Raw genomic sequence first — 57,671 nt, forward strand, 5'->3', positions numbered from 1 at the left:
AATTGTTACTTCCCTTTTTTGAGTTATAAATACTTGAAATAAACAAAAGCACCCCCATATTCGCCAATAGCAACCTCATCCTATAGGTCTATTGTGCGAAATTGATATTTTTTGAAAATTATATTACAATACAGCTATCAGGAGTTTAGCTCCATAAAGTTTAGGTTTGGATTTTAGATCCATAACGTGATGGTAGCCGTATTTGATACGACTACTTTTCTTTTTATCTAGCAACTGTTTCCATTTTGGAAACAACTCAAAAAATCCCCACACTCTCCATCGCCAAACTTTGAGTGTGAGGATTCAACTTTCCACCTAGCAAGCAATGGAAAGGATGATAAAAAAATACAACTATAGTTTATCATAAGTTCTACACCTTTTCAACTATGCGGGCAAGCAATCGAAAAGAAAGGACTTTTTATGATAAAAAAATACCTTACAAAAAAAGGAGAGACTAGATATCTCTTTCAAACATATCTGGGTATAGCCCCTGCTACTGGAAAAGAAAAACGCACAACAAGACGTGGTTTTAAAACCATTAAAGAGGCAAAGGCTGCCGAACGTGACCTTCTCTTAGATGTTGAAGAGAACGGTTTTTCAAACAATGAAGATTTTCAGAACCCTACTTTCGCTGAAGTCGCTGAGTTATGGCTTGATAGCTATAAAAGTACTGTAAAACCAACAACCTATCAGAACGTTAAGAAAAAACTTCGTATTATAATTGACTCATATTTTACAGATATGAAAATTCAGCAGATCAGTGTAGCTTATTGTCAAAAGGTTGCTATCCAGTTAAGTAATCGCTATATCCTATATGCCAATTACTACTCTGTAATCAGCCGTATTTTCAAGTATGCCGTTTCTCTTGACATCATTAAGTTAAATCCCTTGGACAAGATTATCAAGCCTAAAAATAGACCCTTAAAGGGCAAAGAGAACCACTATACAAAACAGGAACTAACGGAGTTTCTTAAAGTTTACAAAGTAAATTGTAAGCCAGTAGACTACACCTTTTTTCACTTGCTCGCTTTTTCTGGATTGAGAACTGGAGAAGCAATTGGCCTCATGTGGTCAGATGTTGACTTTGAAAATAAGTTGTTAAGCATTTCTCGCACGGCTGTCGTGATTGGTAAAAAACAAACTGTTCAGGATCCTAAAACCAAAAGGAGTAAGAGGGTTATCACCTTAGATGATGAAACTCTGAATGTTTTGAAACTCTGGAAACGACAGCAAATAAAAGAATATTTCCAGGCTGGTGTGCCTTACAAACGTGAATCGAATTATATATTTACGAATAGTTTCGGAGGATGGATTTCTCCTTCAGCTGTTAAAGAGAGACTTAGAAGATTCTTTTGTGAACATAAAGATGTCAAAAAAATCACTCCTCACGGTTTCAGGCACACACACGCTTCTCTCCTCTTTGAAGCTGGTATTACAGCCAAAATTATTTCGGACAGATTAGGTCACAACAATGTTCAAACAACCCTTGATATGTATACCCACATCAATGATAATCAACGTTTTGAAGTCGTTGATCAGCTCATGGATTTCATTCGCTCCAGCTAAAAGTAGAGTCGTATTCAATCTCGTATTCACTTTTGGTTGACATGCTAGAAACCCACTGATTTCAAGGGACTAGGAAGCTGTGAGCAGTTTATACCATAAATCCGCTTTCAACGATAAAAAAAGGTAAGAAAAATGAAACATTTAGAAATTGAATTGAAAACACTATTGAAAAAAGATGAATACAATCGTCTAAAAGACCAATTCACAGGTGTCACTCCTGTTCTTCAAAAAAATTACTACATGGACACACCTGATTTTGAACTGCGAGAAAAGAAAATTGCTATGCGCATTCGGACCTTTGAAGACTGGGCAGAATTGACACTCAAAGTCCCACAAAGTGTTGGAAACATGGAATACAACCAAAAATTGCAACTAAAAGATGCTGAAAACTATCTGAGCAAGAAAGAACTTCCTCAAGGGCTGGTTCTTGATGAATTGGCTAAACATGGTATCCAAACTAGTGAATGGCAGGTTCTTGGTTGTCTAACAACGCTTCGCTATGAAATGCAAACAGCTATCGGTCTCATGGCTCTGGATGAAAGTCAATACTTTGATATGACGGATTACGAATTGGAGCTTGAAGTGGAAAATCACGAGCAAGGCAAACAGGATTTCCAACAATTTTTAGAGAAAAATCAGATTTCCTATCAAAAAGCTCCTTCAAAATTGGTTCGATTTGTCAAAAGTATGAAAAATAGCTGAAATAATCTCCATTTTTTGGTAAAATAGAAAAGATAAAAATACACAGGTTCTAGTTCATATATGTAAGATAAATATCACTAGGATTTAAAAAGTTTACAGAGGACGGTCTATAATGTCAGATAGAAAAAACATGAAACTTTTCGCACTCAACTCTAACCAAGAGATTGCACAGAAAATTGCTGAAGCTGTTGGTGTCCCACTTGGAAAACTATCGTCACGTCAATTTTCAGACGGAGAAATCCAAGTGAATATCGAAGAAAGTGTCCGTGGTTATGATGTTTACATCATCCAATCAACAAGTTTCCCTGTCAACAACCACCTAATGGAATTGTTAATCATGGTCGACGCTTGTGTGCGTGCAAGTGCCCACAGTATCAACGTTGTCCTTCCATATTTTGGCTATGCACGTCAAGACCGCATTGCTTGTCCTCGTGAGCCACTTACAGCAAAACTAGTTGCCAATATGCTGGTTAAGGCTGGGGTTGATCGTATCCTGACTCTTGATTTGCATGCCGTTCAGGTTCAAGGTTTCTTTGATATTCCAGTGGATAATCTTTTCACTGTCCCCCTATTTGCAAAACATTACTGCGATAAGGGACTACTCGGTTCAGATGTTGTTGTCGTTAGCCCTAAAAATTCAGGTGTCAAACGTGCGCGTAGCTTGGCTGAATATCTTGACGCTCCTATCGCCATTATCGACTATCCTCAAGACGATGCAACTCGCAACGAAGGTTATATCATTGGTGATGTTGAAGGTAAGAAAGCTATCTTGATTGATGATATTTTAAATACAGGACGTACCTTCTCTGAAGCTGCTAAAATCGTTGAACGTGAAGGAGCTACAGAAATTTATGCTGTTTCTAGCCACGGCCTCTTCGTCGAAGGAGCTGCTGAACTTCTTGACAATACTAATATTAAAGAAATTCTTGTGACTGATTCAGTAGCAACAAAAGAAAAAACTCCTAAAAACGTATGCTACATCACTGCTAGTGAGTTAATTGGTGATGCTATCGTCCGTATCCACGAAAGAAAACCAGTCAGCCCACTCTTTGCCTACAACAAAAAGAAATAAGGTGATTCTTTGATTTATTTGGACAATGCTGCAACGACTCCTATGTCAGCAGTTGCTATTTCAGCTATGACCGAGGTTATGCAAGAAACCTATGGAAATCCTTCTAGTATTCATGCTCATGGTCGTCAAGCTGGCAAACTATTGCGAGAAGCCCGTCAGGAGCTAGCTCAGTTACTGGGGACAAAACCTCAACATATCTTTTTCACTTCTGGTGGGACAGAAGGCAACAATACTGCTATCATTGGTTACTGCCTTCGTCACCAAGAACAAGGAAAACATATTATCACAACTGCTATTGAGCACCATGCTGTCCTTGAAACAATTGATTACTTGGTTCAACACTTTGGGTTTGAAGCAACCATTATCCAGCCAGAAAATCAAGAAATCACCGCCCAGCAAATTCAAGAGGCCTTACGTGACGATACGATTTTGGTTTCTACCATGTTTGCCAATAATGAGACTGGAAACCTACTGCCCATTGCTGAAATTGGCCAAATACTCAAGCAACACCCAGCCGCCTATCATGTCGATGCAGTTCAGGCTATTGGTAAAATCCCTATACACCCAGAAGAATTGGGCATTGATTTTCTCACTGCTTCTGCCCACAAGTTCCATGGTCCTAAGGGAATCGGTTTTCTCTACGCATCTAGCATGGATTTTGATTCCTATCTTCATGGCGGAGACCAAGAACAGAAAAAACGAGCCGGAACTGAAAATCTAGCTGCCATCGTGGGTATGGTTGCAGCCCTAAAAGAAGACCTAGAAAAACAGGAAGAACATTTCCAACATGTACAAAATCTAGAAACTGCCTTTCTTGCAGAGCTAGAAGGAATTCAGTATTACGTGAATAGAGGACAACATCATCTCCCTTATGTTCTCAATATTGGATTTCCTGATCAGAAAAATGACCTTTTACTCCTTCGGCTAGATTTGGCTGGAATTTCTATCTCTACTGGCTCAGCCTGTACGGCAGGCATTGTCCAATCCAGCCATGTTCTTGAAGCCATGTACGGGGCAAATTCAGAACGCTTGAAGGAATCCGTTCGTATCAGTTTGTCGCCACAAAATACTGTTGAAGACCTACAAACCCTCGCAAAAACCTTAAAAGAAATTATCGGAGGTTAGCCATATGGCATTTGAAAAAACCATTCAGTTAAAAAATTGTCGTTACGACTACACTCTTAGCCCTTCTGTTAAAAAATTCACCCTCAAAGATAACACCTTTTTTGAGACTAAGGTTGGTAACTATGAATTGACTCGCCTTTTGGAAAAAGTGCCAAACAGCGGTGAAGGCTTCCAACTCAAAATCATCATTAACAAGGAACTTACAGGGGCTAAAATCAATATCACTGACAAGTTTGGTCTTCGTCTAGTTGATATTTTCAAATCAGAAGACCACCACATTCATCAGGAAAAATTCTACTTCCTCATGGATAGCTTGGTAGAACGTGGTGTCTTTACAAAATCAGAAAGATAGGTCCCATATGTTTGAATTGACCTATAAGGACAGCTATCATGTAGAGCGTACACTCAAGTATGAGGATTATGAAGCTCTCATGCTGGCTTTGTCAGGATGTGTGACCCTGCCAGATACACTTTATGTAACTTCTCTGACTTTTAATAGCCAGAAAATTTATCAGGGTCTGGTCGGAGACCTCTACCGTTTTCTATCACATACAGATTTTTTACATCAAAACTAAGATTTTTCTTAGTTTTTTCTTGTTTTTGTTGATTTTTTCACAATGTTTCTATAAAATAGAAGAATAGAAAGGTTATGATTTTGTGAAAGATAAACAGTTTGCTATTCCAAAAGCTACAGCGAAAAGACTCTCTCTCTACTATCGAATTTTTAAGAGATTTCATGCAGAAAAGATTGAACGTGCCAACTCTAAACAAATTGCAGAGGCTATCGGTATTGATTCAGCGACCGTACGTCGTGATTTTTCCTATTTTGGTGAACTTGGTCGTCGTGGTTTTGGCTATGATGTCAAAAAACTGATGACATTTTTTGCCGATTTGCTCAATGATAACTCTATTACCAATGTCATGCTGGTTGGTATTGGAAATATGGGCCATGCCCTTCTCCACTACCGCTTTCATGAGCGTAACAAGATGAAGATTATCATGGCATTTGACCTGGATGACCATCCTGAAGTCGGTACCCAAACTCCTGACGGGATTCCCATTTACGGAATTTCTCAAATCAAGGATAAAATCAAGGATGCCGATGTCAAGACTGCTATCCTGACCGTTCCCAGTGTTAAGTCACAAGAGGTTGCTAATCTCTTGGTAGATGCTGGTGTGAAAGGAATTCTTAGTTTTTCACCAGTCCATCTGCATTTACCAAAAGATGTGGTCGTTCAGTATGTCGATTTGACAAGTGAACTCCAAACCCTCCTCTACTTCATGCGAAAAGAGGATTAGAAAGCGAAAATCATTTTATGAAAAAACCAGTTATTGGGATAACAGGAAACGAAAAAACTCATCCAGATGATGACATCATGATGAGCTACGCAGCAAAAGGCTTTGTGGAAGGCGTTAAAGACGCTGGAGGGATTCCCATCATCCTACCGATTGGTGATCAAGAAATGGCCTGCCACTATATCAGTATGATTGACAAGCTCATCTTGACAGGTGGGCAAAATGTTGATCCAAAATTCTATGGTGAACCAAAAACCATTGATAGCGATGACTACCACCTTCAAAGAGATATCTTCGAACTAGCCCTCATCAAGGAAGCTATCAAACAGAAAAAGCCTATTTTCTCCGTCTGTCGTGGGACTCAGCTTTTTAACGTTGCCATGGGCGGAACTCTGTACCAAGATATCGAAGATCATTGGCAGAATTGTTCTGCCGAGTACACAACTCAACGCTTGGTGACAGAACCTGATACTGTTCTCCGAGAAATCTATGGAGAAATCTCCCATATCAACTCCTTCCATCACCAGAGTATCAAGGATTTAGCACCAAATTTAAAGATTGCGGCTCATGATCCTAAAGATGGTATTATTGAAGCTGTCATAAGTACGGATGATGTTGCCTTTCTCGGTGTCCAATGGCACCCAGAATTTCTATTTGAAAATCGCCCCAAAGATAAAAACCTCTTTGACTATGTTGTTAATGAACTTTAGATTAAATCTGTCTTTTCACGGTAACTAAAGTAACTAGATTGTGAGACAATCAAATGGTCCAAGAGGACAATCCCCATCAGGTCGCAGGCTTCTTTAACAATTTTAGTGACATGATCATCATTTCGGCTAGGGGCTACCGCTCCCGAAGGGTGATTGTGGACCAAGATGAGTGAAGTCGCCATATGCTTGATAGCATAGTGAAGAATCTCTCGCGGCTCAGCGATACTACGAGTTGCAGAACCGATAAAAATGGTCTGTTGATGAATGATTTGATTTTGAGTATTGAGATAGAGCGCCACCAGGTGCTCTTGTTTTTTGTCCCCCAATTCCTGTTGCATCTTCTTGGCCAACTTTTGACTGCTGAGAATACTTTCCATCTCAAGAGTCTCGTGTTTGTGAATACGATGGCCCAGTTCAATCATAGCTTGTAATTCTATGGCCTTAACACGGCCGATACCAGACAGACTCTGCAATTCCTGCAGGGTCATTTTTTTCAAATCCGTTAGGCTTGAAAGATTGCTCAAGACTTTCTGGGCAATTTCAAAAACGCTAGCTTGACGTGTTCCTGTCCTGAGTAAAATAGCTAGCAACTCTTGATTACTGAGCGCTTCAACTCCTTCCTTGGCCAGTCTTTCTCTTGGTAATAGTGAATCTTCTTGGAATGAAATACTGTACATAAAAATCCTCCTCACTTTATTATTCGTGAGAAGGATGAAAAATTAGATTTTTTTCTCAATTGGGGCCACACTAGCCAAAAGTTTTTTCAAACCTACTTCTGGGAAATTGATTTTCAATTCCTGCCTAGCACCGCTACCTGAAACTTCCAAAACAGTTCCCTCTCCCCACTTCTTGTGGAGAGCAATGTCACCAATGGACCAATTTGCCTCGCTAGAAGCTGATTTTGCTCCAGCTGTAAATTGACCAAATGGGAGACCGCTTGACTGGATAGATTTTGGGGCAGCACTGCGTTTACGGTCTTGAAGAGCCTGGGCAAGACTCATACCTTGACCGAAGGCAACCCCACCACTGCTATAAGATGCCTTAAAGCTTGTATTTGCTGGACGAGCCAGACCTTGATACTCAAGTAAGTCCGAGCTGATTTCGTTAATAAAACGAGTGGGACGGTTGTAGTTGGTACGACCAAAAAGCAGGCGCGAGTTGGCATTTGTTAGATAGAGAATTTTCTCTGCACGCGTAATTCCTACATAGGCCAGACGGCGTTCTTCTTCTAATTCATCTGGATCCTCGGCTGCACGACTAAGTGGAAAGACATTTTCTTCCATCCCAATCAAAAAGACAACTGGAAACTCGAGACCTTTGGCAGCATGCAGGGTCATCAAGGTCACTTCTGATGTCTCCTGACTACCTGAATCTGTGTCCGCAATCAAAGCCAAGTCATTTAAGAAACGACTCAGTTTGTCCAGACCAGTTTCCTCTTCTGACCCATCAGAGGTGTCATCAAAGTTTTTCGTCACAGAAAGGAACTCTTCAATATTTTCAACCCTAGCCTTGCTTTCTAAGGTCGCTTGAGCATTAAGAATATCGACATAACCTGTTTTTTCTAGGACGGACTCAACCAACTCAGTAATGCTTAACTGGTCCAGTTGCTCTCGCAAATCCAGAATCATATTGACAAAATCCCAGATAGACTGGGCTACTTTACCCTTGATACCAGACAACATGATATTGGCTGAAGCATCTAGCATAGACATGTTTTGCATATTTGCAAAGTCACGAATTTTCTCAACAGTACCTGGCCCAATTCCACGTTTTGGTTCGTTGATAATACGCTCAAAACTGATATTGTCACTCAAATTAGCAATAAGATTAAGATAAGCGATAATATCGCGGATTTCCTTACGGCTGTAGAACTTGGTTCCACCAACCATGGTATAAGGAATGTTTGACTTGAGCAGGGCTTCCTCAATAGTACGAGACTGGGCGTTAGTACGATAGAGAACTGCAAAATCCTTGTGAAGGAAGTTTTGACTCCGACCAAGTTCATCGATAGTTCTGGCTACAAATACAGCCTCATCTAGCTCATCATTGGCACGATAGTAAACGATTTGCTCCCCATCAGCATTCTGGGTCCAGAGATTCTTAGGACGGCGGTTTTTGTTGTTTTTAATGACCTCGTTGGCCGCTTGGAGAATTGTTTTAGTGGAACGGTAATTCTCTTCCAACAAAACAACCTTGGCTTGGGGATAATCTTTCTCAAAATCCAAAATATTCTGCATATCCGCACCACGCCAACCGTAGATAGACTGGTCCGCATCCCCAACCACACAAATATTTTTAAAGCGTGAAGCCAAGAGTTTGACCAGTTGGTACTGGGCATGGTTAGTATCTTGGTACTCATCAACGTGGATGTACTGAAACTTCTGCTGATAGTAGGTCAAGACATCAGGATTTTGATCAAAGAGACGCAGGGTCAGCATAATCAAATCATCAAAGTCAACCGACTCCGACTGACGCAGTTCTTTCTGATAAGCTGTATAACACTGGGACACGATTTGCGTATACATATCGCCAGCTTGGGCAGCATAAGCTACATCATCAATCAGATCATTCTTAGCATTGGAAATGGTTCCCAAAATAGTTCGTTCATTCCATTTTTTAGGATCCAAGTTCAACTGCTTGAGAATGCGTTTCATGAGAGTTCGCTGCTCCCCTGGATCTACAATAGTAAAATTGCGATTGTAACCAATATGGTCCGCATCGCGACGCAGAATACGCACACACATGGAGTGAAAGGTCGCAATCAGACAGTCCTGAGTAGCTGGATTAAGGCTATAAGCACGCTCTTTCATCTCACGCGCAGCCTTGTTAGTGAAGGTAATAGCCAAGATATTCCAAGGATTGACCAGCTTTTCATCGATTAAATAAGCGATACGGTGGGTCAAAACTCGGGTCTTTCCAGAGCCAGCCCCCGCCATAATCAACAAGGGACCTTCTGTCGTTTGCACCGCCTCAGCCTGACGGTCATTCATTCCATTTAATAATGCGTTCATCTTCTCTTCCTTACTCTTGAAGTCAATATTTCTATTATATCAGAAATCAGGGAAAATAGAAACTTTACGGGGAGTAGCAAAATATAGCGGATTGAAACTAGAATACTACACTGTAGGTTTCTAAAACACTCGACTTTTTCACTTAATTTTTTCATGAACTAGCTCAATACATCAATATAAAAAAGGTAAATTTAAGATTGGCAATACGAACGTTAAACAGAATTCCATTTCTCTTTTTAAAACCAAAACAACGATATCGTAAAACCTCTACAGGAACAATAGATTGCGACACTAAAATATTCTCCCCTAGTTTTGCTTTACTAATAGTATATAGGAGGAGAGCCCTGAATCCTAGACCCTCTGTTATGATGTGGTTACAAACAGAGTTGGAAAAAATCTTAAAGTCAGAAAAACGCATGATATCAGCCCCTAACACTTGATACAATGCGTTTTATTATGAAAAGATCTACTGGATTTTTTATCAAAATAAACTTCCAGTAGTCTTTTCAATTTTTATTAATAAGTTCCTTCTTCACCTTGGCTAGTCAAGATAACAGGTCCATCTTTCGTAATGACAAATTGGTGTTCATACTGACATGACAATCCACCGTCAATGGTCTTATGCGCCCAACCGGTTTTCATATCTGTATCGATTTCCCAGTCACCTGTATTAATCATTGGTTCAATAGTCAAGACCATTCCTTCACGGAGACGAAGTCCACGACCAGCAATACCATAGTTAGGAACCATTGGTTCTTCGTGCATGGTTGGGCCAACACCATGACCAACCAAATCACGCACTACACCGTAACCACGACTTTCAGCGTATTCTTGAATGGCTGCACCAATATCACCAATACGGTTCCCAATAACAGCTTGCTCAATCCCCTTATACATTGCTTCTTTAGTTACATCCATCAAGTTTTTCACTTCTTCGGACGGTGTACCTACAGCATAAGCCCAACAAGAGTCTGCTAAACCACCAGAATAGCTCTGAGTGTATTTCTTCATTTGCTCAACATTGTTGAAGTTTAATTTTGAGACATTCAAATCAGACTTAGCAATTGGACCTCCCAAAACCATGTCAACCTTGAGCAAATCACCATCTTTCAAGATATAGTGACGAGGGAAAGCATGAGCTACTTCATCATTAAGAGAGCAACAGGTAGCATAAGGATAGTCCATCATGGCACCGTCAACTCCAATCTGAAGCGGAAGGAAATTTTCTTCCTTACAACGACGGCGAACGTATTCTTCAACTTCCCACATATCTACGCCAGGCTTAATCAAATCACGCAAGCCAATATGGATACTTGCTAAAAAATCACCGGCCTTATCCATAGCTTCGATTTCACGAGCTGATTTTAATGTTATCATTTTTTCTCCTAGTTTCTAATTAATTTTAACGGTTACATTTGCTTTTGAAACAATCTGATGACCATGATAAATATCGTAATCAATAATAGCTGACCGTCTAGTATGGTGGATAATGCGTGCTTGAATGCGCAGTGTATCATCTATCTGAACAGCCTGCAAAAAGTAGATGAGCATCTGCTCGATAATGAGATTGCGACCACTATTCACAACTAAATCTTGGGTCATGTGAGTCAGTATCTCCGCTAATACACCATTAGCCAAAACACCGTTTTTCTCAAGCATAAAGGGTTCCACTGTAATGACGACTTCATCATGGTGATAAGCGAGTTTTTGACCAATCTGCTCAGAAAAAGTTGGTAGAGCAGAAACTTGGGAACGACTCATCTTCTCCATGACATCTCGTCGTGTCACAACTCCAAGCAAGGTTTGATTATTCCGAACAACCGGTACCATTTCAAAGTCTTCAGCAATCATCCGTTGACTCACATTGGCAATATTTGTCGATAATCCAACTAAAAATAAACTACGAGACATGACCTTGTCAATTGTGGTACTTGGTGACTTATCACCAGCATCTCTCATGGTTACAATGCCAACAACAACCTGATGTTGATTGATAACAGGAAAACGACTGCTACGATTCTTGCGTACCAAGTACAAATAATCTTTAACGGTGTCTGTCTCTCTCAGAAAACCATACTCATGACTTGGACGATAAAGCTTCTCAACTGTCAAAATATCAGTCTTGATTTGGACATTTGACAAGGCTTTATTGATCATAGTCGCAACAGTGAAAGTGTCATGCTTGCTTCTTAGAACAGGAATCCCTTTTTGATTTGCCAGTTTAAGCACATCATCATGAACATGAAAACCACCTGTAACCAAAACGGCATTTTCATTTTCCAGCGCTAGTAATTGGATACGGGTCCGGTCTCCGACAATCAAGAGTCCCCCATCATGAAGGTAGGATAGGATGTTTTGTTCAGTCATGGCACCGATAGAGAACTTACTAAATTCTCTCTCTAAACCTTCTTTCCCAGCCAGAACCTCAGAAGAAGTCACCTCTGCAATTTCAGCAAACGCTAATCTCTCTATAGCAACTTTCTGGGATTTAACACGAATTGTTCCACTTCTAGGACGGGTCTCCACAATTCCACGGTTTTCAGCTTCTTTAATAGCCCGATAGGCTGTTCCATCACTAACTCCTAGATGATTGGAAATACTACGAACACTGACTCTTTTACCTACTGGTAATTCCTCCAAATAGCTTAGAATTTCCTGATGCTTACTCATTGAACTCTCCTTTTACATACCGAAATTCAAGATAATCCCGCATTTTTCTTGTGTAACGATCACTTCCTTTAAACTGACGAATCAATCGAAATCCAGACTTAAGGGCAACCCGTTGACTTGCTTCATTTTCGAGATGGGTAATAATAGATAATTGTTTTAAATCAAATTCTTCAAAAGAAAGCTGACAAATTTTTCTAACAACCTCTGTCATAAATCCTTGCGACCAAGCATCTTTTCTCAAAAAATAGCCAAGCTCAGCTTCTTTTTTGATTTCATCTAACTTCTCAAATTTAATAGAACCAATCATTTGTTGATTTTTCTGGTCACAAATTGCCCACACTCCCAAAGGGGACTTCATAAAGTAATTGGCAAGTGCATACTGACTTTCTTCCAGACTTGCCTGCGTTGGGAAAATAAATTGAAGATTTTCTGGATTTGAAGCTACCTCGTGGAAGTCCTGATTATCACTAAAAAAGAAAGGACGCAAATACAAGCGATCCGTTTCAAAAAAAGAAAACATTGCTAATTTGGTCCAAATATTCATAAACACCTCTACGGTTTAATACTCAACAAGTCTAATATCCGCTCCTAGATTACGTAATTTTTCGATAATATCAGAATAACCACGTAAGATAAACTCGACATTGATAATTTCAGTTTGTCCCTCGGCCATCAAACCAGCAATAACTAAAGCTGCACCTGCTCTCAGGTCAGTTGCTTTAACACTGGCTCCACGTAAACTACGTCCACCCGTGTACAAAATATGACCATTTGTTGTCGAAATGTTCGCATCCATCTTTACTAGTTCAAAAACATGATTTACACGTTTTTCGTAAATCGTATCGACAATTGTACCACGACCATTCGCTCTTAGTAAAAGTGGGGTAATCGGTTGTTGCAAATCAGTTGCAAAGCTTGGGTAAGGAGCCGTCTTAATATTGATTGCTTTCAAATTAGACTGTTCCTCGACAAAAATGCTGTCTTCAGATACAGTCATTCTCACTCCCATTTCTTCCAACTTAGCAATAAATCCTTCTAGGTGTTCGTAAAGAACATTATTGATACGAATTCCTTTACCAACTGCAGCAGCTAAGGAAATATATGTTCCAGCTTCAATGCGGTCTGGAATCACCTGATGACGGGTCCCATGTAATCTTTCGACACCATCAATAATGATGATATTGGTTCCTGCCCCACGGATATGGGCACCCATATTATTCAAGAGGGTAGCTACATCAATAATTTCAGGTTCACGGGCTGCATTTTCAATAATAGTACGACCATTTGCTTTAACCGCAGCAATCATCGTATTAATCGTTGCTCCTACACTAATCGTATCCATGTAAATACTTGTACCATGAAGTCCTGTATCTTTAGCAGATAACTTCATGTTATCTCCCTCGTAGCTAACAGTGGCACCCATAGCTTCAAAAGCCTTAAGGTGTAGGTCAATCGGACGAGGACCAAGGTCACATCCTCCAGGCAAGCCAACTGTGGCTTCACCAAAGCGACCTAAAAGACTTCCATAAAAATAATAAGATGCACGAAGACTATTGATTTTCCCATAAGGCATTGGAATATTTTGAACACCTCTTGGATCAATCTCCAAGACATCGTCATAACGCTTAACAGTAGCTCCCATCAATTCCATAATTTCGACAAGACTGGCTACATCCGAAATATCTGGAACGCAATCCAAAGTCACCACATCATCAGCCAAGATAATAGCCGGAATTAAGGCCACAACACTATTTTTAGCACCACTAATAGTGATTTCACCTTGTAGTGGTAATCCACCATTGATAACAATTTTTCTCATTCTAAGTTTTCAATACTCTCTCAAGATTTCTAATAAGGTCTTTAAAATAAATTATATCATAAATGCAACCTTTTTTCCATCCTTTTCAATTTTATTGGATAAATCAGAGTTGATGAGTTAGTCACTGATACTCAATGAAAACCAAAGAGCAGATTAGGAAGCTAGCCGCAGGCTGCTCAAAACACTGTTTTNNAGTCAGTAACATATATATACGGCAAGGCGACGCTGACGTGGTTTGAAGAGATTTTGAGTATAATCTTTCTCGAAGCGCTATTACCCCTTTTTTGTCCCCTGAAATCGAGTAGGAGCTAAGACTAGCTCCCTTATCTAAGTATCGGAATACGGCTGTTCAACTAAACTTTAGAAAGAACTTCTCCCCCTTCTCTCAGTTCACAGAAGCGTTTTATACATACCGTCCTATATTTCATGAACAAGACGTTTTCAGGCTAGCATCCTATCAGACAATCTATTTTAAAGATAACCGTGACTCAGGATCACTTCTATCTGTCGTTTTCTCTTTATAGTGATAGACCTCACGGGATAAGTCGTACATCTATCCTCGTTTATACAAGATATGAGGACGTTAAAAGGTTACAGTGAAAATAGGAAATCTTAGTACGAATTCAATTACTCTCGTGCTTTATGTACTACCTTTTTGGAATTTAGAGTTCTGAGCCCCCTTATCCACTATATACACCTTACTATCACGTTCCTGTTCGTAGAGCCACGATTTCGCTATCCCTTCCTCTGACGATTCTTATTTCCAGCGTCAGACTTAAAACGATCTATCCCCAGACCGTTTTAATCCGCTACCTCACGATAGTCAGGCTTGGGAATCGCTATTTGACTCGCCGAGAACTTTGACATCAGATATACTATAACAAAGTGAAATAAGAATTAAACAATTTAATTTTGAAATCCAAATCAATTTATAACAATATTTTAGAAGATATGCTGTGCTATTCCAAATTCAGTTTGCTATATATCCAGTCGTACCACAAAATTCCGTGTCTGATGAGGCACGGAATTGTTTAGCTTCTTTACTGAGATGGATTTTCCTTTTTAGTTCGTGCCAATCTCAGAGCACGATTTGGATTGAGACGATTAAATAGTTCTTCCAATTTCTTTTCATTCCAAACGTCTGCGGCGGAAACAAAATTGCCATCCGCATCTCGGAAAGATATCGGTTTATCTCCCATACCAATCTCCTAGTCTACAAATTCAAACTCAAATTTACCAATGCGAACCAAGTCCCCATCCTTAGCACCACGCGCACGAAGGGCTTCATCAACCCCCATACCACGAAGCTGGCGGGCAAATTTCATGACTGATTCGTCACGATCAAAGTTGGTCATATTGAAGAGTTTTATGAGTTTTTCACCAGAAAGTACCCATGTCGCATCGTCATCACGACTAATTTCAAAGGCTTTCTCTTCCTCGTCAAAGCCGTAGTAAGCTTCTTCTTCCATATCTGACTCGTCATAGAGCAAGAATTCTGGTGTCTTGTCTAACAATTCAGCTGTCGCATCCAAAAGCGTAGCCAGACCTTGCTTGGTCAAACCAGATATTGGGAAGATAGCTGGTAACTCTTCAAATTCATCGTAGTTTTCAGCCAATTTTTTCTTAAATTCTTTAAGATTTTCTTGACTCTCAGGCATATCCATCTTATTGGCTACGATAATCTGTGGACGCTCCATGAGACGAAGATTGTATGACTCTAACTCCTTGTTAATGGCAAGATAATCCTCATAAGGATCACGTCCTTCGCTAGCTGACATATCAATAATATGAAGGATGACACGGGTACGCTCAATGTGACGGAGGAACTGAGTTCCCAAACCAACACCTTGACTAGCCCCTTCAATCAAACCTGGCAAATCGGCTACTGCAAAGGATTCACCTGATTGGGTGCGAACCATACCTAGATTTGGCACAATGGTCGTAAAGTGGTAGGCACCAATTTTAGGTTTAGCCGATGTGATAACACTTAAAAGTGTTGATTTCCCTACAGATGGGAATCCTACTAAACCAACATCTGCCAAGATTTTTAGTTCCAATTGTAACTCACGTTCCTGACCTGGTTCTCCGTTTTCAGAGATTTCAGGTGCAGGATTTTTTGGTGTCGCAAAGCGGATGTTTCCACGTCCACCACGACCACCATGGGCTACAATAAATTCTTGACCGTGTTCAATCAAATCTGTCAAGACCTTGCCTGTCTCATCATCACGCACAGTCGTACCTTGTGGCACTCGAACTCTAAGGTCCTCAGCTCCACGACCATGCATCCCTTTGGTCATTCCTTTTTCACCAGAATCAGCCTTGAAATGACGATTGTAGCGGAAATCCATGAGGGTACGTAGACCTTCATCTACAACGAAGACTACATTACCTCCACGACCACCGTCACCACCCCAAGGACCGCCATTAGGGACATATTTTTCACGGCGAAAGGCAACCATGCCATCACCACCATTACCAGCCTTGACCTTGATCTTGGCTGTATCTAAAAACATACTCATTTTTTCTTCTCACTTTAAAAAAGGGCTGGGAAATCCCAGTCACTAAATTTTCTTGAATCTATTTTATAGATTACTGAGGGCACCAATTGCAGTTGCAAAAATTCCCAATAAACTTGCTACTAGCATGATAATCACGATAAACAAGGTTATTTTCTCAAACATAGTTTTTTTACGATTTCCGTTATCTCCAAATGCCATTTTTCTCTCCTTCGTTACATTCTATTTTCTATTATCTTAGCATGAATTCAGCTAGTTTTCAATAGTCAGTTGCTACAGGCGCAATAATCCACAAAATGATATAAGCTACAATTCCCGCTCCGTAACAGCAAGCAAGGACACCCCAAATGACTCGAACGATAGTTGGATCCATATCTAGATAATAGGCCGCTCCAGCACAAACACCCGCAATCTTTTTGTCACGCCCACTTCTCATTAATTGTTTTTTCATACTGTTCCTCTTTCTATTCTTCATGGTCTTTCCAATAATCTCTTATGCTGATTAACTGTGTTTTTGAAGCCTTCAGCATGCGTCTAGAGCCTTTTACCGGTACAGCGACCACCTTTTGCGGAAGATACAAAACTGTCTTAAAGATACGCTGACTGACCGTATCATCTTTAGCCAAATCTTTCTGGAAATTATTTGAAATAATGGCATCCAGATAAAACTCATGCACTCGTTTCCCAAAGTTCTCAGCTGAAATCTCGTACAATTTCTCTGATAAGGTATGCTCATTCATGTCTGGTGTTGCAATCAGGGCCTCCAGAATAGCTCCAGCCAAATCATGTTCACCGTAATATAAGGTTCCAAACATTTTATCACTGATAAGATTGTCCAGATAAGGATTTCCATGAGCAATGACAGGCGTCCCACTAGCCAAGCTTTCCAAGTAGGTCAAACCTTGCGTTTCACTTGTAGACGCTGAAATAAAGAAATCTGCTGCCTTATAATAAAGAGCCGTCTCACTAGGAGCAATCATGCCTGTAAAGATGACGGAGTCTTGAATCTCTAGTTTCTGGGCTTGCTCTTTGAGGTTATCCAGATAAGGGCCATCCCCAGCTACCACCAGTTTAACCTTGTCTTCTTCTTTCAGAACATCTGCAAAAGCTGCTAGTACTGCTTGAATATTTTTTTCATAGGAAATTCTGGAAAGACTAAGTAGCATCTTTTCATCATCTTGAATCCCTAGTTTACTACGCAGTTCTTTCAAATTTTCCTGCTTGATTTCCGGACGCTCAAACTTGGCTAATTCAATCCCAGTTGGAATGACCCGTTTTTCAACCTTAACCTTATAGTCAGATAGCAAGTCACGGACAATCTCACTCGGGCAAATGACTCCATCCACATCATGTAAAAAACCTCTAACCAAATACTTGACCATACTAGGACGAATCAGCAAACCCTTGGCAATATAATGCACATAGTCTTCATACTGGGTGTGATAGGTATGGATGACTGGAATCTTCAATTCACGCGCAATCCAAATCCCCAACAAGCCAAGAGAAAATTCTGTCTGAGTATGGATAATATCAAGTTGATATTGTTTAGCAATTTCAAGCGCCTTGCTAAAACCTCGATAGGCAAAGCGGCGATCCTTAAAAGCAAAGAAGGGAACACTTGGAATGCGGATAATTTGCCAATCTTCATAGCGATTGACATCCTTATCTGTCGTCGTAAAGATAAAAACAGCATGTCCCTGCTTTTCAAGTTCTGTTTTCAAGGTTCGAATACTGGTCGCAACACCAGAAACCTGAGGAAAATAGGTATCTGTAAATAAACCAATTCGCATAGATTACCTCACTTTTTACTTTCTCCCTAAAGCGGCTTGTTTCTCATAAAAGTCCAACCAGATTTGTAACAGATGCTCTTCAGAATACTCTCTGGAAATATTCTTAGCCTTTTCTTTGAGGTCTTTTAAGGCAGCAGGATTTGCTTGATATTCCAAAATAGCCTCTTTCATCTCTTCTCTACCCGCTGTCGCCCGATAATTTCCCTCCAAAATCACCTTATAAAGATCCAAATCACGCAACATAATAGGAGCTTCACAACTAGCAGCCTCTAAAATCGTCATCGGGAAGAGCTCATTGTAACTAGGCAACAAGAAAAGGTCCGCTAGGGCATACAATTCGCGCATCCGCTCTGGTGACACAATACCTGGAAACATCAAATTTTCAGGTGGATTTTCCATGATTTTCTTGTAGCGTTCATAACCATCTGTCATGCCACCAAAAGAGAAACCACCCGCCCAGATAAAGGTAATCTGAGGCAATTCCTCAGCCAGACGGATAAAGTCATCAATCCCTTTACGTTTCTGAACTTGACCAGCACCTATTACGATAAACTGATTGTCACTAAGACCTAGCTCTGTTCGCAGTCTGACTACCTCTTCTTGTGGAAGTGGATGCCATTTTTCCTTGTTGACAAAGTTAGGGATATAGGTCACTTTCTCACGTGGAATACCAGCTGTCACCAAATCCTCGATAAACATAGGATTGACCACAACCAAGTGCTCCATCCGGTTGTAAAAAGAAAATACATAGCGTTTCACAATTCCCTTTAAGAAAAATGGAATTTTCAAACTTCCCTCAAGTGTATCAGGTAAGAAATGCACATAGCCAATCTTTCTCCCTGAGCGTTTCTTTTGGAATGTTGATAAATAATAGGGGAAATCAATGGTATGAAAGTGAGTCACATCTGCCTCGATTGGAATATTTTCTGTAACAATCAATTGGTCTTTGGCATCACGGTGAAGAAGACGAACTAATTCACGGTAAGCACCTGAAACTCCTTGTCCTGCTACTTTCTCACTTGAACTCAACATATTGATGCGTAATTTCTTTTTTTCCATAACTACTATTATATCATTTTCTTTGAATAAAATCAGCAAAAGAAAGGAGAGACTAGAGGAAAAGAAGGGGAAATTTCCTCATTTTCCAATGGTCTCTCACATGTTTTTATCTGTTTACTTAATGCCTAGGGCAATGCGTGCATAGCGACTCATTTTTTCAACAGTCCAGGCTGGATACCAAACCAATTTGACCTCAGTATCAGTTACTTCTGGAACCTCTGTCATGGCATCATAAATCTGGTCCGTCAAAAGGTCTGCTAGGGGACAACCCATAGTTGTCAACGTCATATCAATCTCTGTTTGCCCTGTGTCGCCGTCAAAACGAATCTCATAGATCAAACCAAGATTGACAATATCGATTCCCAACTCAGGGTCGATGACTTCTTCCAAGGCTGTTAAAATGCGTGTTTTGATGTTTTCAATTTGCTCTTCTGTATAAGCCATATTTATCCTCACTCTTAGTCTTCAATAAAATCACGAAGCGGTTTGCTGCGACTTGGTTGACGTAGTTTTCTCAAAGCCTTAGCTTCAATCTGACGGATACGCTCGCGAGTCACGTTAAAGACTTTCCCCACATCTTCAAGGGTGCGCATTTTTCCATCATCTAGTCCAAAACGTAGACGCAGAACATTTTCTTCACGGTCTGTAAGAGTATCCAAGACCTCATCCAACTGCTCACGCAAGACGATACGAGTTGTATAGTCCACTGGATTTTCAATCACTTCATCTTCGATAAAGTCTCCAAGGTGGCTATCATCCTCTTCACCGATTGGTGTTTCAAGAGATACTGGTTCTTGAGCAATCTTCAAGATTTCACGAACCTTATCAGGAGTCATATCCATACGTTCAGCGATTTGCTCAGGTGTTGGATCTTGACCTAATTCTTGAAGGAGATTCCGCTGTTCACGAACCAATTTATTGATGGTTTCAACCATGTGAACTGGGATACGGATGGTACGAGCTTGGTCCGCAATAGCACGAGTGATAGCCTGACGAATCCACCAAGTTGCGTAAGTTGAGAACTTGAATCCTTTAGAATAATCAAACTTGTCAACCGCCTTCATCAAACCCATATTTCCTTCTTGAATCAAGTCAAGGAACTGCATACCACGACCGACATAGCGTTTGGCAATAGAAACAACCAAACGAAGGTTGGCTTCCGCAAGGCGTTGTTTAGCTTCGATGTCACCCGCTTCAACAGCCAGTGCTAACTCTTTTTCCTCTTCATTGGTCAAGAGAGGAACGACCCCGATTTCTTTCAAATACATACGGACAGGGTCATTAACCTTAGCAGAAGTTGACCCAATCAAGTCCTCATCGCTGAGTTCTGGTTCTTCTTCATTGCTAAGAACACGCGCACTTGGATTTCCTTCATTATCTGTGATAGAAATTCCTGCATCTTGAATCCGTTGCAAGAGATCTTCAATCCCATCAGCGTCCAAGGTAAAAGGAACGACAAGACTAGCATTGATTTCATCATCTGTTGCTGTCCCTTTTTGCTTATGATTACGGATAAATTCTGCTACTTGTACGTCAAATGTTGTTACTTCTTTTTGTTTTGTTGCCATTATTACTCCATTCTTCTCTTTTGTGAAATTAAACGTTCCAATTCTTCTAAGGCTGTGTCGGTATCTCCTACATGGCTAGCTTCCTGCACCTTCTTTTTGATTCTCATATTATCCTGATTCAAGAGAGCCTTGTTTCGAGTCATTTCTACTTCACTAAGTTCCTGAGGTGACATCTCAGATGGTAAATCCTGAGCTAAGACTTGGTACCAAGCTCTTTCAACTTCCTCTGTCTGTTCTGCTAGAACTTCTGGAGGAAGATTGCCATACTGTCCAAGCAAGTCATATAAGACCTGAAATCCAGGTGTATCAAATGCAAAATCTTCTCGCAAGCGGTAATCGTTCAAAACAAGAGGGGATTCCATCATTCGATAAAGTAGATGGGCTTCTGCCCTCATAATAGCGGATAACTGCTTGGTGACAGGCATGGTGATTGGCGTCGGTCTGGAAATTCCTTCCATGCGATTCTGCCTTTGCGCCTGACGACTCTCATTAACAATCTGCTCAATCTGAGCATAATCAAAGGATGCCAGACTGTCAGCTAAAATATGAATATAGCTATTTTGAGCAGTGATAGACTTTTCTTGAACAATCAAGGGAGCTATTTTTTCAATAAACTCAATCTGAGCCTGTAGATTTTCACTATTTTCAGGCTTGTACTGGTGAATGTAGAACTCAATCGGACTAATACGAGTTTTCGTTAATAGATAGGCCAATTCTTCTGGACCATTTTTTTGTAGATACTCATCCGGATCCAAGTTATCAGGCATGCTGACGATTTGCACAGGTATATCACCAATTTCGTCCAGCGCTTTCAATGTCGCAGCTTGCCCAGCCTTATCGCCATCGTATACCAGAACTAACTTCTTGGTTAACCTTTTCAGATGCTCAACATGCTCACGACTCAAGGCTGTTCCCATGGACGCCACAGCGTTTTCGATTCCAGCCCGATAGGCTGCGATGACATCCATGAACCCTTCCATCAGGTAAATCTCACTGGCTTTACCAGAAGATTTTTTTGCCCTATCCATATGATATAATTCGTAACTTTTGTTAAAAATTGCAGTCGAACGGCTATTTTTATACTTAGAAGTTTGTGAATCCGTTTTCTGCCAGATACGACCTGAGAAGGCAATAACCTTTCCCTGATCATTTGTCAGGGGAAACATAATCCGATTGTGAAAGGTATCTACAAATTGATTAGCATCCGATAGATAAAACAGTCCCGAATCCAAAAAATCCTCTTCACGATATTGACCAGACAAACGTTGATACAGATAGTTTCGTTCTGGAGGTGATAAACCAATCCGAAAATGCTTGAGCACTTCATCTGTCAAACCACGCTGATAAAGGTAGTTTCTGGCCTCTTCGCCCATGGTCGTTGTCATGAGAATAGCATGATAAAATTTGGCAGCATCTTCGTGCATATCATAAAGAGCTTGGTGAGGAGAAACTGGCTTCTGTTCACTATAAAGCGGTTTTTCAACCTCAATCCCAACACGCTGACCTAAGATTTGGACAGCCTCCATAAAGGGAACCCCTTGGTACTCCTCGATGAATTTAAAGACATCACCCGAGCGACCACAACCAAAACAGTGGTAAAACTGCTTGTCCTCTACAACATTGAAAGAAGGTGTTTTTTCACCATGAAAAGGACAGAGCCCTAGATAGTTCCGTCCTGCCTTTTGTAAAGAAATCACATCTCCTATGACTTCCACAATGTTGGCATTGTTTTTGATTTCTTCAATGACTTGTTTGTCAACCATACACAATACCTCCATGTTATCATAGTTTACTTTATATAGTATACTTTATTTCAGAAAAAAAGTAAACCATTTCACTCATTTTCCCTACTTTATTCAAAGAGTTGATAATAATCAGAGATTTTCATTTTTGCTTTTTCTTCTTGTTTCAAATCTTGGATAATTCGTCCTTCTTTCATGACAATCAAACGATTGCCATATTTGAGAGCATCTTCCATATGATGGGTAATCATAAGGGCTGTCAACTGATCCTTCTTAACAAATTCATCCGTCAATTCCATGAGTGCGACACTGGTCTTTGGATCAAGGGCTGCAGTATGCTCGTCTAACAAGAGAAATTCTGGGCGCTTCAAGGTTGCCATCAAGAGACTCAAGGCCTGTCTTTGCCCACCTGATAAGAACTCAATCGGTGTATTCAAGTGTTTCTCAAGACCATTCCCTACTTTTTCAATAGTTGTCTGAAATTCATCCTTGTAGCTAGCCAGACGTCTCGGAAATAGTCCACGCTTTTCACCACGAAACTTGGCAATCAAGAGATTCTCTGCCACTGTCATACGAGGAGCTGTCCCCATCTTTGGATCTTGGAAGACACGAGACAGATACTTAGCGCGCTTTTCTGGTGAAAACTTGGTAACATCCTCACCTAAAATACGGATAGTTCCACTGGTTAGTGATAAGGTTCCTGCAATAGTGTTAAAGAGGGTTGATTTACCAGCACCATTTCCACCCAAAATCGTGATAAAATCCTGTTCAAAAATTTCTAAGGAAACATCATTTAAAATAATCTTTTCTTCATCAAAGCCATTTTTAACGACTTTGGTTGCATTTTTTAATTCTACAATGGCTGTCATTTGCTTAACTTGGCTCCTTTCAAGATTGTTTGCTTAAATGTTGGAATCATGAGGCAGACTGCTAAAATCACGGCGCTGTACAAACGAAGGTAACTTGTATTAAAGCCAAGCGCAATAACCGCCCACACTAAGAATTGATAAGCGATAGAACCTACAACGATGGTAACCAGACGTTCTGCCAAACTCAAACTCTTGAAAATAACTTCTCCAATAATCAAACTTGCAAGCCCCACAACGATAACCCCGATCCCTCGAGATACATCAGCATACCCTTCTTGCTGGGCAATGAGAGCTCCTGCAAGGGCAATCACACCATTTGATAAGACCAAGCCCATGAGCTCCATGCGTCCAGTATGAATCCCGAAACTTCTAGCCATATCAGGATTGTCACCTGTAGCAATATAGGCTTGTCCGAGTTTGGTATCCAAGAAAAAGAGCATGAGAGCAATAACAAAACTGACAAAGATAAGACCTGTCAAGAGTTGGTTCAAATCTGAATCAAAAGGCAAAACATCCTGGATTTGCTTGGTTCCAAGTAAGCCTAAATTGGCACGTCCCATAATCAAGAGCATGATAGAGTGACAGGAAGTCATCACCAAAATCCCTGAGAGCAAAGTTGGAATCTTCCCTTTTGTATAAAGAAGTCCTGCTACCATTCCAGCCAAACACCCTGCTCCAACAGCAAGCAGTGTCGCTAAAAAAGGGTTCACGCCTTTGGTTATCAAAGTGACAGCAACAGCTCCCCCAAGAGGGAAGGAACCTTCTGTTGTCATATCTGGAAAGTTTAAAATCCTAAATGTCATAAAGATTCCCAGACCTAGAATAGCCCAGACAAATCCTTGAGAAATAATGGAAACAATCATATTTTATTTAATCCTTTCTATATTCATCTTTTTAAAAAATGGGAAGAGTCTCCTCCTCCCTACCTTATTTATTCGATGACTTGTCCTGCTTCTTTGAGAACAGACTCAGGAATCGTAATACCTAGTTCTTGTGCTATTTTTTTATTGATGACTGACTTACCAGTTGAAAAGACATTGACTGGGGTATCGGCTGGTTTTGCACCTTTCAAGACTTGCGCAATCATTTTTCCAGTTGCCACACCAAGGTCATGTTGGTCAACTACAACTGATGCCAAACCACCTACTTCTACCATAGCTGTCGCACTTGGATAAATTGGTTTCTTAGAACTTTGATTGCTAGAGACAACCGTTGGAAATCCTGATGCAATGGTGTTATCAATTGGAACCCAAATAGCATCTACCTTGCTAGTCATAACAGTGACAGTTGAGGCAATTTCATTTGTTGAAGGAACTGCAAATGTTTCCACTGTCAGACCTGCTTTTTCAGCATAAGCCTTAAATTCTTCGACCTGAGTTTTGGAATTATCTTCGCTGCTTGAGTAAAGAGCTCCGATTGTTTTCACATTTGGTGTCAAAGCTTTGATGAGTTCAACTTGTTGTTGAGCTGGATTGTGGTCAGATACCCCTGTAATGTTGCCACCTGGTTTTTTCAAATCTTTAACCAAGTTAGCACCAATTGGGTCTGTAATAGCAGCCATAATAACAGTTAGGTCTTTTGTTGCACTAGCCAAACCTTGAGCAGCTGGTGTCGCAATACCAACCACAAGGTCATTGCCATTTGCAACCAATTGTTTACTCATTGTCGCAACCTTACTTTGGTCACCTTCTGAGTTCATAAAATCGATTTTAACTTGATCATCTTTATATCCTTCTTCTGCAAGTCCGTCTTGAATCCCTTTATAAATCAAATCAAGGGATGGATGGCTCACAAATTGAAGCACACCAATCTTGGCTATTTTCTTCTCATCCTTATTATTCTGAGCTTCTGATTTATTCATTGAAGAGTAAATCAAGCTTCCTGCTACTAAGACTGCTAATGCAGCGATAATTCCAATTAAACGTTTATTTTTCATTCTATTTCTCCTTTTTAATTCCTTTAAAATACTTCACTTATCTAATACTCTTCGAAAATCTCTTCAAACCACGTCAGCGTCGCCTTACCGTAGGTATATGATACTGACTCTGTCAGTTCTATCCACAACCTNNGGCTAGCTTCCTAGTTTGTACTTTGATTTTCATTGAGTATAAACAAGCGACGCCATCGTTTTCTTTCCATACTAACCTCCATCAAAAAAATCCTCACACAAAAAACTTGTGTGAGGACGTCGATGCGCGGTACCACCTCAATTATAGGGAATTTCCCTATCGCTCTGTCTCGCAATAACGAGATGCACTGTAAGGTGTGCTCACCGAATTTTTATGATTTCAAATTCTAAATAACATTCAGCCCAATTTTCATCATCGCCACTTATCTGTTTTCAGCTACCACAGACTCTCTTGAAAGTTTGTACGATTACTTTTCTGAATGGTTAAATTATATCATTTTTAAACTACTTGTCAATAGTCTATTAGAATTTTTTTCATCTTCACTTTTGAAAATGATTAGCCTGAATTACGCAATCCTGTTGCAATTCCGTTGATGGTGATATGAATCAATCGTTCTTGATCACTGGACAATTCTCCACGACGTTGGCGTTTAATCAACTCTAACTGAATATAGTTGAGAATATTAAAGTAAGGCATACGGTAATCCAGACTAGCTTTTAGATATGGATTGTCAGCTAAGAGTTCGTCATGTCCTTCAATAGCCAAGATAACGTTCTTAGTAACTTGCCATTCATTTAAAATAGTCTCATAGATGGCCTTAACTTGCTCGTCTTCACAAAGTTTAGCATATTCAAAAGCAATATTCATATTTGATTTTGACAAGACCATATCAACATTTGAAAGAAGCGATTGGAAGAAAGGCCAATTTTGGTACATATCTCGTAAGATAGCAATATTCTCTGGATTTTTATCGATAAATTCCTTGAAGCTCGAACCAACCCCGTACCATCCAGGGAACATAACACGACTCTGTGACCATGAGAATACCCAAGGGATGGCACGCAAACCACCGATTTCAGTAATCGTCTTACGAGCGGCTGGACGAGAACCAATATTAAAACTTGAAATAGCCTTGATTGGACTTGACTCGAAGAAATAATCATAGAAATGCTCATTACCAAAGACCAAATCACGGTAGATATCGTAACTACGGTCCACTACTTGATCCATAATGGCTTCATAACGATTTGAGGTATTGGTATCGCTCTTTTTCTGAGTAATCATACGATTAATAGCTGCCGATACTAGCATTTCAAGGTTATAGTAAGCGGCGTCTTTGTTACCGTATTTATTCCCAATTACTTCACCCTGCTCCGTCAAGCGGATACGATCCTTGATAGACTTGAGCGGTTGAGATGTGATGGCTTCATAGGTTGGTCCACCACCACGACCGACAGTACCACCACGACCATGGAAAAAGGTAACCTTAACGCCAAATTCATCTCCAATAGCAGTCAATTGTTGTTGAGCCTTGTAGAGGGTCCAACATGATGACAAGTAACCACCATCTTTATTACTGTCAGAGTAGCCAAGCATGATTTCTTGGTAGTTATTTCGTGAGGCAATCCATTTTTTGGCAAGGCTAAGAGAAAGATATTTTCTCATTGTTTCCTCTGAATGATCCAAGTCTTCAATTGTTTCAAAAAGGGGAACAATCTGAACACGCGCCCTTTCCGTATCCACCAGTCCTACTTCTTTTAATAGAATAGCTAATTCTAGCATATCAGAAAGGCTAGTAGCGTGCGAAATGATGGTCTGGCGGATGACATCATCTCCCAACTTATCTTTCAAAACACGAGCCGTCTTAAAAATAGCTAGTTCTTTTGCTAATAATTCTGATTTTTCTGCGTGAGTCGCAGAAAGAATTCGGGGATCTTCTTCTAACTCTTTCAAGAGAAGGTCACACTTTTCTTCTTCGCTTAACTCGCTATAACGAGAATGAATTCCTGCTGATTTCAAGAGTTCTGCCACACAGGCTTCATAGACGCTAGAGTCTTGTCGCATATCAATTGATGCTAGGTAAAAACCAAATATCTCTACTGCCTGCAATAATTCCACAAAATCACCTGAAATCAAGGACTCGCCCTTATTTTCCAGTAGAGAATCTCGAATGGCAATCAAATCCTTGTAGAAATCATTGGCGGTTTCATAACAAGTCCCAACTTCCTTATCCTCAATCAGATAGGTTTTAGTTGCTTGGATTTTTGACTGAATATCAAACAAGGCACGACGGTAAAGCTCTTTTTCACGGTAAATCGAGTTATCCTTGGATTGACGAGCCATTTCTCTGACTTGCTTGCTGACGTTGACAATACTAGTTGAAAGAGAAAATTCACGATAAAGTTGGTAAATCTTTTCATCATAGTAGTTCATGATGACTTCACACTGAGTGAGTGCAGACTGTTTCAAGGTCTCTGCTGTAACAAAGGGATTACCATCACGGTCTCCACCAATCCACATACCCATGGTGATTGGTTTAGCCTGTTTTAAATCCAGACCATGCGCTTGCGCTAAGCGCTTATACTCCGTCGTCAAGTGAGGTAGAGCTTTCAAAAAGGAGCTGTTGTAATATTCCATAGCATTCGTGATTTCGTTAGTCACTTTTAATTTTTTCTCACGAATCATGTCTGTCTGCATGATAATTTCGATATAACGGCGCAAATCATTGTGCCATTTTTCTTTATTGATCAACCCCAACTTAACATCACGGTATTTACGCAAAAGACTATGAATATGATTTGTTAAATCCAACATACTTTTTCGTTGCACTTGTGTTGGATGAGCTGTCAAAACAGGGACAACATTCAAGTGTTCAAGAATTTCAACGGCATTTTCTTTTTCAGCAACCATTTTGATCGTTGTAGATAATTTACCTAAATAGTCCTGATCAATATTATTTTGATGATTGATTTCATAAGCTAAATCCACATCCTCTGAAATATTAATCAAAAGAGGTAAGATTGAAAAATAGCGTGAAATATAGACCATTTCATCATTTGATAAGCTAGTCACTAGACGGTTTAGACCTTGATAATCTTCTTGAGTTGATAATTCTTTCAACTGCATGATTTTTTCAAAGGTCTCTGGGGCAAGCATATTTTTAGTAATATCTTCCAGCAATTCTGTTAGAATCAATACTTCTTCTTGCACAACACTTTTATTACTATAATTTTCTAATTTTTGAAGAGACATAGACTATCCTTTCTTTATTCTACTTCACAGAAGGTTCATTTGTTGATTTTCCAATTCTCGGTACAACTTAGCGCGTTTTTCACTGGCATCAATATTTAAGACAAAGGCCACTGCCACTGATAAGACTAGAAGACTATTTCCACCCTGGGATAAGAAGGGGAAAGTCACTCCTGTAGATGGAATCAAGCCCGAAATCCCTCCGATATTGACAAATACCTGAACCAACATCATCCCTCCGACACCGAGTGCAACCATGGCATTAAAAGGATTCTCCGCTCGGATACCGACCAAGATAATTCGCAGAATCATGAAAAACAAGAGAGCTAAAATAAGACTAGCACCAACAAAGCCAAATTCTTCAATCACGATAGAAAAGACAAAGTCTGTATGAGCTTCTGGTAAATAACCTCGTTTTTCAATCGAGTTTCCAAGACCTAGACCAAACCAACCGCCATTGACCATGGCAAAATAAGAATTAGCTAACTGGTGACCCGCATCAGCACGATCGGCAAAAGGATTAAAAAAGGCACTAAAGCGCTTGGCCACATAGCCAAATACTGGAATTTTTGAAAAGGTCTCAACACCGATTAGGCTGATAGTGGTCAAGACAAAGACAGAAGCGGCAGATACGAGCGCCAGAATGGTTGAAAACCAGCGATAAGCGATTCCACTAACTGTATACATAATCAAGGAAACCAAGACTAAAATAGTCGCATTCCCTAAATCAGGGAAAATTCCCAAACTTCCAATCAGAACTAGGAGAACGAATCGCCAATCATTAAAAGCACGGGGAAGCCATTGATTTTGAGTCAAAACTTGAAAATCATAAATAGCTATTTCTTCTTGCTGTTTGGAGAATCGGTGAGCCAAATACCAAATAATAATGATTTTCAAGTACTCAGCTGGCTGAATAGTTACTCCTGCAACCGAAATCCAACCGTATGCCCCGTTTACGGAAATACCAATAAAACGAGCCAAGAACAATAAAACCATTTCTATCAAGATAACTAAAATGATTAGTCGCTCATTTCTCAAAAAATCTAGTCTTAATTTATAAATTAAGGCAATCAGTATTAAACTAACAATCCAAAAGATTCCTTGATTTCGAACCAATTGCAAGGCGCTCTTGCCTTCTTCGATTAAAATAGCACTGGTGGTCGAATAGACCACAATCAAGCCCAAAATAGATAAAAGCAAGTAGGGAATCAAGATGGAATAATTTAATAAGTGCCTCTTACTAATCTTCATAGTATCACCACTCTACTAGGATACAGACAAATCTGTTCCAAATTCCGTTTTATTTTCTAGTTTTGATTGCTATTATACCATTTTTTCAGAAAGAAAAAAACTCTTACCTTACAATCCTTCACAATCCTTCGAATTTTACTATTTTTACAGAATTAAGGCAGAATTTGAAATCGTAAAACTATTTTGAATAAGAGTTGCTTCAACCCATTGGCTCCGACGGATTAAGTTGCTTTCGTGAATGCCAAAATCAGCCGCAATTTGTTCATAAGTGCTCTATTCTCGCATGTATTGAATAGTTAGCATGAGGAGACCAGGAGACCGTCTAGGCTTAATTTGGGTTTTCGTCCACTTTTGCGCGTTTACGTTGATAAGCTGTTTTTAACATCTCTTTAAATGTCGTGCGCTGAACTGAACACCTACAAGGCTCTTAAAACGGCTATCGCTTAATTGTTTACTTGCTTCATCATCCATAGTTTTATTGTATTGTATTTTGTTTCGCAGGAAGTCTATTATTCCTTTCGTTCAAAGGTTTTTACGCTTTTAGCAACAAGCTTACACACTGAGCGTTTCGGACTTACCATATCATTTCGTCGTAAACTCCTTACTCTACGACAGCTATCCCATTGGCGGAGAATCTACTTCTACTTCGCTGATGACTCAGCTCGTACAAGCAATCCTACACACTCCACGTGATGCGTATGCGGAACTCAAAAGGTTTGGGGAACCTTTTGAGGATTAACTTCGTTTCTCCAACAAGCTTACACACTCCACGTGTGGTGCTAGCAAACTTCTATATTATAGAATGAAAGTGACTGAGTTGTTGTTTAAAATTAAACTTCAGAATGAAAGTATATACTATCTTGTATCAAATGGCTATTTAAAATAAATATGTAAAACTATTTATTACTAAAATAGTTAATCATATACTCCTATAACACTACAATCTGTAAAAATAAAAACACAAAGTTACCAGTAGTACCTTTTCTCACTTAGATATTGTTCCTTTTGTTCTCTAGAATTTTCATGATTTCTAATTCCTAGTAATTCATCTGTTGAAGAAACTATTGGGTCTATCCAGTCAGCTTTGGATCTAATCCAATCAATTTCATCCTTACTAAGTTTCCCCGCTATCTCCAGTTTATCAGCCATCAATCTTAAATCATTTGCTGTTTTAAAATCTTCTAGCATATTCAGAAGAGACATTGTCCGCTTCTTCTCTTCTTCGATTCTATTTTGTAATTTTCTTTTTCGCTCTTGTTCCTCTTCGTATAGTCTTGCTTTCTCTTCACGTTCAAGGCGTAAGTTCTTAACTTTATAATACTCTTGGTAAATTAAAACAATTATTTCTGGGATTGATTGTTCAAGTGTGAATTCTTTAGTATCTTTAATGTATTTACCATCTATTATCTTAAATCGAAAGTTTTCATTTGGAATATAGTCATACTTCTTTATTCTTGGTTTAAAAGCATATCTATTAAACTTAACGCTATCATTGTACTTCGCTAATTCTTTAGCTTCTTCTTTTGTTAATTCATGACTTACTTTGTCTGTTGATTCTATAACTTCAAAACGAACAATATCCTTATCAATTTGAATATCCCAATTTGAAGTTACATTATCACCGATTCTTTCAATAACAGTAACTAGTGTATCTAAAAAGCGATATAAGCGTGGAAGAGAATTTAGTGAAATATTTTTTACAAATTTAGGTTCTTTTAAATCATTATATCTGTGCCTAGAATCAAAGTAAGGATAAGAAGCAGCTTTTTCCCTCTTATTCCACTCTGTAATTTTATCTCTTAGATTAGCTACGGATTTATGTAATCTCTTATTTGGAGCCTGGTTTAGGTTTGAAACTGCTTCAATAATACGCTCTATTTTATCGTCGTCTATAAATGATAATGAACTTCTTATACTAGTTGTATCAAGTTTAACAGTATCTCCGTTTTTATCTTCCATACTATCTTCTTTATGTTTAGCAGCTTTAATTCTACTGTTCTTTAAACTTTTTCTATCAATATTAACTTCATTTACGTCATTTTGTGGTAATGGAACGATAAATTCACTTAAGTCTTGTCCAGTATTCTTACGATACCAATAACTCCCCTTTGGAATTGGGATTTCAAATTCTTTACATTTCTTGAGTAAGTCAGAATAGCTTAAATCATATTTCAATGAAACTTGTTTTGCACTTATCTCCCAGATTTCTTCATAGAGTTCTTCTCTAGAAAAGGTCTTTATCATCTTCATTTGAAACACCTTTACCCTTATATTTTACATCACCGTTTTTATATTTACCAAGCGAAAACGCAAATTCAAAAACTTCTAATTCTTCACTTCTGCATTTTCGCTTAATATAAAAAGTAAATCTTGTTTTAATCCGTTAAATTCCTCTATAATTTTATCTAAACTAGTTTCAATATTTTCAACACGGATCTCTGATAGCTTACCATGATTGTATGAAATCATTCTTTCAGCGATAATATGATATGACCAACTCTCAGTGAAACGTCTGTCTCTTTCTTCGTTATGAATAGCAAAACCAATTGGAAGAAGATTATTTCTAAGACCTATCGCAACTGCTTGTGAACTTATACCTAAATAATCACCAGCAATTTTTAATGTGATTTTATTTAATTTTCTAATATCTTCGTCGGTATATTTCGGCATGTTAGTACTCCTTTGTTATAATTGCAAATGCAATATTATCTAATTTAAAATATCTTGATGGGCTGCTTCTAGTTGTTTTCCATAATAAAATTAATTTGTGGTACATCATTCTCTGAAAGTTAATAATCTAAAATCTTTTCAATGAAAAATTTATATTAAGCAATAAATAATCTCTTCAGATTAAGAGTTTCTATCTTTTAAAGTAAATCCATTTATCAATTCCATATATAGACGTAATAGTTATTTACTATCTAGGTCAAAACCAATCTGCCAAAATCCCATATCAAATATTTTCATTTGAGGATACAGCATATCAGCAACATTAAAATTCTTTTGAACTGAATCTAACTGTTCTATGTTTTTTTCATAAAAATCTACTAGTTGTAAAATAGATTTAATGTTATAGGTTCCACTTGCAATCTTTTGTGATCTTATTCCAGAAACAAAATATCTATCATATGCCGGAACACAACCGAGTGTCCCCATCAGTATCTTTGTGATTAATGTATCTGATAAGTTGTTTTTTAGTGCTGAACCTCTCACTTCACGCCTAATTTAATCATAATAAGTTGCAATAAATTCATTAATTTCCTTTAGCAATTTTTGGTTAGTTTCATTTTTAAAATCTTTACATTCTATTCCTGCTAGAGAATCATATTCATTGCTTAAGATTTCTCTTACTACAGGTATATGTACTCTATAATCCTTTTGTAATAAGAATGAAGAACCTCGATACATCCCCCAACTTGCTAAATAAAATGCAAGTTGTAAACTCAGGTAATCAAGATTCACATTATTCTCTTTTCGAGCTGTCATAAAATGTGAATAACAATGCTCCCATGAACGATATCTATCATGTTCATCAGTTTTCAAATCGTTATAAAACTCAGTTGATGATTTAATAATCATATCAATTGTTTCCATACTTCCTGCTTTCCTAATCAACTTTCAAATATATAGCGTTTTCATTATTTTCTTAATCTATTATATCATTATTCAAAACAAAAAACTGCAACTTACTCGTTGCAGATACACAGATTTAATTCTGTTCTTTTTAGAAACTTATATTTTCATTTTCAGGCATAGTAAAGACATCGTTTTTTTCAAAATAAGGTTTTACCATTTCTTTCCATCTAGCTTTATGAAAATTGATTGAGTTTAAAGGAGATAGGCCATAATTTCCCAATGCATAACCATCATTTACTTCAACAACAAGTGTTCTGCCATCACTAGTAACACCGATATCTAGTCCATAAGCTATTGGCGCATCTTTCCAACATGATATGGCTTTATCAATTACACTAGGATCAAATTGTGCATGATAATCACCTGTATAGGGTCGAACATCTAATACGCGACCATCTAAAACAAAACAACGCCATTCTGCTATGAATTCTACAACCTCACTAATCCATATAGGATAGTCAAAAGGTAGACCAATACCTATCAAATCACGGGTTCCGTTAACAACTCTTCCAGTAAAGACTTTTGAACCAGCTTTAGGCTTAATAAATTTTCCCCAATTATCAGGTATATTTACAATCTCTCCTAAAACACCTTCATAAATCTTTCGACCATAAAAGTCTTTAAGCTCAATAGGATAGTCATAAACCGGAACATTTAACCCCATCATTTTTAGTAATGCTCTGGTCTCCATTATATAATCTACAACTATATCTTTACTTGTTAACTGTTCTATTTCAGAAAAAGATTGATATAAAATAATTTCTTCTCCTTGTAAGTAGGCACCTACTTGAGCATTGTATTTATTAATTGAAACTTCACTTGGTAGTTTGCTTTGTCTAATATAAACAACCATTTCATCACTCCTACTTCACTAGTGTTGCACCTGTTTGTAAAAAAATAATAGCATTTTTGCTGTTATTTTTTTGAGTAAATAGCTCCCATAATATCATCGAAATAATCAACAGTATTAAGGAGTAATTCTATAACCTGGGACTTTGTTAGTCGTATTCCTCTTCTATCTCTAGCATCTTCTACTAAATTTTCAAGTTTATCTAGATTTTTATCATCCAAGCTAATCATTATTCTATTTTTATCAGTTGCCATTTTCTTCACCTCTAGTTAATTCTATCAAAAGTGTAACACTTGTGTCAACTGGCTTTTATAATACATTAGTTTAAAAGTGGAGAGGATTTTTAACACAGTAACTTTAAATCTTTGGTATTAAAAAATTTTCACAGTATTTATAGAAATAAAATCTGTCTCAAATAAGTTATCAAATCTAGTATAAATTATGAGCGGCTACTCTAATACTTTTCCTCTAAACAAGACAAAGGCTTACACTCAATGATTTTCTTACCCCCTTCGTTACAATGTTTTGACATTTTTACTAGCAAAGGTACATACTCACAAGGAACTTTGATCGACTATTGAATCTCTCCCACTTCTTCTTTAACATATCCTTCTACATCTTCAATCTCTACAAACATTGGGTCTAAGTGACACAAGAAATGCCAATTTTCTGCACCTTTTTTTCTGTAGAGAATCGCTTCACCGTCTTCACTTCCGAAAAAGCTTCTATCTACTTCATATCCACTGCCTTCTAGAAAGTCTTTTGCCTGCCGATAGTTTGCTTCTCTTGCTTCCACATAGGTTTTAACTTCATCGTTGTTAACGACATATGCATCGATTTTGGAATAGCCTTCAATTACTTTTTCGTTTGGTTCGGATAGATTCGAGATCTTTTTCCAAATAATGTCTACATTTTCCTTAGAGTCAAACATAAATTTAGAAAAAGGTACAATGTTTCCGTTATAGATAATTTCCATATAGTCTGGTAGGTTTGTAGGATTAAAAAACTCTACTTCAAATCCATCTTCTGTTTCTAAAGTATATCCAGGGATTTGTGCTACAAAAGTTTTCCCATCTTCTATGGAATCAAATGCGACTAAATCTTTAGAATAATTATTTTGAGATAACTCTAATATAACCATATATAACCTCTTCTAAATTGTCTGTAGATTGATTTTTCAGAACATAATACTGATTAGTTAGTAACCGTTAGGATATAGCAAATTCTTTTTTCCACCTTCTTAAAACATCATTTCAAGGCTACATACTCAGCGGTTCGCTGTTACCCTATCGTTTCGTCGTAAACTTATTACTCTACGACAGCTATCCCATTGGCGGACTCAAAAGGTTTGGGGAACCTTTTGAGGATTAACTGCGTTTCACTAACAAACTCACACACTCAACATGTGTTAATATTCTTCTTTTATACTAATAAACAAAAGGCAATGAAAATCATTTTAAAATGATACTGTGGAACGGAAAGATTTTCGCCAGTTGCAAAAGAAACGACATTCATCATTCCACTTGAAATTACAACAGAAAATTCTTTAACATCGATTATCTAGATAGACCGATTGTTACCTTCAATAATGGATATACTGATCTAAATTTTAAAATGTTGTTTCCTTACTAATTCTATTACTCGCCAATATAGTATAAATAAAATAACCAATAAAAATGACAATAAAAATAACATTAATTTTTAACACAAAATAGAGATTTAACAAATTTGCGAACGCATGAAATAATATACAGTATCCCACAGATTTCGTTTGACGGTAAAGAAGACCTAAAACAAAACTTAAAAATAATGTATATATAAAAAACAAAATAAAAGGAAATCCTTGATGACTTTCTCCAACTATAAACCATAAAGGCAGATGCCAAATTCCCCAAATTGATCGTACAATCAAATTAGATTGCCAATATGTATATTTTTTATCAAGTAACGGTTGTAATATTCCTCTCCACCCTAATTCTTCATGTCCACCACCAAAAAAAAATTAGTTGTATAAAGAATAATGGCATTAGATAAATTGATACTCCATTTAATTCTAAGGAAGATACAGAAAATAGTATCAAAATTGCTAACATATGAATAATGAAATAGATACTACTATTTTCTCTCTTATTAAATAAAAAATGTTTAAATTTTATATTATTACTTTTCAAATAAAACCCACTTGCAATAGCTGGTCCGAGTGCACCTATTATATGTAAAGTTCTCCCTATAAAAGTTTCTAATCCCAAAATATGAGATTGCGTAAAGATGGCAAGAATCCCCCAAGCTATATAAGTAATTCCAAATGTACAATAAAGATAATTTTTTAAATTCCTTTTATCAATTTCTGTCATTTTATCTTCCTAATCTTGATTATTTTATGAATAATATTTTTACTGCTTCTTAGTTGCTCTCGGTTATAACTACCTATATTCTATCACAAAAATAGGAGCAGTTTAATTGACTGTTCCTGTTTTTTTATTACAAATATTCTCGAACAATTATCGTCACAACAGAATATAATTCATAGTTTACGTTTAAGTACTATTTTGTTACTAACTAGCTAACAAAAAGAGTGAGGAAATCAAACGTTTCCACCACTCTTTTGTATTCTATTATAGATAAATCGATGTTCTTTCACTATCTATTTTCTCTGTAATTTCAAATGATTTATCTTTCAGATTAGCTCTTAATTCTGCCACTGTATTGGCATCGGTATTGGTCCAACTGATGTGGATAGTATTAGCGTCTTCCATGTCAACAGTAAACTCTCCATCAAATGCTGCGCTGCTATTACGGAATTTGAGCAGATTGAACAAGGACAACTGGGCGTTGAACTTCTCGCTCAATTTCTTCCAAATCATAATAGTGACGGTTGATGTTGCGGCCTTCTTTGGTTGATTCGAGCAATTCGATATCATTTTCTCCTGCCAACAAGCCAACGTAGTAAATCTGCGGAATACCTTGTGCAAAACATTGAAGCACACGTGCCAAGAGATAGGCTTGGCCATTATTTCCTAAAACTGAATAGTAGGTACAATTTATCTTATAAATATCCAAATTGTTGTAGTCCTCTGTTTTGACATTTGCTCCTTGGGCATAGAGGGCTTCTCTTGTCACCTCTGTTTCCTCATCTGTCAGCAAGTCCTTGACATCGACCACTCCGTGTCCAAGGTTGTAAATTGCTTGCGAGGGCAGATTTCCATCCAGTGAACAAGACGGTTGACATTACCTGAATAAAGAGCATGAAGAACCAGCATCGGAAGGGCAAAGTCATAGACATAGTAGTCTTGCTCAGCGATTTTTTGCTGAATGGTGTAATGTTCATGAATTTCTGGAAGAATTTCCACTCCTTTTGGTGCCAATAGCTGACGCGGAAAATGAAGCATTTCCCAAATATCTGGCTCAACAAAGAAACAGTTGGTGCCGATTTTCTTATTGGCGTAGGCAAAGGCGTCCAAGCGAATAATGGAAGCTCCGTGGTCCGCCAGCTGTTCCAGATTTTCCTGAATAAAGCGACGAGTTGTTTCTGTTGTCACATCGAGGTCGATCTGTTGCTCATCAAAGGTACACCAAACTTTTTCCTTACTACCATCAGCAAACTTGGCAATGCGATAGGGAGCACGTGGCTTCCGTTTGTAAATCAGGTCTACATCTTCCTGAGTCGGCCCACTGTTTGGCCAAAAATTTTTGTAGCGGATAAACAAATCCGCATAGGCAGACTCATCTTTCTTTTCTAGGAAATCAAGGAAAAAGGCGACTTGGCTGAGATATGGTTAATCATGAAATCAAACATGAGGTAGTAGTCTTGACTGAGTGCCTCAATATCGCTCCAATCTCTAAAAGCCTCATCAACCTTGGTATAGTCCATGGGTGCAAACCCGCGGTCGCCTGACGATGGAAAGAAGGGAAGAATATGGACCCCACCGACCACATCTTTCAAAGGGCCTTCTAAGACCTACTTCAAGTCTTTCAGATTTTTTCCAAGACTGTCTGAATAGGTAATTAACATTGCTTGATTTTTTACTTTCATAACTTGCTCTATTTACCTTCCTCAAAGCGTTTATAGACTGCTATAAATTCCTCAGCAATCGTTCTAAAACCTTCTGCACTCATTAACTGATCCTCAGCGTGCATCAGAAGTAGACCTGTTTGGCTTAATGCCCCATTCATTTCTTTTGTCAAAAGTGAGTGGTGAGCATTGTGTCCCTGTACAAATGCTTCTTCGCCTTGTTTAATTCTATCTTTAGCCTGCTCGAATTCACCCTGCTTAGCCAATTGAATAGCATCGATGTACATAGATTTTGCTGTTCCTACATAGGTGATAATTTGAAAACACACTTCGAGTACTTTTTCGTCCATTTTAATACCTCTCTTACCAATCTTCGTCTTCTAAATCGCTTGTTTCTTGCATTACAGCTTGTAAAGCTTGTTTATCCATCTGTTTAATAAATGGATAATAAACAAAGAAAGACATAACCAAAATAAGTGTTTGCAACAAGGCTGTTTTCCAACCACCGATGATAAATCCTGAAATAATTGGAGGACAAGTCCACGGAACTTGAACGGCACCATACATAGGTGTCAGTCCAAAATAAATCGCTGAATACTGGATGATACAAGATAAAATAGGCGTTAATATAAAGGGAGTTGCTAAAACTGGGTTCATTACAATCGGCAAACCAAAGAGCACCGGCTCATTGATATTAAAGATGGCTGGAACCATTTCAAGACGTCCAAGAATTTTTAGTTGTTTTGATTTTGCAAATGCAACCATGTAAACTACCAAACCAATCGTAATCCCGGCACCTGTAACATTGATAAATTGATCAAAAAATTGAATCGTCACAATATGACCACCATTGGCTAGATTTAATTCAAGGCCCTTATCTAAAATGGCTTGGTTTTCCAAAGCATTCGCCTGTAGCAAGCCACTCATGATGCCACCAACTACAGTTGAGCCGTGCACCCCAAACATCCATAAGAATGGTACAAGGAAACACATAAGCACCGCACCAAACAATGAGTCAGTCAAGCCTTGCATTGGTGTTTGAATAAGATTATAAATCATTTCAATCGTTGTGACCTTAAACAATTGTTCAACAAGTCCGACAAAGATCGTTGCCGCTGTGATGATAACAGTAGCAGGAATCAAGGCTGAAAATGCGTTGGCTACACCAGTTGGTACGCCATCTGGCATTTTGATTTTGATATTTTTCTTCAAAAACCAAGAATAGCTTGCTCCTACAATCAAACCAACGATAATGGCACCAATCATCCCTTTCCCGGAAGTCCAATCCTTCAGAATAATGTTACCAACTACATCCCCATTTTTAGAAATCAAACTGGAGGGCTGGATTAGCAAGAAAACTGCTAGGGCAATGACACCTGCCCCAAGCGGCTCCTGTTTTTCTAGCTTAGCATAGGTATACGCAATCCCAATGACTGTTACAATCGCACTGATATTAAAGGTTGCACCAATTGCTTGATTGAGAACAGGGGTAATACCACTAGTTTCTAACATCGTTGCTAGAGCTGGAACTGGAAGATTGGCCAAGATAAGAAAGATGGAGCCAACAATCAACAATGGCATAGAGAAAACAATACCATCTTTTATCGCTGTTACACCTTTGGTATTGACAAAGGCCATCATCCCATCAACAAACTTTTTAATCAGTTTATCCTTCATCATCTTCTCCTTATTTTTTCATCATGTAAGCTTGTTTAAGAACTGCCATACCGTTTGCAGTGCCATAATCAGCCATTGCAATCACTTCTACAGGAACATTGTGAGAAGCACAAATTTCTTTTGCTTTTTCAAGTTGGAAACCAACCTGTGGGCCTAATAGAGCCACATCAATATCTCCAACTCTTTGTTCCAATTCACTGATGGAATAAGCTGCAATTGTTGCATCTTTCCCTTTTTTCTGAGCCGCTTCTTTCATTCGCTCAACCAAAATACTTGTTGACATACCTGCTGCACAAAACAATCCAATATTCATTTTAATTACTCCTTATAATTCGTTTCCATTTGATGTAATCACTTTTTGATACCATGTAAAGGAATCTTTCTTCATTCGTTGCAAAGTTCCTTCGCCATTATTATTCTTATCGACATAGATAAAGCCATAACGCTTCTCCATTTCACCTGTACCAGCACTAACAATATCGATACAGCCCCAAGGGGTATAACCAATGACATTTACGCCATCTTCTTCAATCGCTAACATCATTTGTTCAATGTGTTGTTTGAGGTAATCAATGCGGTAAGAATCATGGATTCCATCAGGCTCTACCTTATCATAAGCACCGAATCCATTTTCAACTATAAAAAGCGGACAATGATAGCGATCGTATAAAAGATTTAAGCTATAGCGTAATCCCTCAGGATCAATCTGCCAACCCCAATCGCTTGATTCAATATAGGGATTTTTCTTAGTATAAACATCTTTGAAAAGTTCTTCTGTTTCCTCAGATGCTGTAGCAGTCACTGTATCACTCATATAGTAACTCAAGCCAATATAATCTACACAACCTTCTTTTAGAGTTTCTAGATCTTCTGGTAAAATATCCAGTTTGATATTATTTTTTCGACAAAAGGCCTCGATATAGTAAGGACGCTCTCCAAAAACATGAAGATCTCCATAGTGAAATAAACGATGCTCCATTGCCTTCTGGCTAGCAAGTATATCTTTTGTATCACATGTATTCGGATAAAATGGTACCATTGCCAGCATACAACCAATTTTGAAATTTTTATTGATTTTCCGACCCAATTGTACAACTTTTGCAGAAGCCACTGACTGATAATGGATAACCTGCTGTAGTACCTCAACTGGATTTTCATCTTCTTGATAAATGACACCAGAATTAGTCCATGAGCACCAAGGAACATTAATTGCACCTTGATTATTGATCTCGTTAAAGGTCATCCAATACTTAACTTTGTCCTTATATCGTTCCATGACGACTTCCGCAAAACGAACAAAGAAATCAATCAACTTGCGATTACGCCAAGCACCATACTTAGTAACTAGATGATAGGGCATTTCAAAGTGACTGAGTGTGATGACCGGTTCAATTTGACGAGCTAGCAGCTGATCAAATAAATCATCATAAAATTTCAACCCTTCTTCGTTAGGTTCTTCTTCATCTCCATTTGGGAAGATACGAGTCCAGGCAATCGAAGTTCGAAAACACTTAAATCCCATCTCAGCGAATAATTGTATATCGTCCTTATAGGTTCTGTAAAAATCTATTGCATCATGATTCGGATAATATTCGTCAGGTAAGACGCCATCAGTAATCTGTCGAGAGTGGGTAGCACTTCCAACCGTCATCACATCGGCTATCGAAATGCCTTTTCCACCTTTATCATATCCTCCTTCAATTTGGTGAGCAGCAACTGCCCCACCCCATAAAAAGCCTTCTGGTATTTTTGCCATTTTACCAATCCTTTCTGTATTTTGTACTAGCGCTATGAACAAGTCTATTTTATAACATACTGTATCTGCTGACAATAGATATTGAGATAGAAAATAAATGTACAGTCGAACAATATTTGTTACATAAAAAAAACAAGAGTTTTCACTCCTATTTTTTTAAATAAACTTGGTAACGTAAGGATTCTAAAAAATAGACAACTGGAATCTGAGTGGTCAAATTAGTGGAACGTAGCGAGGAATCTGCGTAGGCAACTGGCATAAAGTAGGATAAATTTATATCCGATAGCTGTGATAAAGTGGAAATATCTGTATTTGTCAGACTAACAATCTTAGCATTTCTTTCTTTGAATCCCTGTACCAGAGTTAGAACTTCTTCTGTCTCACCGCTGACACTTAGAGCAATAACCAAAACATCCTCCAAATTAGAATGATGCAATTTCAGAGAATAAAATGGGTTAGTAATAGCAAAGCTAAGAATACCGATTCCAGAAAAAAGATATGAGCCATATTCTGCCAAACTTAGACTAGTACCCACCCCTAAAAAGATAACTTGTTTGGCTTGAACGATCAAGTCTGCTATCTCTGATAGTTGTTTTTTTAAAGCTTCATCTTGGACACTAGTCTGTAAAAATTGTATTGCTGGAATATCAATAGGAAAGTAGTGACGATGTTTATTTTCCTTATCTTCCGACCTTGACAAAGCATATTTTAAATCATTGTAGCTATCAAATCCCATCTTTTTCGCAAAACGAATGATGGTTGTTGTCGATAGATTTATAGATGTCGATAGCTCTCTGATAGTCATCGTAGCAACTTTATCTCTATGTTGCAATATAAAATTATACACGCTTAATTCACTATTATTTAGCCCTTTTACTTTATGATAATCAAATAAATTCATAGACACCCTTATGCTTTTGTAGTATATAGTTGTTTCATTAACATTTCAATAATAAGAATAACAGGTACCTGCGTCGTAATATTAAACCCATTTAAAAATAATTGAGGAACATGATAGGTTATGGAGCAATCAGATAGCCTTGACAATGTTGATTCCAATGTATTTGTGATGGCAATAACTGGACAACCTTTTTCCTTTAATTTTTGTACAATTTTCAATGTTTGAGAAGTCTCACCAGATTCGGATAAGGCAATGACACAAGTTTTTTCCATACTGTTTTGTAGCACTGGTTGCCAAGGATCTTCAATACACATACTAAATTTGCCAATATTTGAAAAATAGCGCGCTCCATATCGACCTAAAGTTCCAGAGGAACCAATTCCGACAAAAACAATCTGTTCAACTTTCTTTAAGATTGCCACAGCCTCCATAATCAGCTGCAAAAAAGTATCTTGCTCAGTATAATCAATGAATAGCTTCAAAGAATGATTGTTTTGATTGTTTAAAATAATTTGCTCATTTTTTAAATATTCTTTATAAGCAATCTTAAAATGGCTATATCCATCAAATCCTAGATGCTTGCAAAATCGTTGTACGGTTCCAACTGATACATGTGCAAGTTGGGCCAATTCCTTGATTGTCATAGAGGATATATTTTCATTTTCTAAAATAGTTGTATAAATAGCATTTTCTAAGTCGTTAAAACTTGCTACAACCTCATAACTAAACATATAATTCCTTTTTCTATCTCTATTGATTTGCTTACAATGTAACAAAAAACTAATAACCAAAGTGTTCCACACTAAAATAATGGAGAGCATAATGGCTATAAAACCAAGTCAGCATTAAAATCTATTAGAAAACCAGACGAATCAGATTTGTCTAACGAGACATGGTTAAGAGAAAATACTTTAAAACAGTATTGCCTTATGTCCTAGATTATATCATATTTTTGAGCATACTTTGAGTATTGTTAGTTAATTGACTTAAAAGAAACATAACAAGAGCTTATCTCTATTAAATTGTATCAATTTCAATCGCCCATTCTGGAGATATGTAAGGTGTGGACGTTTCTATTCCCACAATCTCCTTGTCAATGGAAACAAACACGTACCCACAGGGTAAATGGAAATAGAAACTGATAATTTCTAGCTATCACTTCTATTCATTCCAAAAATTTTCTCACTCTGATACTTCCCCACGCCAATACAAAAAGCCTTGCAATCAAGGCTTTTCGTTATCCCTTTCATTCAAAGGTTTCTAGGTTTTTACGAGCAGAGCAACACACTCCACGTGGTGCGTCTGCGGAAAAAGATCAACCGGCTGGACTTTCTTCAATTCATATCCCAATTCTTGGTAGAGTTTGATATCACGCGCCATGGTTGCGACATTACATGAGATATAGGCGATGCGGTTAGCTCCTGTTTGGGTACTAGCTTTGATAAAACTCTCGGTGAGTCCTTTTCTTGGTGGATCAACTAGGATAAGGCTTGGTTGAATTCCATCTTTAAGCCAATTCTTCATGGCGTTTTCAGCTGTGTCACAGACATAGTTGGCATTTGAAATATTGTTCAGTTGAGCATTCTTCTTACTATTCTCAACCGCTTCTGGAATTACTTCAACACCATAGACTTCCTTGACGTGTTTCGCAACAGAAATACCAATCGTCCCGATACCAGAATAGGCATCAATGACCACATCATCTTCTTTTAATTCAGCAAAGTCAATAGCTGTTTGATAAAGTTTTTCAGCCATTTCAGTATTGACTTGATAAAAGGCAGGGCCAGCGATTTGGTAGTCATTTCCCAACATCTGGTCAGTGATAAAATCTTGTCCATAAAGCGTACGCCATTCCTTACCAAAAATAGCATTAGTGTTCTGGTCATTGATATTTTGCATAACAGACACAATCTCTGGAAACTGCTTGATGACTTGTTCAATCAATTGGTCAACACGAAAAACTTTGGGACGAGTTGTCACCAAAATGACCATGATTTGCCCTGAATAGTGCCCACGACGCACCACAAGATTTCGAATCAAGCCAGATTGTTCCTTTTCATCATAAGGTTTCAAATCATAACGACGTAGCAAGTCACGTAGACCTACTACTACCTCATCAATCACAGAATCTTGTATAAAGAAATCTTCCAAAGGCATGAGGTCGTGGGAATTCTTACGGAAAAATCCTGTTTCCAAAACACCATTCACTCGACGAACAGGGACCTGTGCTTTGTTACGGTACTTGACTGGATTTTCCATACCTAAAGTTTCAGCAACCTCTATATCATCAATTCCAGCAATCTTATATAGACTGTCTTTGACTTGCTTGGTTTTAAACTTGAGCTGTTCTGGATAGGCAAGATGACCTAAATCCGCGATTCCTGAACGCAGGTAAGCCAAATCTAAATCTTGATTACGGTGTGGTGATTGGACAAGGTATTCTTCAACTTTCCCAAAACCAATCTTTTTATTAACCTTGAGGACACGCATAAGGATTTTTTCACTCGGTAAAGCATTCTCAACAAAAAATACCAAACCATCCACCTTGGCAACTCCTGCCCCTTCATGGGTCAAGTCAACAATCTCAACTTCTACAATATCATTTTTCTTTAACATTATTTTCTCTTTCTATTGGCCGACAAAAAAGACGGCAACGTTAGGGTTACCATCTATTATACCATGAAATTTCTTAAGAACCAAAACTCTTGAAGAAGTTGACAATGGCTTGCCAGAGGGAACTTAAGAAGTTCCCACCGTCCTCTAGCGCCTTATCAGCATCAAAGTTAAGGTTGATATTTTTAAAACTGTCGCCAGCTTGTGAAACAATACTTTGTTTAAGGTCATTTAGAGTTTTAGTGAAGTCTGTATTGCTAAGAATATCACTTTTTGAGAGATTCAAAGCAAAATTGATGATGATATTGATTTGGTTTCCTGTTATAACCTGATCAAGTTTGTAATTTTTCAAGGTATCTTCAACAATTTTACGGACATCTTCCTCTGTCAGATTTCCCTTACTTTCTTTAGCTTTGGCGAGTCCTGACTTAATATCTGCTAAGGCAACGTTTAATTTATTAGCATCATAGCCTGTTTTGTCCTTGTTTTCAGCATTGATATCGGACAAAGCCTTTAGCTCTTCTTGAGCCAAATCTTTGTTGGCTTGTGGCACCTTGGCTCCATTAGCTTCTAGAGAATAATAAATCCCTGCTAAAGCACTCTCACCTGTAACTGGAATAGGGGCTGCTACAGTGATTTTAGCATGTTCCACACCCAAGGTTACTGCTGCATTTCGGTACATATCCTGAGTCACCTTAGTGATGTTCTCTGGTGTTTCAATCTTGACCTCAAGTGGCGACTTGTCACCTAGTTTTTGAATCTTGGCTGATGAATACAATTGTAAGCTAGAGTCATTGGCCACATTCATAATCTTAGAATAGACATCAGGTGTCATGGTCTTGAGTTCTTTGGTGTCTGTTGAGGCATTGTAGCCTAGTTTTTTAAGGGTTTGATTTTTTTGATCTTCAGACAATGATGAACCTAGGACATATTCAGGTTGAACATAGGTTTCATCGATAACTTTTTGAACATCTGTTGCTGCATGGGCGCTATTCATAGCTGTTACTGCCCACAAGACCGCAGCACTGGTCAGAAAGAGTTTCTTTCTCATAGGGAATTCCCTCCTTTACCTTTTTAGAGTAATATATCTATCTTAAAGAAAACTTATAACAAAAACACCTGGATTAGCCAGATGTTGAAAAGAGAGTGAAACATTTGATGATGTAAAGGTTAAGATGAACCTGCCTAGAATAGTAATAGTTTCCTCCATTTACATAAAGTTCAGCACCGTGAAAAATGGAAATAGGGTGAATATAACTATAAGTCTTTCCAGTGGTATTACCAAGCAAGGGAGCAACAGTCTCACGAGAGTACTGTTTGGCCAGAGCCAAGGTATTTTCCTTGCCATTTTGGGCGATAAAATCGATATAGGCTGGTCCAAAATTATAGGCTTGAACAGCCGTCCAGACATCAACACCCTGCTTCTGGGCCAGATAGAGATTGTCTGTCAGAGTTTGAACGCCTTGCCGAATGCTAGAGGCGTTATCATTTATGGTGTTGGTGGAACCACTGGCAGACTCACTAGACTGCATGACGTCGCCTTCTTTTCCTTTTGTTTCGGTATAAATCATAGCGAGCACAAGCTCTTCGTTTGCTGGGGTGTCTTTTTCACTCAAGATTTCTCGCACCATGGGTTGATAGGTCATAACTTGCTTAACATCTTGGTGAATGCGGTAAGCTTTATATCCAGCAAAAAGGAAGACTGCTAGTACAAGCACTCTTCGAATTCGTTTAAACATTATTTACTTTGGATATCCTCGATATTTTTGATTAAGATAGAGTAGGTTCCATTGTCGTTTTGGATAAACTCAACAGACTCGGCGTCTTGATAGACGTTATTGGGAACGATGAGCTCAATTCCATTTGACAAGGAAAGTTTTTGATTTTCAAATTTCTTTAATTGGCGACTGGCATCAATTTCATCAAATTGAACAGGTTCTGGTACGGCTTCTTTGACTTGGTCAATAAAGCTCAAACGAGCCGTCAGATTGTTGTCAAAAAGGTCATTGGCCAGTTTCTCTGGTGACAATTCATTGCTTTCTTCTAGGTTGTTGAAAATCGCTGATTTGACCTTGGATTGAAATTGAAAATCATCTGTGTTAAAAGTCTCAGCAATGCGCTGTGCTGTTTTTTCCAATTCCTTGATAGATTTCTTAGGAGAAATCTTAGGAGCGACAGCAAGAAGATTATCTGAAAAATAGTTCAAGAAAGCCCCGTTATACTTGATTCGTTTTTCAATCAGATGGTACTTGCGACTCTGAAGATTAACCACCAAGGCCTCATCAGCCCCTGTTCCAAATCCAGGCAGGTTATTCTGAGTCAGCTTGATTGGATTATCAACTTCTCCTCCGAGGTGAGTCAAGGTCTCACGCAGGGCAATTCTCAAGAAAGCGAAATGTTCCACACCTTCTTTAGACAATTGCACAAAAATCAAGTCATTGGTCTTGAGATTTTCAGAAATGCTAAACTCCTCTTTCCAGAGATTAGCCAGTGTTACTGATGTCTCCAATAAATCGTCTGTGATGTGATTGAAGAAGGGATTTTCTTCCTCGAAAATCCCAGTCTTGGCTTCATCTGAATACACACGTTCAATTTTTTTACGCAGGTATTCTTCGATTTTTGGAGTAATATTGAGAAGCTTATCCGCTAGGAACAGCTCGGTATCAGCCGGACTGAACTGGTGAATAATGGCTTTCTTAATATAAATGTCCATAAAAGTTTTAGTCCTCGTATAATGGGAAGGCGTCTGTCAACACTTTGACTTCACTTCTCACTTCTTCTAAGACAGCTTCATTTTCTGCATTCTTAAGGGTTTTAATGATGAGTTCAGCCACTTTGCGACTCTCTTCTTCACCAAATCCACGCGCAGTAATGGCTGCAGATCCGATACGAATCCCACTTGTCTTGAATGGTGACAAGGTTTCGTAAGGGATTGAGTTTTTATTTAGGGTAATATTGACTTCATCCAGCAAGTTTTGGGCAACTTTTCCGTTTTCTACAACTTTAGTCACATCCACTAGGAAGAGGTGATTTTCAGTCCCACCAGAAATGATACGGAAATCAGTGTCTTGCAAGAAAACATCTGCCATAGCCTTGCTGTTCTTGATAACATTAGCAGCATATTCCTTGAAGGCTGGATCTAATACTTCTTTGAAAGAAACAGCTTTAGCTGCTACAACATGCTCCAAAGGGCCGCCCTGAATACCAGGGAAAATAGCTGAATTGATTTTCTTAGCAAGTTCTTCGTCATTAGTCAAAATCAAACCACCACGTGGTCCACGAAGGGTTTTGTGGGTCGTTGTTGTAGTGATATGAGCGTATGGTACTGGGCTTGGATGAAGGCCAGCCGCAACCAAACCAGCGATATGAGCCATATCTACCATGAGCTTAGCACCAACGGCATCTGCAATTTCACGGAATTTTGAAAAGTCGATAATTTGAGAATAGGCTGAAGCACCTGCTACGATCAATTTTGGTTTTACTTCTTGGGCTTGCTTCAATATAGCATCAAAGTCCAATAATTCCGTTTCAGGATCTACACTATAAGAAACAAAGTTGTAGGTTTGACCTGAGAAGCTAACTGGAGCTCCGTGGGTCAAGTGTCCACCTGCTGCTAAATCCATCCCCATAACGGTATCACCTGGCCCAATCAAGGCCATGTAAGCCGCACAGTTGGCTTGGCTTCCTGAGTGAGGTTGGACATTAGCAAATTTTGCACCGAAAATTTCTTTTGCGCGTTCAATAGCAAGAGTCTCTACCACGTCTACCACATCCGTTCCACCATAATAACGGCGGCCTGGGTAACCCTCGGCATATTTGTTTGTCAAGATAGACCCTTGAGCTGCCATAACAGCCTTGGAAACTACGTTTTCCGAAGCAATCAACTCGATATTATTCTGTTGGCGTTCTTCTTCTTTGGCAATAGCATTCCAGAGATCAGCATCGTATGCTTTAAAATCATCTTTGTCAAAAATCATAGGTCTTCTCCTTTTATTGTGTGACTAGTCCATTAGTTTAATTTTCTTATTAGAAAATCAAACTAAAAGATGCAAATAAACCGTTTCTGCATTTTATCACAAGTATAACCAACTTTTTCATAAAATGCATGAGCACCCAGACGATGATCGGCAGAGTTTAAGCGGATAAACCCATAACCACGTCTTTTTGCTTCTTCTTCCAACCCTTGTAATAAGCTTTTACCAATACCTTGACCTTGCGCTTGAGGTGAAACTGCTAAAGCTAAAATATTAAATCCTGCTTTAGAATAAAGTGATTCATAGACCTCAGCGTGGACATATCCAAGCAAGGCATGACTAGCTTCATTCTCATAGCCAAGTAGGAAATGATGGGAATCCTGAGATAGTCTAGCAAATTGACTAGCCGTGTCCTCTGGACTAAAAGAATAACCCAAAGCCTCTTGGTTGATCTCACATATAGCGTTCACATCAGTTTCTCTTAAATCTCTTAGCATCTCATTCCTCCTCAAAAGAAATCTCTGGCAACTGAGCAAGAATATCTTCTCGCTTAATGGCCCCTTGGCGTAAGATTTTCACCTTGTCTCCAGACAAGTCCAAAATAGTCGAATCCTGTCCAGTTAGAAAAGCATCGTCTTCTAGACCCAAAACCTCTTGGTCAAAATCCTTCAGAATTTGTTCAAAGGTTACACCACTTGACTGACCTGAAATATTGGCAGACGGCCCAATCAAGGGTCCCGTCTCTCTAATCAAATCAAGCGTGATGGGATGACTAGGCATCCGAAATCCCACCGTTGCGAGACCCGAATTGACCCAATAGGGAACTCGGTCATTAGCTTCGAGAATAATGGTCAAGGGACCTGGTAAAAAGGTCTCTACAAGTTTTTGAAGATAAGTTGGCTGATTCTTTGAAAAGTGCAAGATATCCTCTAAAGAGGCAATATTGAGATTGAGTGCCTTGTCTCTGGGACGACGTTTAATCTGGTATACATGATTAACTGCTTTTTCGTCTAGAGCCTTGGCAAAAAGACCATAAACAGTCTCTGTAGGCAGAACAACAGCTCCACCCTTTTCCAACTCTTGCCTAATCCTGTCCATCATCAACCACAACCATCCTATCTTGACCAAATTGATCCTTAAGCGTTCTTACACGTTTTTCAGGAAGATGCTTCCTAAAAAGTTCAGGAACACTTTGACCTTGCTTGTATCCAATTTCAAGGTAAATCTTACCACCATCTTTGAGATAGTCTTTTGCATCTTCCGCAATTCTACGGTAAATAGCTAGGCCATCCTCGTCTGCAAAGAGAGCTAGATGAGGCTCCGAATGCAAAACATTCAAGCCAACCTCTGACTCATCTTCACGAGAGATATAGGGTGGATTGGAAACAATTATATCATATTTTTCAGAAATTTCTGTAAAACAGTCAGATTTTTTTAAAAATATTTGAAGATTTTGATTTTTAGCATTTTCGTTAGCTAAATCTAAAGCATCTTGGGAAATATCTGCTGCTGTCACTGACCAATCTGGTCTATTTTTTGCTAGAGCGAGAGCAATAGCTCCACTACCTGTCCCGATATCTAGGACCTTAAGATTTTCTTCAGAATTTTCAGCCAGGATAAGCTCGACTAATTCCTCTGTCTCTGGACGGGGAATCAAAACCCGCTCATCAACTTTTAACTGCATTCCATAAAAATCTGCCTGTCCGATGATATACTGTGCTGGTTTATGATCTACTAACTGTTGAAAAATTCCTTTTACAAATTGTTTTTCTTCCTCTGTTACCTCTTTCTGGAGGGCAAAAACAAAATCTGTGAAAGGAAGATTTTTCAGGCCACGATAGACAAAAGAGAGGCTTTCAGCTTCCTCTCCTTGTCTTATCAACTCTTCTTCAAAATCTGAAAATAATTGAGCTAATATCATTATTTATTTAATTCTTCTAATTTTTGTGTTTGGTCATAGAGCACCAAAGCATCCACAACCTCATCCAATTTACCAGATAAAATAGTATCTAGTTTTTGGAGAGTCAAGCCGATACGGTGGTCTGTGACACGGTTTTGTGGGAAGTTATAAGTACGAATACGTTCTGAACGGTCACCAGTACCGATTGTTGATTTACGCTCAGCGTCTTGTTCATCCTGAGCAATTTGTGCAAAGTGGTCAGCAACACGCGCACGGATGATTTTCATGGCTTTCTCACGGTTCTTCTGCTGGGTACGTTCTTCCTGCATCTCAACTTTAATATTGGTTGGCAAGTGAACGATACGAACGGCTGTCGCAACCTTGTTGACGTTCTGTCCACCAGCACCAGAGGCGTGATAGATGTCGACACGAAGGTCTTTTGGATCAATGTCGTATTCAACCTCTTCAACTTCTGGCATAACAAGAACTGTCGCTGTCGAAGTATGAACACGGCCTTGGCTTTCTGTCACAGGGACACGTTGCACACGGTGGGCACCTGATTCGTACTTGAGTTTAGAGTAAACCGACTGACCAGAAACCATAGCAACCACTTCTTTAAAACCACCGACACCGTTCATAGAGGCTTCCATGACTTCAAAGCGCCAACCTTGGGCTTCCGCATACTTTTGGTACATAGTTAGCAAATCTCCAGCGAAAAGTGCCGCTTCGTCTCCACCAGCTGCTCCACGGATTTCAAGGATGATATTCTTGTCATCGTTTGGATCCTTTGGAAGGAGCAAAATTTTCAGTTTTTCTTCATATTCTTCTTTTTCAGCCTTGGCATCTTTGAGTTCTTGCTTGGCCATTTCTTCCAAGTCCGCATCTCCGCCTGATTCCTTAATCATCTCTTCGGCATCGACGATATTTTGAAGGACTTGTTTATACTCACGGTAGGCTATTACGGTGTCACGATTGGAAGCTTCTTCTTTTGAAAGCTCCATAAAACGCTTGGTGTCTGAAACGACATCAGGGTCACTCAGCAATTCTCCTAGTTCTTCATAACGGTCTTCTACAGCTTGTAGTTGATCATAGATGTTCATTTTTCTTCATTCTCCTTATTGATTTCAGGGGCAAAATAATGTTTACGGCAAACCGAGATATAGGTTTCATTACCACCAATCTGGATCTGTTCTCCATCGTAAACGGGCAGTCCATCCTGTGTTCGCAACACCATGGTCGCCTTTTTCTTGCAATACTGACAGATGGTCTTGATTTCGTCAATCTTGTCTGCTAAAAGCAAGAGATATTTGGAACCTTCGAACAATTCATTGCGAAAGTCATTTTTCAAGCCAAAAGCCATGACGGGTATGTCTAACTCGTCCACAACACGAGCTAGGTCGTAAACATGGTGGCGTTTAAGAAACTGGGCTTCATCGACCAAAACACAATAAGGTTTTTCTGGTAGGTCTCGGATATAGCCAAAGATATCCGTTGTTTCCTCAATCGCAAGGGCAGGGCGTTTCATGCCAATTCGACTCGACACATAGCCAACACCGTCACGCGTATCCAGAGCCGAGGTCATAATCACAACACCTTTTCCTTGCTCCTCATAGTTATAGGCCACCTTGAGAATCTCAATCGTCTTACCAGAGTTCATGGTCCCATAACGATAATACAACTGTGCCATGTTTCTTGCTTCACGTCCATTTCTAAATTTTTGCTACATTCTAGTATATCATAATTTTCTTAAGCTTTAAACGGCAAAATGTGGTAAAATAGAAGAAATCAAAAACTAGTGGAGGAAGCTATTATGCCATTTGTACGCATCGATTTATTTGAAGGACGCACGCTCGAGCAAAAGAAAGCTCTTGCTAAGGAAGTAACAGAAGCTATTGTCCGTAACACTGGAGCCCCTCAATCTGCTGTCCATGTCATCATCAACGACATGCCAGAAGGAACTTACTTCCCACAAGGGGAAATGCGCACCAAATAAGCTAGCTTAAGCAGAATTGCTTAGGCTTTTTCAATCCCCAAGTAGCATCCATTGAAGAAATATCCTAAATTTGTTACAATTTGAAAAGAGACTTGGAAAAATTTCCAAGAAGAGAGCTATTTATTAAAGGAAACATTATGATTACACGTGAATTTGATACCATCGCTGCTATCTCTACTCCACTAGGTGAAGGGGCTATTGGTATTGTCCGCCTAAGCGGAACAGAAAGTTTTGCTATTGCGCAAAAGATTTTTAAAGGAAAAGACTTGAACAAGGTTGCCAGCCACACTCTCAACTACGGTCACATCGTTGCCCCTCAGACAGGAAAAGTCATGGACGAGGTTATGGTTGGAGCCATGAAGTCTCCAAAGACCTTCACTCGTGAGGATATTATCGAGATTAACACCCACGGTGGGATTGCGGTGACTAATGAAATTCTCCAACTAGCTATCCGTGAAGGAGCTCGATTGGCTGAACCTGGTGAATTTACTAAACGGGCCTTTCTAAACGGTCGTGTAGATTTGACACAGGCTGAGGCAGTGATGGACATCATCCGTGCCAAGACTGACAAGGCCATGAACATTGCAGTTAAGCAATTAGACGGCTCCCTTTCTGACCTGATTAACAATACCCGTCAAGAAATCCTTAACACACTTGCCCAAGTTGAGGTCAATATCGATTATCCTGAGTACGACGATGTTGAGGAAGCCACTACTGCTGTTGTCCGAGAGAAGACTATGGAGTTTGAGCAATTGCTAACCAATCTCCTCAGGACAGCCCGCCGCGGTAAAATCCTCCGTGAAGGAATTTCAACGGCTATCATCGGACGCCCTAACGTTGGGAAATCAAGCCTTCTCAACAACCTCTTGCGTGAAGACAAGGCAATCGTCACAGATATTGCTGGTACAACCCGTGATGTCATCGAAGAATACGTCAACATCAACGGTGTTCCTCTAAAATTGATTGACACGGCCGGTATTCGTGAAACGGATGATATCGTTGAACAAATCGGTGTCGAGCGTTCGAAAAAAGCCCTCAAGGAAGCTGACCTAGTACTACTAGTGTTAAATGCTAGTGAACCACTAACCGCCCAAGACCGCCAACTCCTAGAAATCAGCCAAGAAACCAACCGAATTATTCTCCTTAACAAAACTGACCTGCCAGAAGTTATTGAAACCTCTGAACTTCCAGAAGATGTCATTCGCATTTCAGTCCTTAAAAACCAAAACATCGATCAGATTGAAGAGAGAATCAACAACCTCTTCTTTGAAAATGCTGGTTTGGTTGAGCAAGATGCTACTTACTTGTCTAATGCCCGTCACATTTCCCTGATTGAAAAAGCAGTTGAAAGCCTACAAGCCGTTAATCAAGGTCTTGAACTGGGTATGCCAGTTGATTTACTTCAAGTTGACTTGACTCGTACTTGGGAAATCCTCGGAGAAATCACTGGTGATGCTGCTCCAGATGAACTCATCACCCAACTCTTTAGCCAATTCTGTTTAGGAAAATAAGAAAAATCCATGATCCTTCATTCGGTCATGGATTTTATTGTCTTCATTAATAATCTGGTCTTAAAACCCCTGTTACAGTTGCCTTAGTTGCTTCGTAGTCGCCATCTACGACGACTTTGATAATGCGTTTGGCATCTTCTTCTGGTGCTGGAACAAGAGGCAGACGAGTTGGGCCAGCTGCAAATCCCATATAGTTGAGAACCGCCTTAACAGGAGCAGGACTTGGATAAGAGAAGAGGGCATTGACTTTAGGAATGAATTTACGTTGAATAGCTGCGGCTTTCTTCATATCGCTTTCTGCAATGGCAGTAAACATCTCGTGCATTTCATCCCCATTTGTATGAGAGGCAACAGAAATAACCCCGTCAGCACCAAGGTTCATGGCATGGAAAGCATCTCCATCCTCACCTGTATATATCAAGAATTCTTCAGGTTTGTGCTCAATCAAGTAAGCCATATTTGCCAAGCTGGTACATTCTTTGACACCGATAATATTTGGATGGTCAGCCAAACGAAGCATGGTTTCTGGAGTTAATTCAACAACTACACGCCCTGGAATATTATAGATAATAATTGGTAAGTCAGAAGCATCTGCAATAGCTTTAAAGTGCTGATACATCCCTTCTTGAGAAGGCTTGTTATAGTATGGTACGATAGCAAGTCCAGCAGCAAAACCGCCGAATTCCGCGACTTCTTTGACAAACTCGATAGAGTCACGCGTATCATTGGTACCAACACCCGCAATCAAAGGAACGCGTCCATTGACAATCTTTTGTACAGCCGCAAACAACTCCAACTCTTCATCGTGAGTCAAGGTTGGACTCTCAGCAGTGGTCCCTGCGAGAAGAATTCCATCCGTATGATGAGCCAACAAATGCTCAATCAAGGCTGGAATAGCATCAAAGTTGATGGAACCATCCTGATGGAAGGGGGTAATAAAGGCTGTGATGATTTTACACTCTTTTAAATCTTGATAAGACATGAAAACACCTCTCTATTTCAAAGAAGGAGTTCATCTGAACTCCTAAACGATATGACTATTTTAATTCAAATTTCAATTCAGCTGTTGGACGAACCAAGCCACGTTCATGAAGAGTTTCAGCAATCTGAACTGAGTTCCAAGCAGCACCTTTGAGCAGGTTGTCTGAAACAACCCACATGTGGATTCCTTTTTCAGCATCCAAGTCTTTACGGATACGACCAACAAAGGTATCACGCGAACCAACTGCATTGATAGCTTGAGGATAAATTTGATGAGCTACATCATCTTCAAGAACAGCACCCGGGAAGGCTGCGATAGCTGCTTTGACTTCTTCGATTGGAGCCACTTCTTTTGTTTCGATATAAACAGACTCAGAGTGAGCTGATAAGACTGGAATACGAACACATGTTGCTGAAACGGCAATACTATCATCTTCCATGATTTTCTTAGTTTCCTTAGTCATCTTCATCTCTTCATAAGTGTAATCATTGTCAGTGAAGACATCAATTTGTGGAAGAGCATTAAAGGCGATAGGATAATGTTTCTTGTCACCACCTGAAGGCAAGATTTCGGCATGCAAATCACGTGGGGTTACACCATCATTCAAGACTTCACGAAGTTCACGTTGTGTCTCAAGAATTGCTCCCATACCAGCACCTGAAACTGCTTGGTAAGTTGAAACAATGATACGGTCCAAGCCCCATTTTTGGCGAACTGGCTCAAGAGCCACCATCATTTGAATTGTTGAACAGTTAGGGCAGGCAATGATCCCATTGTGGGCATCAAGTGCGTGAGCATTGACCTCTGGAACAACCAAAGGAACGTCTGGATTTTGACGGAAGTAAGATGTATTATCTACTACTACCGCTCCAGCTTTAACTGCGTATGGTGCATACTTAGCTGATGTCGAACCACCTGCTGAAAAGAGAGCAATATCAACTCCCTCAAAAGCTGTCTCAGTCGTTTCTTCAATCGTAATATCTTGGTCTTTAAATTTCAAAGTCTTGCCTGCTGAACGTGCAGAAGCAAGTAAACGAATTTTATCGATTGGAAGTGTTGATTCTTCCAACATTTTTATCATCTGAGCACCGACAGCACCTGTCGCGCCGACTACAGCAACTGTATATCCCATAAATAACCTCTTTCGGAATTTTCTAAAAATTTCTATAATAGAAGTATTATACTACTTTTTCCATGAATTGCAAAGCTTTTTTATCATTTTTTGAAAAATAAAAATCCCCAGTCGCTAGACCAAGGACTAAGAGGCATCTTCATGTGATAAGCAGGTTCACACAACTCATCAAGGTCCGCTCCTGCGTTATGACCTCCTTATGCTCAATAGTAGTCCGAAGACTACCTATCGACTCATCGCATATTCTATATTACTAGAGATACTTGATTTTGTCAATAAGAAATTTTTTCGATCGAGTATAACAAAAAACTCTCGTATTCAAGAGTTTCCCTATACATATCATGCTAATTGCCGGGATTGAACCGGCGACCTCATCCTTACCATGGATGCGCTCTGCCAACTGAGCTAAATCAGCTTACTTGAAAAGTATACTATAATCAGAAAAGCTTGTCAAGTTTCCTTAGAAATTTTCTATAAGAAAAAGCCAGGTAAAGGCTACCTAGCTTGTCTTCTTCTATTTGCTTAAATCGATTCGACGACCAATTTTACCAATGATAATCGCTCCAATAATCAATGAGGCAAATTCACCGATTCCTGTTGTAAACCAAGTAAGGAAAAATGGTAATTCTGCTACAATATTTAACTCTGCAGCGATGGTAAACATGGAAATTGAAAAGAGGATTGAAAAGAAGAAATGATCTTTTCGAATCAATCCGTTAAAGAGGTAATCCTTGCTATATTTTGCAAAAAGCCAAACACCTAAACTGAGGAATACCAAGGTTGATCCGCCACCAACAAAGACATCTAGT

The 57,671-nt window shown here is 38.9% G+C and carries 56 protein-coding genes, 1 tRNA gene, 3 pseudogenes and 1 other annotated feature (1 of these 61 running past the window's edge); of the genes and pseudogenes, 10 read left to right on the forward strand and 50 right to left on the reverse strand.

Annotated elements, in window-relative coordinates; genetic code table 11:
* Window positions 1-420: 420 nt before the first annotated feature.
* The 8 genes from HT691_RS03020 (at window position 421) to HT691_RS03055 (ending at window position 6,471) form a co-directional block, all read left to right on the forward strand.
* Window positions 421-1,566 (forward strand): site-specific integrase, encoded by a 1,146-nt coding sequence (locus HT691_RS03020; protein WP_172925246.1) that lies wholly within the window; start codon window positions 421-423, stop codon window positions 1,564-1,566.
* A 132-nt stretch (window positions 1,567-1,698) separates the two neighbouring features.
* Window positions 1,699-2,268, forward strand: coding sequence for a CYTH domain-containing protein (locus tag HT691_RS03025; protein WP_138705931.1), 570 nt, complete (start codon window positions 1,699-1,701; stop codon window positions 2,266-2,268).
* 112 nt (window positions 2,269-2,380) lie between these two features.
* Window positions 2,381-3,340: a ribose-phosphate diphosphokinase gene (locus HT691_RS03030; RefSeq protein ID WP_001283810.1), complete on the forward strand. Its 960-nt coding sequence runs from the start codon at window positions 2,381-2,383 to the stop codon at window positions 3,338-3,340.
* 9 nt (window positions 3,341-3,349) lie between these two features.
* Window positions 3,350-4,465: a cysteine desulfurase family protein gene (locus HT691_RS03035; RefSeq protein WP_050222844.1), complete on the forward strand. Its 1,116-nt coding sequence runs from the start codon at window positions 3,350-3,352 to the stop codon at window positions 4,463-4,465.
* Between the two features lie 4 nt (window positions 4,466-4,469).
* Complete coding sequence (locus HT691_RS03040) at window positions 4,470-4,817, forward strand: DUF1831 domain-containing protein (protein WP_000863540.1); 348 nt, start codon at window positions 4,470-4,472, stop codon at window positions 4,815-4,817.
* Between the two features lie 7 nt (window positions 4,818-4,824).
* On the forward strand, window positions 4,825-5,040 hold the full coding sequence (locus HT691_RS03045) for a DUF4649 family protein (RefSeq protein ID WP_000462493.1): 216 nt from the start codon (window positions 4,825-4,827) through the stop codon (window positions 5,038-5,040).
* Window positions 5,041-5,122: 82 nt separating this feature from the next.
* Complete coding sequence (locus tag HT691_RS03050; RefSeq protein WP_000653403.1) at window positions 5,123-5,764, forward strand: redox-sensing transcriptional repressor Rex; 642 nt, start codon at window positions 5,123-5,125, stop codon at window positions 5,762-5,764.
* A gap of 17 nt (window positions 5,765-5,781) precedes the next feature.
* Complete coding sequence (locus tag HT691_RS03055) at window positions 5,782-6,471, forward strand: gamma-glutamyl-gamma-aminobutyrate hydrolase family protein (RefSeq protein WP_023932671.1); 690 nt, start codon at window positions 5,782-5,784, stop codon at window positions 6,469-6,471.
* On the opposite strand, the gene radC is transcribed toward HT691_RS03055, so the two are convergent.
* From radC to HT691_RS03285, 46 genes and pseudogenes are all read right to left on the reverse strand, one after another.
* Window positions 6,468-7,148, reverse strand: coding sequence for a DNA repair protein RadC (gene radC, locus HT691_RS03060; protein ID WP_000286927.1), 681 nt, complete (start codon window positions 7,146-7,148; stop codon window positions 6,468-6,470). The genes HT691_RS03055 and radC overlap by 4 nt on opposite strands.
* A gap of 42 nt (window positions 7,149-7,190) precedes the next feature.
* Complete coding sequence (gene pcrA / locus HT691_RS03065; protein WP_023932674.1) at window positions 7,191-9,482, reverse strand: DNA helicase PcrA; 2,292 nt, start codon at window positions 9,480-9,482, stop codon at window positions 7,191-7,193.
* A 516-nt stretch (window positions 9,483-9,998) separates the two neighbouring features.
* Complete coding sequence (locus HT691_RS03070; RefSeq protein WP_000631540.1) at window positions 9,999-10,859, reverse strand: methionyl aminopeptidase; 861 nt, start codon at window positions 10,857-10,859, stop codon at window positions 9,999-10,001.
* 15 nt (window positions 10,860-10,874) lie between these two features.
* Entirely contained in the window at window positions 10,875-12,152 is a 1,278-nt protein-coding gene (gene spxR / locus HT691_RS03075) for a CBS-HotDog domain-containing transcription factor SpxR (protein WP_000033818.1), read from the reverse strand.
* Window positions 12,145-12,696, reverse strand: coding sequence for a GNAT family N-acetyltransferase (locus HT691_RS03080; protein ID WP_001028719.1), 552 nt, complete (start codon window positions 12,694-12,696; stop codon window positions 12,145-12,147). Before HT691_RS03080 ends, spxR begins: the two co-directional genes overlap by 8 nt.
* 15 nt (window positions 12,697-12,711) lie before the next feature.
* On the reverse strand, window positions 12,712-13,971 hold the full coding sequence (locus HT691_RS03085) for a UDP-N-acetylglucosamine 1-carboxyvinyltransferase (protein ID WP_001227095.1): 1,260 nt from the start codon (window positions 13,969-13,971) through the stop codon (window positions 12,712-12,714).
* 1,040 nt (window positions 13,972-15,011) lie between these two features.
* Window positions 15,012-15,170: a hypothetical protein gene (locus tag HT691_RS03090; protein WP_001808548.1), complete on the reverse strand. Its 159-nt coding sequence runs from the start codon at window positions 15,168-15,170 to the stop codon at window positions 15,012-15,014.
* Between the two features lie 9 nt (window positions 15,171-15,179).
* Window positions 15,180-16,490, reverse strand: a complete 1,311-nt coding sequence (gene obgE / locus HT691_RS03095; RefSeq protein WP_172923184.1) for a GTPase ObgE — start codon at window positions 16,488-16,490, stop codon at window positions 15,180-15,182.
* A 63-nt stretch (window positions 16,491-16,553) separates the two neighbouring features.
* Window positions 16,554-16,688, reverse strand: a complete 135-nt coding sequence (locus HT691_RS03100) for a DUF4044 domain-containing protein (protein WP_000863859.1) — start codon at window positions 16,686-16,688, stop codon at window positions 16,554-16,556.
* Window positions 16,689-16,746: 58 nt separating this feature from the next.
* Complete coding sequence (locus HT691_RS03105) at window positions 16,747-16,923, reverse strand: PspC domain-containing protein (RefSeq protein ID WP_031222823.1); 177 nt, start codon at window positions 16,921-16,923, stop codon at window positions 16,747-16,749.
* 28 nt (window positions 16,924-16,951) lie between these two features.
* Window positions 16,952-18,277: a glycosyltransferase family 4 protein gene (locus HT691_RS03110; protein WP_023932681.1), complete on the reverse strand. Its 1,326-nt coding sequence runs from the start codon at window positions 18,275-18,277 to the stop codon at window positions 16,952-16,954.
* A gap of 15 nt (window positions 18,278-18,292) precedes the next feature.
* Window positions 18,293-19,336, reverse strand: coding sequence for an alpha-galactosylglucosyldiacylglycerol synthase (gene cpoA, locus HT691_RS03115; RefSeq protein WP_172921662.1), 1,044 nt, complete (start codon window positions 19,334-19,336; stop codon window positions 18,293-18,295).
* Between the two features lie 114 nt (window positions 19,337-19,450).
* Complete coding sequence (locus HT691_RS03120) at window positions 19,451-19,780, reverse strand: metal-sulfur cluster assembly factor (protein WP_000331929.1); 330 nt, start codon at window positions 19,778-19,780, stop codon at window positions 19,451-19,453.
* Window positions 19,781-19,794: 14 nt separating this feature from the next.
* On the reverse strand, window positions 19,795-20,904 hold the full coding sequence (rpoD, locus tag HT691_RS03125; protein ID WP_000201906.1) for an RNA polymerase sigma factor RpoD: 1,110 nt from the start codon (window positions 20,902-20,904) through the stop codon (window positions 19,795-19,797).
* 2 nt (window positions 20,905-20,906) lie between these two features.
* Window positions 20,907-22,667, reverse strand: a complete 1,761-nt coding sequence (gene dnaG, locus HT691_RS03130; protein ID WP_172923185.1) for a DNA primase — start codon at window positions 22,665-22,667, stop codon at window positions 20,907-20,909.
* Between the two features lie 89 nt (window positions 22,668-22,756).
* Window positions 22,757-23,515: an ABC transporter ATP-binding protein gene (locus HT691_RS03135; protein WP_172921660.1), complete on the reverse strand. Its 759-nt coding sequence runs from the start codon at window positions 23,513-23,515 to the stop codon at window positions 22,757-22,759.
* Complete coding sequence (locus tag HT691_RS03140) at window positions 23,512-24,378, reverse strand: ABC transporter permease (RefSeq protein WP_172921659.1); 867 nt, start codon at window positions 24,376-24,378, stop codon at window positions 23,512-23,514. The genes HT691_RS03135 and HT691_RS03140 overlap by 4 nt, the downstream gene beginning before the upstream one ends.
* 68 nt (window positions 24,379-24,446) lie before the next feature.
* Window positions 24,447-25,451, reverse strand: a complete 1,005-nt coding sequence (gene trpX / locus HT691_RS03145; protein ID WP_172925247.1) for a tryptophan ABC transporter substrate-binding protein — start codon at window positions 25,449-25,451, stop codon at window positions 24,447-24,449.
* Window positions 25,452-25,693: 242 nt separating this feature from the next.
* Window positions 25,694-25,911 (reverse strand) — a binding site (T-box leader).
* Window positions 25,912-25,980: 69 nt separating this feature from the next.
* Window positions 25,981-28,677, reverse strand: coding sequence for a phosphoenolpyruvate carboxylase (gene ppc, locus HT691_RS03150; protein WP_054388331.1), 2,697 nt, complete (start codon window positions 28,675-28,677; stop codon window positions 25,981-25,983).
* A gap of 24 nt (window positions 28,678-28,701) precedes the next feature.
* Window positions 28,702-29,925, reverse strand: a complete 1,224-nt coding sequence (locus HT691_RS03155; RefSeq protein WP_054388329.1) for an FtsW/RodA/SpoVE family cell cycle protein — start codon at window positions 29,923-29,925, stop codon at window positions 28,702-28,704.
* 153 nt (window positions 29,926-30,078) lie between these two features.
* Window positions 30,079-30,396 (reverse strand): annotated as a pseudogene (locus HT691_RS03160) (transposase family protein); the annotation flags it as partial.
* 495 nt (window positions 30,397-30,891) lie between these two features.
* Window positions 30,892-32,175: a hypothetical protein gene (locus tag HT691_RS03165; RefSeq protein WP_000782009.1), complete on the reverse strand. Its 1,284-nt coding sequence runs from the start codon at window positions 32,173-32,175 to the stop codon at window positions 30,892-30,894.
* A gap of 75 nt (window positions 32,176-32,250) precedes the next feature.
* Window positions 32,251-32,595, reverse strand: coding sequence for a hypothetical protein (locus HT691_RS03170; protein WP_001127479.1), 345 nt, complete (start codon window positions 32,593-32,595; stop codon window positions 32,251-32,253).
* Between the two features lie 240 nt (window positions 32,596-32,835).
* Window positions 32,836-33,081: a hypothetical protein gene (locus HT691_RS03175; protein ID WP_000536918.1), complete on the reverse strand. Its 246-nt coding sequence runs from the start codon at window positions 33,079-33,081 to the stop codon at window positions 32,836-32,838.
* Between the two features lie 69 nt (window positions 33,082-33,150).
* On the reverse strand, window positions 33,151-33,519 hold the full coding sequence (locus HT691_RS03180; RefSeq protein WP_000447545.1) for a hypothetical protein: 369 nt from the start codon (window positions 33,517-33,519) through the stop codon (window positions 33,151-33,153).
* 130 nt (window positions 33,520-33,649) lie between these two features.
* The gene (locus tag HT691_RS03185) at window positions 33,650-34,414 is read right to left on the reverse strand and encodes an ATP-grasp domain-containing protein (RefSeq protein ID WP_000262013.1); all 765 of its coding nucleotides are present in this window, start codon (window positions 34,412-34,414) and stop codon (window positions 33,650-33,652) included.
* Between the two features lie 62 nt (window positions 34,415-34,476).
* Window positions 34,477-34,665 (reverse strand): hypothetical protein, encoded by a 189-nt coding sequence (locus tag HT691_RS03190; RefSeq protein ID WP_000179767.1) that lies wholly within the window; start codon window positions 34,663-34,665, stop codon window positions 34,477-34,479.
* Between the two features lie 320 nt (window positions 34,666-34,985).
* Window positions 34,986-35,552, reverse strand: a complete 567-nt coding sequence (locus tag HT691_RS03195) for a hypothetical protein (RefSeq protein ID WP_000234981.1) — start codon at window positions 35,550-35,552, stop codon at window positions 34,986-34,988.
* Window positions 35,553-36,020: 468 nt separating this feature from the next.
* Window positions 36,021-36,765 (reverse strand): annotated as a pseudogene (locus HT691_RS03200) (CPBP family intramembrane glutamic endopeptidase).
* Window positions 36,766-37,026: 261 nt separating this feature from the next.
* Window positions 37,027-38,444: pseudogene (gene gtfA, locus HT691_RS03205) on the reverse strand (sucrose phosphorylase).
* Between the two features lie 8 nt (window positions 38,445-38,452).
* Complete coding sequence (locus HT691_RS03210) at window positions 38,453-38,773, reverse strand: PTS lactose/cellobiose transporter subunit IIA (protein WP_000343789.1); 321 nt, start codon at window positions 38,771-38,773, stop codon at window positions 38,453-38,455.
* 13 nt (window positions 38,774-38,786) lie between these two features.
* Window positions 38,787-40,100 carry a PTS sugar transporter subunit IIC gene (locus HT691_RS03215; protein WP_031222412.1) on the reverse strand — a complete coding sequence of 438 codons (1,314 nt, stop codon included), beginning with the start codon at window positions 40,098-40,100 and terminating at the stop codon, window positions 38,787-38,789.
* Between the two features lie 10 nt (window positions 40,101-40,110).
* Window positions 40,111-40,413, reverse strand: coding sequence for a PTS sugar transporter subunit IIB (locus HT691_RS03220; protein WP_001020606.1), 303 nt, complete (start codon window positions 40,411-40,413; stop codon window positions 40,111-40,113).
* 12 nt (window positions 40,414-40,425) lie between these two features.
* A complete protein-coding gene (locus HT691_RS03225) occupies window positions 40,426-41,856 on the reverse strand; it encodes a 6-phospho-beta-glucosidase (protein WP_001062961.1) in 1,431 nt (476 codons plus the stop codon).
* A gap of 148 nt (window positions 41,857-42,004) precedes the next feature.
* A complete protein-coding gene (locus HT691_RS03230; RefSeq protein ID WP_023932686.1) occupies window positions 42,005-42,757 on the reverse strand; it encodes a MurR/RpiR family transcriptional regulator in 753 nt (250 codons plus the stop codon).
* Between the two features lie 8 nt (window positions 42,758-42,765).
* Window positions 42,766-43,488, reverse strand: a complete 723-nt coding sequence (locus HT691_RS03235) for a MurR/RpiR family transcriptional regulator (protein WP_000493321.1) — start codon at window positions 43,486-43,488, stop codon at window positions 42,766-42,768.
* 529 nt (window positions 43,489-44,017) lie between these two features.
* Window positions 44,018-45,373, reverse strand: coding sequence for a 23S rRNA (uracil(1939)-C(5))-methyltransferase RlmD (rlmD, locus tag HT691_RS03240; RefSeq protein ID WP_000914557.1), 1,356 nt, complete (start codon window positions 45,371-45,373; stop codon window positions 44,018-44,020).
* A gap of 73 nt (window positions 45,374-45,446) precedes the next feature.
* The gene (locus HT691_RS03245) at window positions 45,447-46,421 is read right to left on the reverse strand and encodes a DUF1002 domain-containing protein (RefSeq protein ID WP_001227752.1); all 975 of its coding nucleotides are present in this window, start codon (window positions 46,419-46,421) and stop codon (window positions 45,447-45,449) included.
* A gap of 73 nt (window positions 46,422-46,494) precedes the next feature.
* Entirely contained in the window at window positions 46,495-47,109 is a 615-nt protein-coding gene (gene pmp23, locus HT691_RS03250; protein WP_000476369.1) for a cell wall hydrolase Pmp23, read from the reverse strand.
* A complete protein-coding gene (locus tag HT691_RS03255; protein ID WP_000356087.1) occupies window positions 47,109-48,083 on the reverse strand; it encodes a nucleoid-associated protein in 975 nt (324 codons plus the stop codon). Before HT691_RS03255 ends, pmp23 begins: the two co-directional genes overlap by 1 nt.
* Window positions 48,084-48,090: 7 nt before the next feature.
* Entirely contained in the window at window positions 48,091-49,347 is a 1,257-nt protein-coding gene (glyA, locus tag HT691_RS03260; protein WP_023932689.1) for a serine hydroxymethyltransferase, read from the reverse strand.
* 62 nt (window positions 49,348-49,409) lie between these two features.
* On the reverse strand, window positions 49,410-49,841 hold the full coding sequence (locus HT691_RS03265; RefSeq protein WP_023932691.1) for a GNAT family N-acetyltransferase: 432 nt from the start codon (window positions 49,839-49,841) through the stop codon (window positions 49,410-49,412).
* A 1-nt stretch (window position 49,842) separates the two neighbouring features.
* Window positions 49,843-50,445: an L-threonylcarbamoyladenylate synthase gene (locus tag HT691_RS03270; protein ID WP_000969285.1), complete on the reverse strand. Its 603-nt coding sequence runs from the start codon at window positions 50,443-50,445 to the stop codon at window positions 49,843-49,845.
* Complete coding sequence (gene prmC / locus HT691_RS03275; RefSeq protein ID WP_000599420.1) at window positions 50,429-51,265, reverse strand: peptide chain release factor N(5)-glutamine methyltransferase; 837 nt, start codon at window positions 51,263-51,265, stop codon at window positions 50,429-50,431. The genes HT691_RS03270 and prmC overlap by 17 nt, the downstream gene beginning before the upstream one ends.
* Window positions 51,265-52,344 carry a peptide chain release factor 1 gene (gene prfA / locus HT691_RS03280; RefSeq protein WP_001028801.1) on the reverse strand — a complete coding sequence of 360 codons (1,080 nt, stop codon included), beginning with the start codon at window positions 52,342-52,344 and terminating at the stop codon, window positions 51,265-51,267. The genes prmC and prfA overlap by 1 nt, the downstream gene beginning before the upstream one ends.
* On the reverse strand, window positions 52,341-52,931 hold the full coding sequence (locus HT691_RS03285; RefSeq protein ID WP_000068143.1) for a thymidine kinase: 591 nt from the start codon (window positions 52,929-52,931) through the stop codon (window positions 52,341-52,343). Before HT691_RS03285 ends, prfA begins: the two co-directional genes overlap by 4 nt.
* A gap of 123 nt (window positions 52,932-53,054) precedes the next feature.
* On the opposite strand from HT691_RS03285, the gene HT691_RS03290 reads away from it, so the two are divergent.
* On the forward strand, window positions 53,055-53,237 hold the full coding sequence (locus tag HT691_RS03290; RefSeq protein WP_001117397.1) for a 4-oxalocrotonate tautomerase: 183 nt from the start codon (window positions 53,055-53,057) through the stop codon (window positions 53,235-53,237).
* A 137-nt stretch (window positions 53,238-53,374) separates the two neighbouring features.
* The gene (mnmE, locus tag HT691_RS03295; RefSeq protein WP_023932693.1) at window positions 53,375-54,748 is read left to right on the forward strand and encodes a tRNA uridine-5-carboxymethylaminomethyl(34) synthesis GTPase MnmE; all 1,374 of its coding nucleotides are present in this window, start codon (window positions 53,375-53,377) and stop codon (window positions 54,746-54,748) included.
* Between the two features lie 46 nt (window positions 54,749-54,794).
* On the opposite strand, the gene dapA is transcribed toward mnmE, so the two are convergent.
* The 4 genes from dapA to HT691_RS03315 form a co-directional block, all read right to left on the reverse strand.
* Window positions 54,795-55,730, reverse strand: a complete 936-nt coding sequence (dapA, locus tag HT691_RS03300; protein ID WP_023932695.1) for a 4-hydroxy-tetrahydrodipicolinate synthase — start codon at window positions 55,728-55,730, stop codon at window positions 54,795-54,797.
* Between the two features lie 55 nt (window positions 55,731-55,785).
* Window positions 55,786-56,862, reverse strand: a complete 1,077-nt coding sequence (locus HT691_RS03305; RefSeq protein ID WP_000542464.1) for an aspartate-semialdehyde dehydrogenase — start codon at window positions 56,860-56,862, stop codon at window positions 55,786-55,788.
* Between the two features lie 342 nt (window positions 56,863-57,204).
* A tRNA-Thr gene (locus HT691_RS03310) sits at window positions 57,205-57,277 on the reverse strand.
* Between the two features lie 99 nt (window positions 57,278-57,376).
* Window positions 57,377-57,671, reverse strand: partial view of a QueT transporter family protein gene (locus HT691_RS03315; RefSeq protein ID WP_000737071.1) — the 3' portion only. Its footprint extends 215 nt past the window's final position; the window shows 295 of its 510 coding nt (coding positions 216-510); the start codon falls outside the window, past its right edge — the gene reads right to left on this strand; it ends in the stop codon at window positions 57,377-57,379.

The sequence above is a fragment of the Streptococcus sp. 477 genome, assembly GCF_013277295.1.
In the GTDB taxonomy this organism is placed as follows: Bacteria; Bacillota; Bacilli; order Lactobacillales; family Streptococcaceae; genus Streptococcus; species Streptococcus pseudopneumoniae.

Excerpts from the sequence above, each read along its gene's own strand:
- HT691_RS03110 (WP_023932681.1), bottom strand. The coding sequence starts at position 18,277 with ATGCGAATTGGTTTATTTACAGATACCTATTTTCCTCAGGTTTCTGGT.
- ppc (WP_054388331.1), bottom strand. The coding sequence starts at position 28,677 with ATGTCTCTTCAAAAATTAGAAAATTATAGTAATAAAAGTGTTGTGCAA.
- HT691_RS03165 (WP_000782009.1), bottom strand. The coding sequence starts at position 32,175 with ATGAAGATGATAAAGACCTTTTCTAGAGAAGAACTCTATGAAGAAATC.
- cpoA (WP_172921662.1), bottom strand. The coding sequence starts at position 19,336 with ATGGAAAAAAAGAAATTACGCATCAATATGTTGAGTTCAAGTGAGAAA.
- pcrA (WP_023932674.1), bottom strand. The coding sequence starts at position 9,482 with ATGAACGCATTATTAAATGGAATGAATGACCGTCAGGCTGAGGCGGTG.
- HT691_RS03170 (WP_001127479.1), bottom strand. The coding sequence starts at position 32,595 with ATGCCGAAATATACCGACGAAGATATTAGAAAATTAAATAAAATCACA.
- prfA (WP_001028801.1), bottom strand. The coding sequence starts at position 52,344 with ATGAACATCTATGATCAACTACAAGCTGTAGAAGACCGTTATGAAGAA.
- HT691_RS03155 (WP_054388329.1), bottom strand. The coding sequence starts at position 29,925 with ATGAAGATTAGTAAGAGGCACTTATTAAATTATTCCATCTTGATTCCC.
- HT691_RS03225 (WP_001062961.1), bottom strand. The coding sequence starts at position 41,856 with ATGGCAAAAATACCAGAAGGCTTTTTATGGGGTGGGGCAGTTGCTGCT.
- radC (WP_000286927.1), bottom strand. The coding sequence starts at position 7,148 with ATGTACAGTATTTCATTCCAAGAAGATTCACTATTACCAAGAGAAAGA.
- HT691_RS03120 (WP_000331929.1), bottom strand. The coding sequence starts at position 19,780 with ATGGCTTATACAGAAGAGCAAATTGAAAACATCAAAACACGCATTTTA.
- HT691_RS03135 (WP_172921660.1), bottom strand. The coding sequence starts at position 23,515 with ATGACAGCCATTGTAGAATTAAAAAATGCAACCAAAGTCGTTAAAAAT.
- glyA (WP_023932689.1), bottom strand. The coding sequence starts at position 49,347 with ATGATTTTTGACAAAGATGATTTTAAAGCATACGATGCTGATCTCTGG.
- HT691_RS03210 (WP_000343789.1), bottom strand. The coding sequence starts at position 38,773 with ATGGACGAAAAAGTACTCGAAGTGTGTTTTCAAATTATCACCTATGTA.
- dnaG (WP_172923185.1), bottom strand. The coding sequence starts at position 22,667 with ATGGTTGACAAACAAGTCATTGAAGAAATCAAAAACAATGCCAACATT.
- obgE (WP_172923184.1), bottom strand. The coding sequence starts at position 16,490 with ATGAGTATGTTTTTAGATACAGCCAAGATCAAGGTCAAGGCTGGTAAT.
- HT691_RS03105 (WP_031222823.1), bottom strand. The coding sequence starts at position 16,923 with ATGAGAAGTGGGCGTGACAAAAAGATTGCGGGTGTTTGTGCTGGAGCG.
- rpoD (WP_000201906.1), bottom strand. The coding sequence starts at position 20,904 with ATGGCAACAAAACAAAAAGAAGTAACAACATTTGACGTACAAGTAGCA.
- HT691_RS03285 (WP_000068143.1), bottom strand. The coding sequence starts at position 52,931 with ATGGCACAGTTGTATTATCGTTATGGGACCATGAACTCTGGTAAGACG.
- mnmE (WP_023932693.1), top strand. The coding sequence starts at position 53,375 with ATGATTACACGTGAATTTGATACCATCGCTGCTATCTCTACTCCACTA.
- pmp23 (WP_000476369.1), bottom strand. The coding sequence starts at position 47,109 with ATGTTTAAACGAATTCGAAGAGTGCTTGTACTAGCAGTCTTCCTTTTT.
- HT691_RS03185 (WP_000262013.1), bottom strand. The coding sequence starts at position 34,414 with ATGGTTGTTTATATTAGACAAAGCAAACTACCAAGTGAAGTTTCAATT.
- HT691_RS03080 (WP_001028719.1), bottom strand. The coding sequence starts at position 12,696 with ATGAATATTTGGACCAAATTAGCAATGTTTTCTTTTTTTGAAACGGAT.
- HT691_RS03040 (WP_000863540.1), top strand. The coding sequence starts at position 4,470 with ATGGCATTTGAAAAAACCATTCAGTTAAAAAATTGTCGTTACGACTAC.
- prmC (WP_000599420.1), bottom strand. The coding sequence starts at position 51,265 with ATGATATTAGCTCAATTATTTTCAGATTTTGAAGAAGAGTTGATAAGA.
- HT691_RS03290 (WP_001117397.1), top strand. The coding sequence starts at position 53,055 with ATGCCATTTGTACGCATCGATTTATTTGAAGGACGCACGCTCGAGCAA.
- HT691_RS03180 (WP_000447545.1), bottom strand. The coding sequence starts at position 33,519 with ATGGAAACAATTGATATGATTATTAAATCATCAACTGAGTTTTATAAC.
- HT691_RS03020 (WP_172925246.1), top strand. The coding sequence starts at position 421 with ATGATAAAAAAATACCTTACAAAAAAAGGAGAGACTAGATATCTCTTT.
- HT691_RS03055 (WP_023932671.1), top strand. The coding sequence starts at position 5,782 with ATGAAAAAACCAGTTATTGGGATAACAGGAAACGAAAAAACTCATCCA.
- trpX (WP_172925247.1), bottom strand. The coding sequence starts at position 25,451 with ATGAAAAATAAACGTTTAATTGGAATTATCGCTGCATTAGCAGTCTTA.
- HT691_RS03045 (WP_000462493.1), top strand. The coding sequence starts at position 4,825 with ATGTTTGAATTGACCTATAAGGACAGCTATCATGTAGAGCGTACACTC.
- HT691_RS03305 (WP_000542464.1), bottom strand. The coding sequence starts at position 56,862 with ATGGGATATACAGTTGCTGTAGTCGGCGCGACAGGTGCTGTCGGTGCT.
- HT691_RS03235 (WP_000493321.1), bottom strand. The coding sequence starts at position 43,488 with ATGTTTAGTTATGAGGTTGTAGCAAGTTTTAACGACTTAGAAAATGCT.
- dapA (WP_023932695.1), bottom strand. The coding sequence starts at position 55,730 with ATGTCTTATCAAGATTTAAAAGAGTGTAAAATCATCACAGCCTTTATT.
- HT691_RS03245 (WP_001227752.1), bottom strand. The coding sequence starts at position 46,421 with ATGAGAAAGAAACTCTTTCTGACCAGTGCTGCGGTCTTGTGGGCAGTA.
- HT691_RS03140 (WP_172921659.1), bottom strand. The coding sequence starts at position 24,378 with ATGATTGTTTCCATTATTTCTCAAGGATTTGTCTGGGCTATTCTAGGT.
- HT691_RS03255 (WP_000356087.1), bottom strand. The coding sequence starts at position 48,083 with ATGGACATTTATATTAAGAAAGCCATTATTCACCAGTTCAGTCCGGCT.
- HT691_RS03220 (WP_001020606.1), bottom strand. The coding sequence starts at position 40,413 with ATGAATATTGGATTGTTTTGTGCAGCAGGTATGTCAACAAGTATTTTG.
- spxR (WP_000033818.1), bottom strand. The coding sequence starts at position 12,152 with ATGAGTAAGCATCAGGAAATTCTAAGCTATTTGGAGGAATTACCAGTA.
- HT691_RS03090 (WP_001808548.1), bottom strand. The coding sequence starts at position 15,170 with ATGGGAGATAAACCGATATCTTTCCGAGATGCGGATGGCAATTTTGTT.
- HT691_RS03100 (WP_000863859.1), bottom strand. The coding sequence starts at position 16,688 with ATGGCATTTGGAGATAACGGAAATCGTAAAAAAACTATGTTTGAGAAA.
- HT691_RS03230 (WP_023932686.1), bottom strand. The coding sequence starts at position 42,757 with ATGAATTTATTTGATTATCATAAAGTAAAAGGGCTAAATAATAGTGAA.
- HT691_RS03175 (WP_000536918.1), bottom strand. The coding sequence starts at position 33,081 with ATGGGGACACTCGGTTGTGTTCCGGCATATGATAGATATTTTGTTTCT.
- HT691_RS03030 (WP_001283810.1), top strand. The coding sequence starts at position 2,381 with ATGTCAGATAGAAAAAACATGAAACTTTTCGCACTCAACTCTAACCAA.
- HT691_RS03085 (WP_001227095.1), bottom strand. The coding sequence starts at position 13,971 with ATGAGAAAAATTGTTATCAATGGTGGATTACCACTACAAGGTGAAATC.
- HT691_RS03270 (WP_000969285.1), bottom strand. The coding sequence starts at position 50,445 with ATGATGGACAGGATTAGGCAAGAGTTGGAAAAGGGTGGAGCTGTTGTT.
- HT691_RS03265 (WP_023932691.1), bottom strand. The coding sequence starts at position 49,841 with ATGCTAAGAGATTTAAGAGAAACTGATGTGAACGCTATATGTGAGATC.
- HT691_RS03195 (WP_000234981.1), bottom strand. The coding sequence starts at position 35,552 with ATGGTTATATTAGAGTTATCTCAAAATAATTATTCTAAAGATTTAGTC.
- HT691_RS03215 (WP_031222412.1), bottom strand. The coding sequence starts at position 40,100 with ATGAAGGATAAACTGATTAAAAAGTTTGTTGATGGGATGATGGCCTTT.
- rlmD (WP_000914557.1), bottom strand. The coding sequence starts at position 45,373 with ATGTTAAAGAAAAATGATATTGTAGAAGTTGAGATTGTTGACTTGACC.
- HT691_RS03190 (WP_000179767.1), bottom strand. The coding sequence starts at position 34,665 with ATGGCAACTGATAAAAATAGAATAATGATTAGCTTGGATGATAAAAAT.
- HT691_RS03025 (WP_138705931.1), top strand. The coding sequence starts at position 1,699 with ATGAAACATTTAGAAATTGAATTGAAAACACTATTGAAAAAAGATGAA.
- HT691_RS03070 (WP_000631540.1), bottom strand. The coding sequence starts at position 10,859 with ATGATAACATTAAAATCAGCTCGTGAAATCGAAGCTATGGATAAGGCC.